This window comes from Solimonas aquatica, assembly GCF_900111015.1.
GTDB lineage: Bacteria > Pseudomonadota > Gammaproteobacteria > Nevskiales > Nevskiaceae > Solimonas > Solimonas aquatica.
In genome coordinates this window covers 1-56,284 of the sequence record NZ_FOFS01000010.1, presented here as the reverse complement: position 1 = coordinate 56,284, position 56,284 = coordinate 1, and the positions used below count along the sequence as shown (strand labels likewise).

Sequence of the window (56,284 nt, the reverse complement as noted above, 5' to 3'; positions counted from 1 at the left end):
GGGTCTGGCGTATTGCCTGAACGGGCGCCACCCGGAGGCCTTGCCCTTGCTGCTGCAGGCGCAGCCGCTGGTGGCGCGCGGCGCCTTGGCGCATCAGTTCGAGGCCAATTTTCTCGCGGTGCTGGCCGAGGCCTATCGCGGCTGCGGCCAGCACGAGCAGGGTCTGCATACCGCGCAGGCAGCGGTGCTCAGTGCACTGGCCTCCGGTTCAAGGCTCTGGGAGGTCCGCGCCTGGATCGCGTTGCTGGCGCAGCCGCTGCTCGACGCCGGGCAGGCGCGCAGCGGTCTGCTGCGGCTGGCGCAACTCATCGATGAACTGGGCGCTGAAGGCCTGCGCCCCTGGCTGCATCTGGCGCAGGCACGCTGGCACGAGACGGCATCCGAGGCCGAGGGGCAGCGGCAGCTCGCCCGGCAGGCCTTTCAGCGCGTGGGTGCGCGGGCGCACGCGCAGGCGCTGGCCGCTGGCGCGGTGCCGGGCGGGATGGGTTAGCATGCGCGCCGCGCGACCGTGGCGGAATCGGTAGACGCAGGGGACTTAAAATCCCCCGCCTTCGGGCGTGCCGGTTCGATTCCGGCCGGTCGCACCACAGCCACAAAAAAAGCCCGCATCGCTGCGGGCTTTTTTGATGGGGACGATGTTCAGCGGTCGCGGAACTGTGCTTCCACGCGCTCGTCCTGACCCTTGATGTCCACACAGACGGTGGCGGTGGGGCGCGCCAGCAGACGCGGGATGCCGATGGGGTCACCGGTCTTCTCGCAGTAGCCGTATTCCTTGGCTTCGATGCGGCGCAGGGCGTCGTCGATCTTCTTCAGCAGCAGCGATTCACGCTCGCGCAGGCGCAGGTCCAGCCAGTGCTCTTCCTCGGCGGTGGCGCGGTCGGCGGGGTCGGCGAACATCTCGCGCTCGTGCAGGCGCTCCTTCACATCCATTTCGCGTTGCAGCACTTCCTGGCGCATCTGCGCGAGGCGGGTGCGGAAGAACTCCAGCTGCACCTCATTCATGTATTCATCATCGGACATGGCGCGCAGCTCGTCCTCGGTCGGCAGGCTGCCGGGGGCGAGGGCGCGTGCGGCACGGGCCGGGGTGCTGGTCTTGGCAGGCGCGGCGGCCTTGGCTGCCGAAGCTTTCACGGGGGTTTTGGCTTTCGACGTGCTCTGATCTTGCACTTTGGATTTTCCGGGAACGGGAGTGGGTGGGGCCGGGTGGGCCTTGCTGGCGGGAGCCGCCTTGGCGGCGGGCTTCACGGCAGCCTTGCTTTTCGACGACGAGCTGGCGGCGCTTTTCTTGGGCGCTGCGGGACGAGTGGAGCTAGCCGGTTTTCCGGCGCCTTTCGCAGATTTTTTCTGGGCTTTCATCAATTCCGCCCCGCGAAAAAAAGTGAACGAGTTTACGCAAAGGCGGGCGTTATACACTGGCGCCGGGGTGGGGTCAATGCAGCAGCGGCGGTCCGTCAGGATGCAGCCGACGAGCCGCAAAATCCTGCGCGATGCCGGCGCACCAGGCCTTGCTTGCCCGTTACAATGCCCGGCTCGCGCGCTCCTGCGCAGCTTCTTTTCAGCCGACTTTTTCCCGCCATGCGCCTATCGCAGTTCCCGCTGGCCACCAGCAAAGAAACCCCCGCCGACGCCCAGGTCATCAGCCATCAGCTGATGCTGCGCGCCGGTTTCATCCGCAGCCTGGGCAGCGGCCTCTACACCTGGCTGCCCATCGGCCTGCGCACGCTCCGCAAGATCGAAGCCATCGTCCGCGAAGAGATGAACCGCGCCGGTGCGCTGGAGCTGTCGATGCCGGTGGTGCAGCCGGCCGAGCTCTGGCAGGACTCGGGTCGCTGGGAGGTGATGGGCGCCGAGATGCTGCGCTTCAAGGACCGCCACCAGAATGATTTCTGCCTGGGGCCGACGCATGAGGAAGTGATCACCCATCACGTCAAGCAGGACTTCCGCAGCTATCGCCAGCTGCCGGTGAACTACTACCAGATCCAGACCAAGTTCCGTGACGAACGCCGGCCGCGCTTCGGCGTGATGCGCGCGCGCGAGTTCCTGATGAAGGATGCCTATTCCTTCCACATGGACGCCGAGGACCTGGGCCGCGAATACCAGAACATGCGGCAGGCCTACATCCGCATCTTCACGCGCCTGGGCGCGGATTTCCGTGCGGTGAAAGCCGACTCCGGCAACATCGGCGGCGCGATGAGCGAGGAATTCCACATCCTCGCCGGCTCCGGTGAAGATCTGCTGGCGGTGGCCGAGAACGGCACGTATGCAGCCAATGTCGAGGCGGCAGAAACCCGGCCTTCCGGCAAGCCGCGCGCAGCGGCCACGGCGGCGCTGAGCAAGGTCGCCACGCCGGGTCAGAAAACCTGCGAGCAGGTCTCGAAGTTCCTGAACGTGCCGCTCACCGGCAAGGTCAAGCTGCTGGTGGTGAAGGCCGCCGAAGGCGCCAGCGCCTCGGGCCTGGTCGCCATCGCCTTGCGCGGCGATCATCAGCTCAACGAGATCAAGGCCGCCAAGCATCCGCTGATCGCCAGCCCCATGACCCTGGCCGATCCGCAGGACGTGCAGCGCGTGTTCGGCTGCGAGGTCGGGTATCTGGGCCCGGTCGGTTGCCCGGTGCCGCTGATTGCCGACTACGCCGCCGCGGAAGTGGCCGACTTCGTCTGCGGCGCCAACGACAACGACCATCATCTGACGGGCGCCAACTGGGGCCGCGACTGCGCCGAGCCGCAGACCGCCGATCTGCGCGTGATCGCCGAGGGTGATCCGAGCCCGGACGGTGTCGGCACCATCCGCTACTACCGTGGCATCGAAGGCGGCCACATCTTCCAGCTGGGCACCAAGTACAGCGCGGCGATGAAGCTCACCGTGCTCAACGAAGGCGGGCAGGCGGTGACCCCGCAGATGGGTTGCTACGGCATCGGCGTTTCGCGTCTGGTGGCAGCGGTGATCGAGCAGTCACACGATGCCGGCGGCATGATCTGGCCGGATGCCATCGCCCCGTTCCGCCTGATCATCTGCCCGATCGGCAGCGACAAGTCGGCGGCGGTGAAGAGTGCGGCGGATACGCTCTATCGCGAGCTGCAGGCCGCTGGTGTGGACGTGGTGATCGATGATCGCGGCAACCGCCCGGGCTCGATGTTCGCGGACGCGGACCTGATCGGCATTCCGCATCGCATCGTGATCGGCGACAAGAGCCTGGCCACGGGCCAGTTCGAGTACAAGGCGCGTCGCGCCGAGAAGGCCGAGCTGATCGACGCCAGCACCGCGGCAGTGCTGGCGAAGCTGGCCTGAATCAGGGACGGGCGGCGAAAGGAATCACGCAAAGGCGCAAAAAAGCCTGACGGCTTTTAGCGCCTTTGCGTTCTTGGCGGCTTGGTGAGCTTCTTGAGCTTTCGAGGGCTCTTGTTATGGCATCCACCACAGCACCGGCAGGATGCCGCGTGCGTGCAGGGAGCCGATCAAGAGCAGCATGGCGGCGGCCCAGACGAACCACAGCACATCGGAGAGGTGGTTGCGGAATTCGCGCGGATAGACCGTCCACTGCTCCGGCTCCTGCAGCGCCGACCAGCGCGGCCAGAAGCGCGGCACACGCGCCGCATAGGCGTCGAAGCTGGCGCCGTGCACCTTGCGCAGATGCGTCTCCTCGGCGCGGATCACACGCGGATAGACGATGGCGAACAGCGTTGCGATCAGGCCCGTCAGCAGCAGGCTTTCACTGACCAGGCCAATGCCCACCGCGCCCACCGCGCTGAAGAAGTACAGCGGATTGCGCGACATCGAATACGGACCGGTGCTGAGCAGCTCGCGGTTCTTGTAGCCGACGATGTAGAGATTGCACCAGAGGCGGCCGACGCTGGCGATGCTGATCAGGGTCAGGCCGATCACGGCGGCGATGTCACCCACGATCCAGTTGTTCTGGTCCCAGTAGCTGCCGTTGAAGAGCAGGACGACAATCAGCAGCAACACCAGCACGCGGGACATGCCGATACGATAACGGGCAAACAAGGCCATGGAACGAGGGTCGGTAGTTAAAAAAAGTGCTGCAGCTTACATCATTGCGACCGCGATCAAGCAGTCTGCAGCATGGATTTTCGGCTGGCGGAGCCGGCTCTTACAATGGTGCTCTTTTTGAGCGGTCCCATCACCAATCCTTAAGCATGGCCGACATCCTGGTGCTGTATTACTCGCGCAACGGTTCCGTGGCGCAGATGGCGCGGCAGATCGCCCGCGGTGTGGCGTCCGTGGACGGCGCGCAGGCGCGGCTGCGCACGGTGCCGCCGGTGAGCGCCGATCACACGCAGCGCGGACCGGCGGTGCCCGAGACCGGCGCGCCCTATGTGGAGCCCGGTGATCTTGCCGAATGCGCGGGCCTGCTGCTGGGCAGCCCGACGCGCTTCGGCAATATGGCGGCGCCGCTCAAGCACTTCCTCGACAGCACCTCGGCGCAGTGGCTGTCCGGCACGCTGTCCGGCAAGCCGGGCGCGGTGTTCACCTCCACCGGCACCCTGCACGGCGGGCAGGAGAGCACGCTGCTGAGCATGATGCTGCCGCTGCTGCATCACGGCATGCTGCTGGTCGGCATCCCCTACAGCGAGCCGGCGCTGAGCAGCACCAGCACCGGCGGTACGCCCTACGGCGCCAGCCATCACGCCGGCAGCGGTGCACAGCCCAAGGCCCTGTCCCGCGATGAGGAAGCGCTGTGTCAGGCGCTGGGCCGGCGCGTCGCGCAGCTGGCGCTGAAGCTGGCATGAGCGCACGTCCGCTGCCGGTCCAGGTGGTGCGCCTGCTGGTGTTGCTGAGCCATGTGGCGCTGAGCCTGTTGCTGATCACCACCGGCGGCAAGCTCGCACTGCTCGCGGGTCTGCTGCTGTGCTGGCCGCTGCCGGGCCTGTTGCGCGGCCGCAGCTACACCTACGCCTGGGCCAGCATGCTGCTGGCCATCTATTGCGCGCTGCTGCTGGCCGATGGCTACGCGCGGCCGCAGGCGCAGCACTGGTCCTTTGGTCTGGCGCTGCTGGCGGCGCTGGAGTTCGTGGCACTGATGCTCTATGTGCGTTTCAGCGCGCGAGCGTCGCTTGCACAAAAGGCAGGCTCAGGCGCCGCTTCTGGCTGAGCGAGGCGCGGTCCAGACGCTCCAGCGCTTCCAGCAGCGCGCCGGGGCTGCGCGCCTGGGTGCGCTGCAGCCAGCGCACCACCTCGTCCTTCAGTTCCAGGCCGCGCGCCTGGGCGCGTTCCTGCAGCAGCTGCGCGCATTCCTCGTCGCTGAGTGCGCACAAGCCCAGCAGCACGCCGGCGGCCAGACGCGTGCGCAGATCGGGCAGGGTGGCCAGGGCCTCGGGCGGGTGCTCGCTGCTGACGACGGTCTGCAGGCCGGCCGCGCGGCGGCGGTCGAGCAGGCGCAGCAGGCTCAGCGCCCAGGCGCTGTCGTCCAGCACCGCATCGAGATCGTCCAGGCACAGCAGCGGCGCCGCGTCGAAACCGTCCAGTACCTCGGGGCCATAGTCGCGGCATTCGCGCAGCGGCAGATAGGCGCCGCCGCGCTCGCGGCACAGGGCCTGCAGCAGATGCGTGCGGCCGCTGCCGGCGGGACCATAGAGCAGACCATCGCGATCCAGCGCGCGCAGGGTCGCCACCGTGGCGGCATTGCGGCCGGCCCAGTAGCTGGCGAAGCTGGCCGCCTCGCGCAGCTGCACGGCCAGCGCCAGCTGCTGACCTTTCATGGCGCCTCCGGCGGCTCCTGCGGCCCGTGATAAAGCGGGCTGCGCAGCCACTGCGCGCGGGCATGACGCACCAGCACCGCCAGCACCGCCGAGGCCGGCAGGGCGATGAGAATGCCGGTGAAACCGAACAGCTGGCCGCCGGCCAGCAGCGCAAAGATCACGGTCACCGGATGCAGGCCGATCTTGTCGCCGACCAGGATGGGCGTGAGAAACCAGCTTTCCAGAAACTGGCCGATGCCGAACACCACCGCCACCCAGACCAGGGGCAGCAGCTCATGGGTCTGCACCAGCATCGCGATCATCGCCGAGCCGATGCCGACCACGAAGCCCAGATAGGGCACGAAGCCGAGCAGGCCGGCAATCACGCCGATGATCAGGCCCAGCTTCAGGCCGATCAGGGTCAGGCCCAGGCCATAGACCGTGGCCAGCGCCGCCATCACCGTGAGCTGGCCCCGGATGAAGGAGCCGAGCACCGCGTCGGACTCCCGCGCAAGCTCGCGCACCTTGGGCAGATGGCGGGGCGGAATCAGCTCGCGGATCGCCGCCACCAGGCGATCCCAGTCGCGCATCAGATAGAAGCTGACGATGGGAATCAGCAGCAGATTGGCCACCGCCTCGAGCACCGCCTTGCCCGATTCGCTGACGCGCAGCCACAGGGTCTTGGCGATGCCACCGGCTTCCGACCAGTGCTCGCTGAGCAGCTGCTGCAGGGCGCCGGCGTCCAGGCGCGCGCCGGTGTAGGGCGGCAGACCCAGCTTGGGCAGGCCCACGTCGAGGATCCAGTTGATCCAGTCCGGCAGATTGCGGATCAGGGCTACGGTCTGTTCGAACAGCAGCGGCACCAGCCACAGGCCCAGCAGCACCGCGACGATACTGAAGAACAGGAACACCAGGCCTACGGCCGCGCCGCGCGACAGGCGCAGACGCTCCAGCCGATCCGCGAGCGGATCGCCGATATAGGCCAGGGCCGCGCCGACCGCGAAGGGCGCGAGGATCGGCGTCAGCGACCAGATCAGCAGCAGCGCCGCGGCAGCGCCCAGGGCCCAGGGCCACCAGCGCGGATTGTGGGTCGGCATGGGGCGCCGTCTTTTAGTGGCGCAGCAGCAGCGCAAGACCCGCTGCGCTCGCCGTGCCTTCGAGCGCCAGATCGCGGTTGCCGGCCAGCGCGCTGGCGATGCGCGCGGCACCGCCTTCGATGCTGAGCAGCAGCTGCAGATGGTCGGCGGCGGCGCTCTGCACGCTCAGGCTGCGCAGACCGGGCAGCGCGCGCAGGGCGTTCACGGCGCGCACGTAATCGGCGGTGTTCTGCACGCCGCGCAGCGCAACCGGCAGCTGTTCGGCGGCCGCCTGCGCATAACCCCAGACCGGCAGGCCGGCGCCGCGCAGCTGGGCATCCACCGCGCTGCGGTCGAACACCGCCACCAGCTGCAGACCGCCGCTGGCATTGCGCTCGTATCCGTAGCGGGAGAGCAGGCTGCTGCTGCGCGCCAGAATCTGTGGTGCGCCGGCGGCGGCGCTGGGGCCGCTGACGCGTGCCAGCACCTGGGCCAGGGCCTCGCGCAGCGCCGGATCGCGCGCGGCCGGGCTCTGGTCCGCAACATCGACGCGGCCCTCGTAGGCGTCGCCGCCGGTCTGCGCGAGGCAGATGCCGGGGACGAGCAGGGCCAGAACCAGGGTCAGGGAGCGGAGAAGATCGTGCATGGGCCGAATTATCCGGGCGGCCGGGCTAAAATAACAGGCAGCGCTGCCGCCAGATGCGGCTGCATCCAGGGCCCGCCACCTCGGCGGGCCGCCTGTTTTTCTGCCGTCTCACGAAATTTCGAGCATCCGCCTCATGAAAAAAACCACCGGCCTGAGCTATCGCGATGCCGGCGTCGATATCGACGCTGGCGATGAGCTGGTCGACGACATCAAGAAGATCGTCAAGTCCACGCGCCGCCCCGAGGTGCTGGCCGGCGTCGGCGGCTTCGGCGCGCTGGTGAGCCTGCCCAAGAAGTACAAGAAGCCGGTGCTGGTTTCGGGCACCGATGGCGTGGGCACCAAGCTGCGCCTGGGCATCGACACCGGTCGCGTGCTGGGTCTGGGGCAGGATCTGGTTGCGATGTGCGTCAACGATGTGCTGGTCTCCGGCGCCGAGCCGCTGTTCTTCCTCGACTACTACGCCACCGGCAAGCTGGAGCAGAAGGTCGCGGCGCAGGTGATCAAGGGCATCGCGCAGGGCTGCAAGCTGGCCGGCTGCGCGCTGGTGGGCGGCGAGACCGCCGAGATGCCGGGCATGTATGCGCCGGGCGATTTCGATCTGGCCGGTTTCTGCGTGGCGGTGGCCGAGCAGTCCAAGCTCATCGACGGCAGCAAGATCAAGGCCGGCGATGTGATGATCGCACTGCCGTCCTCCGGCCCGCATTCCAATGGCTACTCGCTGATCCGCAAGATCATCGAAGTCAGCGGCGCCGATCTCAATGCCTCCTTCGGTGCCGGCAAGCTCGCCGATGCGCTGCTCGCGCCCACCGAAATCTATGTGAAGCCGGTGCTCAAGCTGCTGGAGCAGGGCATTCCCGTGCGCGGCATGGCGCATATCACCGGCGGCGGCATCACCGGCAATCTGCCGCGCTGCTTCCCCAAGGGCATCGGTGCGGTGGTGGACACGCAGAGCTGGACGCGCCCGGCGATCTTCGACTGGCTGCAGGAGCAGGGCGGCGTCGAACAGGAAGAGATGTGGCGGGTGTTCAACTGCGGCGTCGGCTTCGTGCTGGTGCTGCCGCGTGCCAGGGCCAATGAAGCCCTGGCCAGCCTGCGCAAGAGCCGGCTCAAGCCCTGGCTGCTGGGCGAGGTGGTGAAGAGCAAGCACGAGGTGCGCTACGCGTGAGGCCTCTGCTCACAGCGATGCGCGCATGAGCGCACGTATCGCGGTCCTGATTTCCGGTGAAGGACGCAATCTGCAGGCGCTGATCGAGGCCTGTGCGGCTCAGCGCATCGACGGTGAGATCGTACTGGTACTGAGCAACCGCGCCCAGGCGCGCGGCCTGCTGCGTGCGCAGCAGGCCGGCATCGCCACGGCCACGCTGGCGCATCGCGATTACGCCAGCCGCGAAGACTTCGATGCCGCGATGCTGCGGGTGCTGGCCGAGGCGCGCCCGGACTTCGTGGTGCTGGCCGGCTTCATGCGCATTCTCACGCCGGCCTTCATCCGCGCCTATGCGGGCCGCCTGCTCAACATCCATCCCTCGCTGCTGCCGCGTCATCCCGGCCTGAACACGCATCAGGCGGTGATCGATGCCGGCGAGACCGAGCACGGTGCCACCGTGCATTTTGTGACCGAGGAACTCGACGGCGGGCCGCGCATCATTCAGGGGCAATTCAAGCGCCGGATCGAAGATGATGCCGAAGCGCTCGCCGAGCGCGTGATGCAGGAAGTGGAGCTGAAGATCTATCCGCAGGCGGTGGCCTGGATGGCGCGCGGCGAGCTGACGATGGCTGACGACGGGCGCGTCAGCCTGCGTGGCAAGATGCTCGGCGAGCCGCTGAGCCTGACCGATCTGGAGACGGAGTTCCGATGAAGTGCATGTCCAAGCTGCTGGCCCTGCTGCTGCTCGGCATCGGCGCGGCGCAGGCGGCGGCGCCGGAGCAGGACTGGACGCCGCATCAGGAACGCTACAGCGTGGCCTGGGGTGGCATCGCGCTGGGCGAGGGCAGCATCAGCCTCAAGCCGCGCGGCGCTGACTGCTTCGATTACGTCTCGCAGACCACGCCGATTGCGCTGGTGCGCTGGAGCTATGGCGAGCCGCGCGAGGCCAGCCGCTTCTGCGTGAAGGACGGCGCGATCGTGCCGCAGCACTTCGAGTACACGGTCAGCGGCAACTCCAAGGACAATTTCACGCTGGACTTCTCCGAGGACGGTCGCCGCATCAAGCGCCTGCAGGGCGGCACCGTCACCGAGCTGTCGGTAACGCCGCCGGTCTACGACCGCTTCGTGGTGCGCGAGGCGATCCGCATCTGGGCCATGCAGCACGCCGGAGAGATCGGTGCCGAGCAGGAATTCACGGTGCTGGAAACCGGCCAGCCCAAGACTTATCGCTACGCGATCAAGGCGCGCGAGAAGGTGCAGACCGAGGCCGGCAGCTTCGACAGCATCCGCGTCGAGCGCGTCGACAATCCCAAGAAGATCCAGCGTTACTGGATCGCGCCCTCCCGTCATTACGCGGTGGTGCGCGTCGAGCATCTCTACAAGGGCAAGCAGCAGCTGATGATGTCGCTGCGGCCTTGAGCGCCGCGTCAGCTGCGTGCCAGCACGCCTTCCTCGCGCAGCTTGTGCAGATGACTTTCGATATTGCGCCGCGCCAGCGGCAGCAGACGCGGGTCCACGTCCTTGTAGATCAGCGGCAGCATGGCGTCGATCTCGTGGCCTGCGTTCCACAGTGACAGCACCTGCTGCTCGCGCAGCTGACGGTGATGCAGGGTGTCGCGCAACCGATAGGTGCTGCCCATGGCGATGCCGTGCGAGGGCACGATGATTTTCGGGTCCAGATCGATCAGGCGCTGCAGCGAGGCGTAGTACTTGGCCATGTCGCCTTCCGGCTTGCTGATCACCACGGTGCCGATGCCCTGGATCAGATCGCCGACGATGCACCAGGCGCGGTTGTCGGGCATCAGTGCCAGCTGGCCTTCGTCGTGACCGGGCACCGCCAGCACCCGCACCGCCTCGCCGCGCCAGCGGCACAGCACATCGCCTTCGCGGTAGTGATGCACAGCCAGGTTCGCGAAGTAATCTTGCCCGCAGCGCGCCTGGATGCGCTGCTGGGTGTCTTCCGACATGCCGATGGGCACCGCGAAGCGGCGCGCCAGATCGGCGCTGCGTTCGTGATGATCGGGATGATGGTGGGTGAGAAAGACTTCGTGGATGCCGTGACGCTCGACCATCGCGCAGAGCTTTTCGAACTCCGCCGCATCGCCGGGCGAGGGATCGACCAGCACGCGGTGCGACTGCGCATCGCCCAGCAGAAAGCAGTTGGTGTGCTCGGCCGGCGGCAGGGTGTTGGAGCGTACCGGCATGATGCGCAGGCCCGGCACGTTGTCGAGCATCGGCAGTTCCTGCGGCGGGCGATCACGGAAGTCCAGGCCCGGCACATTCTCCGGCTTCAGGTTCTGCGCCAGGGCCTGGACCACCGCGATGGTGGGCACCGCCAGCAACGCCTCGCCGCGTTCGCGCAGTTCCAGCCATTGCTGCGGCGTGCGCCAGACCGCCGCCTGCAGCTCGTGGGCATCGACCTTCAGCGCCGGTTCTTCGTCCAGTTCCACCTGGAAGAAATAGGTGTTGAAGCGGCGCGGCTGATGCGGCGGCGTCAGCGCCACGCCCAGCGCGCGGATATGGGTCTTGGCAGCCAGGGCCAGCAGGTCGAGGTCCAGCTCCTCGCGCAGCTCGCGGATCAGGGCGCGCAGCAGGCGCGGCTCGTGCGCGCCCCAGTGCGCGGGCGGCGTCGCGCCCTCGCTGTCCTCGGCATCGACCTTGCCGCCGGGGAAGGCCTGGTAACCGGGAAACGCGGCCAGGAAGCCCTGCCGCAGCACCATCAGCAGACGGCCGCGACAGATCATCACCACGGTCACGGCATCGACAATCTTGCTCATCGCACTCTCAGGGGACTGGCCCGGCTTAAGGTGACGATTATCGTGGCAGCCACTGGGCTGCGGCAACGCGGCTTTGACGCGCCGGCCACGGCTCGCCACCATGGCGCCCCGCATCGTGAGGAGAGACCCGACGTGTCGCAGGACCAGCGCCAGGAGGATTTGCCGGAAGTCGCCGCCGAGGCGGTGAACGCACTCAGCGAGCGCGCTGCACGTCGTCGCCTCGGCGTGCTGGGCCAGTTGCTGCCCTACCTGCGCCCGTATCGTGGCCGCCTGCTGATGGCGCTGCTGCTGCTGTGTCTGGCTTCGCTGGCCTTTCTGGCGGTGCCGCTGGCCTTCCGCCAGCTGATCGATCACGGCTTCGTCGGCGGCGCTTCGGTGCACCGCTACTTTTTTGGTCTGCTGGGCATCGCCGTGATCTGGGCGGTGGCCTCGGCGGGACGCTTTTATCTGGTGACCTGGATCGGCGAGCGCGTCACCGCCGATCTGCGCAACGCGGTTTACCAGAGCATGCTGCGGCAGTCGCCGCAGTATTTCGAAACCACGCGCAGCGGCGAGGTGCTGTCGCGCCTGACCGGCGACACCACCCTGGTGCAGACCGTGGTCGGCTCCTCGCTGTCCATGGGCCTGCGCAGCAGCTTCCAGTTTCTCGGTGGCCTGATCATGCTGGCGGTGACCAGCGCCAAGCTGTTTGCCATCACCCTGGCCCTGCTGCTGGCGGTGGTGGTGCCGCTGATCATTGCCGGCCGGCGCATGCGCAAGCTCTCGCGTGAATCGCAGGACCGTATCGCCGACAGCGCGGCGGTGGCCGGCGAGGTGCTCAATGCCATTCCCACGGTGCAGGCCTTCACCAACGAGGCTTACGAAGCACAGCGCTTCGGTGCGGCGGTGCAGAACAGCTTCGTGGTGGCGGTGCGCCGCACGCGGGTGCGCGCGCTGCTGCAGGCCGGCATGATCGCGGGTGTGTTCGGCGCCATCGTCTTCGTGCTGTGGCTGGGGGCGCAGGCGGTGATCGCCGGTGACATGAGCAGCGGCGCCTTGACCTCCTTCGTCATGTACGCCGGCATCACCGCCGGCGGCGTCGGTGTGCTCTCCGAGGTCTGGGGCGATGTGATGCGCGCTGCCGGTGCCACCGAACGCCTGATGGAACTGGTGAGCGCGGTGCCCGGCATCCAGGCGCCGCCGCAGCCGAAAACCCTGCCGGCGGATGCGCGTGCCCGGGTGCGCTTCGAAACCGTGCGTTTCAACTACCCTTCGCGACCGCAGACGCCGGCGCTCGATGGCCTGGATCTGGAAGTCCAGGACGGCGAGACCCTGGCCCTGGTCGGGCCCAGCGGCGCCGGCAAGACCACGGTGTTCCAGCTGCTGCAGCGCTTCTACGATGTCAGCGGCGGCCGCATCCTGTTTGATGGCACGGACATCCGCGAGCTGGATCCGCGCGCGCTGCGCGCGCGCATCGGCATCGTGCCGCAGGAAGCCGTGGTGTTTTCCGCCGATGCCCGCGACAACATCCGTTACGGCCGGCCGGATGCCAGCGAGGCGCAGGTGCTGGCGGCGGCGCGCACCGCGCTGGCCGATGAATTCATCCAGCGTCTGCCGCAGGGCTATGACACCTTCCTGGGCGAGCGCGGCGTGCGCCTGTCCGGCGGCCAGCGGCAGCGCATCGCCATCGCCCGCGCGATTCTGAAGAACCCGCCGCTGCTGCTGCTCGACGAGGCCACCAGCGCCCTGGACGCCGAGAGCGAGGCCCTGGTGCAGCGCGGTCTGGAAGCGGCGATGCGTGGCCGCACCACGCTGGTGATCGCACACCGGCTCGCCACCGTGCAGCGCGCCGACCGCATCGCGGTGCTGGAGCAGGGCCGGCTGGTGGAAATCGGCACGCCGGCGGAGCTGGCCCGCAGCGGCGGTCTTTATGCGCGGCTGGCGAGTCTGCAGCTGGTGGCCTGAACACCACGCGCGACATTCGCATTGTCATGCCATGCGTGGATAATGCACGCTCGCTACACGCCAAGGCAGAAATCGCTCATGAACCGCCTGCAAGCCGTCCACGCCCTGGGCCAGTCGATCTGGCTGGACTACATCCATCGTCAGCTGATGCTCTCTGGTGGACTGCGGCGCTTGATCGAAGAGGATGCGATCTGCGGCCTGACCTCCAATCCGGCGATTTTTGAAAAGGCCGTCGGTAGCGGCAGCGATTACGACGCCAGCCTCAAGGCGCTGCTGGCGCAGGGCCTGCGTGAACCGCAGGCGCTGTTCGAGCAGCTGGCCATCGAGGACATCCGCCTGGCGGCGGATGATCTGCGCAAGGTCTACGAGCGCAGCGCCGGTGCCGACGGTTATGTGAGCCTGGAGGTCTCGCCGCATCTGGCGCACGACGCGCAGGCCAGCATCGAGCAGGCGCGGCGCCTGCACAAGGCGGTGGCGCGCGACAATCTGATGATCAAGGTGCCGGGCACGCCGGCTGGCGTTGCGGCGCTGCGCACCCTGATCGGCGAGGGCATCAAGGTCAATGTCACGCTGCTGTTCTCGCGCGCGGCGTATCGCGCGGTGGCCGAGGCCTATATCGATGGCGTGGCGCAGTATGTGGCGCGCGGCGGTGATGCCGGACAGCTGGCCAGCGTCGCCAGCTTCTTCGTCAGCCGCATCGACAGCGCCGTGGATGCGCAGCTGGGCTCGCGCGCACCCCAGCTGCAGGGCAAGGTGGCCATCGCCAATGCGCGTCTGGCCTATCAGGATTACAAGCAGATTTTCAGCGCGCCGCGCTGGCGTGAGCTGGCACAGCAGCATCGCGCGCGTCCGCAGCGTCTGCTCTGGGCCAGCACCGGCACCAAGAATCCGCAGTATCGCGACACGCTGTATGTGGAAGAGCTGATCGGCCCGGAGACGGTGAACACCGTGCCGCCGGCGACGCTGGATGCGTTTCGCGATCACGGCGAGGCGCGCTCCATGCTCGAACACGCACTGGGCGAGGCGCAGGCCACGCTCGATGCCTTGTCCGGCCTGTCGGTGTCGCTGGAGACGATCTGCGAGCAGCTGGTGGTGGACGGACTCAAGTTGTTCGTCGATGCCGACGACAAGCTGATGGCGGCGGTGGCGGCCAAGCGTGAGCGTCTGCTGTCGGCGCCGTGAACCGACGGTGAATCGGTAAGCTCGCGCGGTTCAGAGAGAGTTAACCGGGTAGCCCGCAGGCTGGACCCGGTTCTGAAGGATGCCTTTCAGAACCGGGTGGCCGGCAGCCGTCGGCCTTCGCCAATCGCGATGAAGGAGCTACCCCATGAACAAGCACAAGCTGCTGCTTGCCGGAATGATGAGTCTGAGTCTGCTTGCCGGCGGTCTGCCCGGGCTGGCACAGGCCCAGGACAACAGCACCACTTCCCAGACCGGCCAGTACTTGAGCGACGCGGCGCTCACCACCAAGGTCAAGACTGCGCTGCTGGCGGAAAAGGGTCTGAAGTCCACCGACATCGGCGTCGAGACGCAGAACGGTACCGTGCAGCTCTCGGGCTTCGTGATGTCTTCGGCACAGATGGATCAGGCCGTGGACGTGACGCGCCATGTCAAAGGCGTGAAGGACGTGAAGAACGACATGCGTCTGAAGACTGCCGCGCAGTGAGCGGCATGCAAACGACAAGGCCCGCCGATGGCGGGCCTTGCTTTATGCGGCGTTCAAACGCTTCAGCGGTGCAATCCGCATTCGGTCTTGGGCTTGCCCACCCAGCGGCCGCTGCGACCTTCGCCGGGCACGGTGCAGTGGGTGCAGCCGATCGACTGATAGCCCTGCGCCACCAGCGGATGGAAGGGAAGGTCGTGCTCGCGGATGTAGGCGTCGCGCTGCTCGCGGGTGACATCGATCATGGGATTGAACTTGACGATGCCGCCGCGCTCTTCGAAGACCTCGAGCTGCGCGCGATGCTCGGTGTCCCAGCGCATCAGGCTGGACATCCACACCTGATAATTGGGCTTGATCGCGTCCAGCGGCTCGACCTTGTTGATCGAGCAGCAGAAGTCGGGGTTCTTCTCGTAAGTCTTGTCGGTCTGCGTGAACTGATGCCGCCAGTCTTCGGCGCGCACGCTGAACACATCGAGCTGGTAGAGGCCGATCAGGTAGTCGCGATAGGCCAGGGTTTCCGGAAAGTGGTAGCCGGTGTCGATGAAGGCAAACTTCTGGCGCGGCTCGATGCGCGAGATCAGGTGCAGGAAGTAGGCGGAGGTCGCGGCGAAGGATGAGGTGACCAGCACCTTGTCCACCGGGAATTCCTGGTAGAACTGGCGCAGGCGGGTTTCGAAGTCCAGTGGCGCGTAGCGGCGGTTGAGCTCCGCCAGTTCCGCAGCGCTCAGTCCGGCGGTGTTGCCGGCGGATGGCGGTTCGAGATTTTCAGCTAGGTTAGACACGGACAATTCCAGAAGCCTGGCTCGGCAGGGGTCACAGTTTACGGTAAGGACTGCTTTCCGATTTTCAAATTACAAAAATGCATAAGCTTGTAACCAAATTTTTTGCGGGCCTCGGCCTGCTGGCGATGCTGTTCGGGCCGCCGGCGTCCGCGGCCTCGCCGGCCGTGGGCACGGCGGCGCCCCCGGCGCTGGGTCTGGATCTCGCCGGCCAGCCGCTGCGCCTGGAGAGCCTGCGCGGCCGCGTGGTGGTGCTGAGCTTCTGGGCCTCCTGGTGCGCACCCTGCCTGGAGGAGATGAAGGTGCTGGAAAATCTGCAGGCGCGCGTGGGCTCCGGGCGGCTGTGCATCGTCGGCGTGAACTGGCGGGAAAGCCGGCGTGCGTTCCGGCGCCTGGCCGAGCGGCTCGGACCGCTGGCGATCACGCTGGCCAGCGATGCCGACGGCCAGGCCGGGGCGCAGTATGGGGTCAGCGCGATTCCGCGCCTCTTCGTGATCGACGCGCAGGGGCGTCTGGCCTTCAGTCACGAGGGTTACGACCCGCAGCTGCTCAGCGGCCAGCTGCTGGAGGAAATCGCGGCGCTGCTCAGCGCATCGGAAGCCGCGCATGCGATGATCCCGCCATGAATGAAGGTCTTTATCAGAACCTCCCCGGGGGCGAGGCGGCACTGCGCGCCCTGGTGGACCGCTTCTACGATCTGATGGACAGCGAGCCGGCGTACGCGGCGCTGCGCGCGCAGCATCCGCCGCGCCTGGATGGCGCCCGCGACAAGCTGTTCTGGTATCTCTGCGGCTGGACCGGAGGGGCGTCGCATTACACCGATCGCTTCGGGCATCCGCGCCTGCGGGCGCGGCACCTGCCGTTTGCCATCGGCGCGCGCGAACGCGATCAGTGGCTGGCCTGCATGCAGCAGGCCTGCGCGCAGAGCGGGCTGCCGCCGGCCTGGTGCCAGACCTTGCTGGCGGCGCTGGCGCCGCTGGCGGACTGGATGCGCAACCGCGCCACGCAAGCCTCCTAGGGCCTGTTAACGCTATGGACAATCGCTGCGTTGCTGCCGGAAATGGCGCCTGGCAAGGCGCGGGACGCAGGCCTTGGTGGTTCCAAGGCCAAGTCCCGCAAGGCCGCTGCGCGCCATTTCCGGCGCAAGCCGGATGGGACGGGGCCCCACGTGGACTACTGGGGCCGCAGGGCGGCGTTGGCAGCCGCTGGCCTGGAATCACCAAGCGGCGCGTCTGTCGCCTTGCCCTGCGGCAAAACAACCTCCGTCGCAGCCATTGCCACAGCGTTAACAGGCCCTAGGCCCGGGAGCGCCAATGCCGACGCTGATCGTCTGCGAACACTGCGACACCGTGTACCAGCGTGCACCGCTGCAGCCCGGCCAGCGCGCGCGCTGCCTGCGCTGCGCCGCACCGCTGTATCGCGCCGATCTTGCGCCGCCCGCCCTGCTGGCGCTGACCCTGGCGGCGGCCGTGGTGTTCCTGATCGCCAATGTCTTTCCCATCGTCAGTCTGGATCTGCAGGGCAGCAGCAGCCAGAGCACGCTCTGGGGCGCCATCCACGCTGCCTGGGACAGCGAGGTGGGACCGGTGGCGGTGCTGGTGGCGCTCACCGCATTCTTCTTTCCACTGCTGCAGATCCTGCTGCTGGGCGCGGTGCTGCTGGCCCTGCGGCGCGGCGGCCTGCGCCGCAGCCTGCTGGTCGATGCGCTGCACAGCCTGCGCTTCCTGCGGCCCTGGAGCATGGTGGAAGTGTTCCTGCTCGGGGCTCTGGTAGCGGTGGTGAAGATGGGCGCGCTGGCCGCCGTGCAGCCGCGTCCGGGCCTGTATGGCTTTGCCGCCCTGACCCTGCTGCTGACCGCGCTCAACAGTTTCGATCTGCACCGGCTCTGGGAGTGTCTGGATGAGTAGCGCCGCCGGGCTGCCGCGCGCCGCCGACCTGGGCCTGCTCAGCTGCCTGGCCTGCGGTCTGGTCTGCCGCGCGCTGCCGGCGACTGCGGCACCGCATTGCCCCCGCTGTCATGCGCCGCTGCACCGGCGCAAGCCGGCCAGCCTGTCGCGCAGCTGGGCGCTGCTGATTGCGGCTGCGGTGCTGTACATCCCCGCCAATCTGCTGCCGATCATGCAGACCTCCACGCTGCTCTACAGCGAGAACGACACCATCCTCAGCGGTGTGCTGACGCTGTGGCGCAGCGGCGCCTGGGATCTGGCGCTGATCGTGTTCGTGGCCAGCATCGTGGTGCCGCTGCTGAAGATCGCTGCGCTGGCTACGCTGCTGCTCAGCGCCGGCGCGCATTCCCGCTGGCGCCGCCGCGAACGCGCGCGCCTGTACCGCCTCATCGAATTCATCGGCCAGTGGTCGATGCTCGATATCTTCGTGGTGGCGCTGCTGGTGGCGCTGGTCAACTTCAATTCGGTGGCGCAGGTGCGCGCCGGTCCGGGTGCCATCGCCTTTGCCTCGGTGGTGGTGCTGACCATGCTCGCATCCATGAGTTTCGATCCGCGCCTGATCTGGGACGAACCGCAAACCGGGAGCCGTGCATGAGCGAGGAGCCGCAGGCGCCGCTGCCGCTGCCGGGCGTGGAGCGCACACGTCGCTGGAGCCTGTCGCTGGTGTGGCTGGTGCCGCTGGTGGCGACGCTGGCAGGCGTCGTGCTGCTGGTGCGTGCCTGGCTGGCCGCCGGCCCCGAGATCGTGATCCGCTTCGACAGCGCCGAAGGTCTGGAGGCCGGCAAGACCGAGTTGCGCTACAAGGACGTGGTGGTGGGCAAGGTGCGCCGCATCCAGCTCAGCGAAGATCATCAGCAGGTGCTGGTGGCGGTGGAGCTCAGTCATGACGCCGCCAGCCTCGCGGTCGAGGACAGCCGTTTCTGGGTGGTGCGGCCGCGCGTGGGTCTGGGCGGTGTCTCGGGTCTGAACACGCTGCTCTCCGGCGCCTACATCGGCGTGGACGTCGGTCGCTCGCACGAGGAGCGCCGCGAGTTTCACGGCCTGGAAGTGCCGCCGGCGGTGACCAGCGATCAGAAGGGCCGGCGCTATGTGCTCGACGCCGAGGACCTGGGCTCGCTGGACATCGGTTCGCCGCTGTATTTCCGGCGCAAGCTGGTGGGGCGCGTGGTGGCGCATCAGCTGCGCGACGACGGTCGCGGGGTGACGCTGGAGGTCTTCGTCGACGCGCCCTTCGACCGCTTCGTCACCGTCGACACGCGCTTCTGGAACGCCAGCGGCGTGGACGTGGCGGTGGGGGCCGACGGCGTGAAGATCGACACCGAGGCTCTGGCCACGGTGCTGGTTGGCGGCATCGCCTTCGAAGCGCCGCCGCATGACGCGCCGGCCGCCGCCGCCAGCGAGAAATACCATTTCGCGCTGTTCGACACCCGCGTCGCCGCCCTGGCGCCGCCGGATGGTCCGCCGGTGGATGTGCGCATGCGCTTTGCGCGTTCGATGCGCGGCCTGAACCTGGGCGCGACGGTGGATTTCGGCGGCGTGACGCTGGGCAAGGTCACGGCGCTGGCGCTGGAGCAGAACGCCAAGGACCGCTCGCTGCTGGCGGTGGTGGATGCGCGTCTGTATCCGCAGCGCCTGGGTGAGCTGTACCGGCAGCAGGGCACTGCGGACGGCGCGGCCTATCTGCGCAAGCTGGTGGAACGCGGCCTGCGCGCGCAGCTGCAGCCGGGCAATCTGCTCACCGGGCAGCTGTTCGTGTCCCTGGATTTTGTGCGCGGCGCGCGCCCCGTGACGCTGGCCAGCGCGGCGGCCCGGCCGCTGGAGATTCCCACGGTGCCGGGCAATTTCGATCAGATCCAGCAACAGATCGCCGATATCGTGGCGCGCCTGAACAAGGTGCCCTTCGACGAGATCGGCGCGCATCTCAACGCCAGCCTCGCCAGCAGCGAGCATCTGCTGAGCCAGCTCGACACGCAGCTGGCGCCCGAGGCGCAGGCCGCCCTGCGCAGCGCGCATGCGGCGGTGGACAATCTCAACCAGAATTTCGCCGCCGGCGAATCGCCGCTGCAGCGCAATACCCAGGCGATGCTCGCGGCGGTGGAGCAGATGGCGCGCGCCATGCGTGAGCTGGCCGAGTATCTCAAGCGTCACCCCGAATCCCTGGTGTTCGGCAAACCGGACAACAAGGAACCCGCCGAGAACGGCAAGACGGAGCCCGCGCCATGATCCGTATCGGCAGTCTGCTCTGCGTGGCCACGCTGCTCTGCGCCTGCGCCGCCGATCCCACGCATTTCTACACGCTGCTGCGCCCGCAGGCGCAGGCGCTGGCACCGCGCACGCAGGCCTATGTGCTGGACGTGCAGCCGGTGCGCATCCCGGCGCAGCTGGATCAGCCGGAGCTGGTGGTGCGTCAGGGCGAGGGCGAGGTGGCGCTGGTGGAGACACGGCGCTGGATCGCGCCGCTGGGCGAGGAAGTGCGGGGCGCGCTGGTGGCGCGGCTCAAGCAGAAACTGGGTGTCGCCGAGGTCTCGCAGCTTTCACCGCCGCCGGATACCCGCGTGTATCGCGTGCTGCTCGATGTGCAGCGCCTGGATGCGCAGCTGGCGCGCGGCGTGAGCCTGGATGCCGGCTGGAGCGTGCTGGAGGTGAGCGCGGCCAGCGCCCCGCGTCAGCGCTGGACCTGCGCCAGCGCGGTCAGCCTGGCGGTGACCGGCGGCTACGAGAATCTGGTGGTCGGCATCCAGCAGGCGCTGGATCGTGTCGGCGATCAGATCGCCACGCTGATCAGCGCTGCACAGGCCGGCGGCACCCTCAGCTGTCCGCCAGCGTCCGCGAGCTGAGCCTCGGCAGCAGGTAATCGCGGGCGGCGACGGCCAGGGCCAGCAGCGAGATCGAGACGATCAGCGGCCGCGCCAGCGGATATTCCGGCTTCATGAACAGCTGCGCGAGCGTGCAGCCGGCCAGAATCAGCACCACGGTCTGATGCACACGCGGGCGCAGGCCCAGCGGCCAGCGCCGTGCCAGCAGAAGGCCCAGATACGCCGAGAACAGGCCGCAGGCTGCGCCGGCGCAGACATCGACGGGCCAGTGCGCGCCGACCGCGACGCGGCTGAAACCCACGGCCAGTGCCGCGATCAGCAGCAGCGCGCGCTGCCAGAGGGCGGTGAGATAACAGGCGACGCAGGCGGCGGAGACGAAGGCGGTGACGGTGTGGCCGGAGGGATAGCTGCCGCGCCGGAGCACGGGGCCGAGCTGGCGGAAGCTGTCCAGTTCCAGCAGCGCCGCCGGCCGCGGCTGCGCCGCCAGCGACTTGATGCCGTGCGAGAGCAGGGTGGCGATCAGGGCCGCCAGCAGCGCCTGCCAGAGCAGCGCCGGATGACGCTTGGCCAGAAACAGGAACAGGCTCAGGGCCAGCAGGCTGTCGCCCAGCTGCGTGAGGCTTTCGGCGAGGCGGTCGCTGAGCAGGCGGCCGGCGTCGTTGATGGTGCTGAAGCCGCCGTGCCAGCCACTGCTGTAAACCAGCAGGCCCTGCGCCAGCAGCAACAGCGCCGCCAGCCATAACAGCCAGCGCTGTTGCGTGGGCTCGGCAAAAGAGGTGGCGGCCAGGTTCTGGTTCATCGCGGCGCGGGGCTGGGCAGTTCGGGGCGCCATTCTAAACATGCCGCCTTGTCGCCGGATTTTCCCGTCTAGCGTGCCAGCCCCGCGCGCTGCAGCAGGCCTTGCGCCTGCGCATTGTGCTGCCGCACCAGGGCCGGCAGATCCAGGCCCGGAATGCGGCCCTCGTCCACCACCACGCGACCATTGATCACGGAGTAGCGCACGCGCACCGGCGCGCAGCAGAGCAGGGCGGCCAGCGGATCGCTCTGCGCGCCGGCGTGCTCGATGCCGTCGATGGGAAAGGCCACCAGATCCGCCGCCATGCCCGGCGCCAGATGCCCGATGTCCTGCCGCGCCAGCATGCGCGCGCCGCCGAGTGTGGCGAGTTCCAGGGCCTCGCGTGCCGACATGCGGTCGGCGCGCGATTCGAAACCCGGCCAGCCCACGCGTTGCAGCAGCATGGCCTGACGCGCCTCGCCCAGCATGTGATTGCCGTCATTGCTGGCCGAGCCGTCCACGCCCAGGCCCAGGCGCACACCGGCGTCCACCATCGCGCGCACCGGCGCGATGCCCGAGGCCAGAATCATGTTGCTGCTGGCGCAGTGGCAGACACCGCTGCAGCTGTGCGCGAGCTTGCCGATCTCGGCGCCCGAGGGATGCACCATGTGCGCGAACCACACGTCCGGGCCCAGCCACTCCACCGATTCGGCGTAGTCGAGCGGCCGCATGCCGAATTTCTCCAGGCAGTAGCGGTCCTCATCGATGGTTTCCGCCAGATGCGTGTGCAGGCCCACGCGCGCATGCGCGCGCGCCATGCGCGCGGACTGGCGCATCAGCTCGCCGCTGACGCTGAACGGCGAGCAGGGCGCCAGACCGATGCGCAGCATCGAATAGTCCTGCGCATCATGAAACTGTCCGATCACGCGCAGGCAGTCCCGGAGAATCGCGTCCTCGTCTTCCACCAGATGATCCGGCGGCAGACCGCCCTGGCTGATGCCCACGCTCATCGAGCCGCGCGTGGGATGAAAGCGCAGACCCAGTTCGCGTGCGGCGGCGATCTCATCATCGATGCGCGCGCCATTGGGATACATGTAGAGATGATCGGCCACCGTGGTGGCGCCGCTGAGCAGCAGTTCCGCCAGGCCCAGCTTGGCGCTGACATACACCGCCTCGCCGTGCATCTGGCCCCAGATCGGATACAGGGTCTTGAGCCAGTCGAACAGCGCCAGGCCGCGCGCGGTGCCGATGCCGCGCGTCAGCGTCTGGTAGAGATGATGATGGCCGTTGATCAGGCCGGGCAGCAGCACGCAGCCAGTCAGATCGATGCGCCGCTGCACGCGGCGCGTGGGCTCGGCGTCGAGCCAGGCCTGCACCTCGGCGGCGCTGCCCACGCAGGCGATCTGCCGGCCTTGCACGGCCACGCTGCCGCCGGCGATTTCGCGGCGCTGCGCGTCCATGGTGGCCACCACTGCGGCGCCGTGCAGCAGCAGGATCTGCTCGTTGTCGGTGTTCATGCGCGCAGTATGCCGGCGGCGGCTACTCGCTGCCGCTCAGCAGGCGCGCCGCCTCGCGCTCGGAATGCGGGTTGAGTTCCAGGCCGCGCGAGCCGCGCAGCTTGAAGCTCAGGTGCTCGCCCACCGTCACCGGCGGATACAGCGGTGGATGATCGGCATCCGCGCAGCCGGGCAGGCAGCTGACCAGGGCATCGTGATTGCCATCGTGAAAATAGGCCGCCGAACGGCGCCGGATCAGACGCCCCTGGCCGTTCACCGGCGGCAGCACGCGGTGCAGGGTCGAGCGCCAGCGATCATTGCTCCAGCGCGCCAGCATGTCGCCGAGATTGATCAGCATCGCCCCGGGCGCGGGCACGATGTCATGCCAGTCGCCATCGCCGTCCATGATCTGCAGGCCCGGACTGACTGCGTCGGCCCAGAGCACCGTGACGATGCCGTAATCGGTATGGCCGCCCATGCCCATCTGCCCGGGCTCCACGCGCGTGTCGCCGGGCGGCAGCTGGTAGTTGTTGAGACGCAGGGTGTCGATGGAGCGGTTCTGGAAGGGCACGAAATAATCGTCGGGCAGATTCAGGGCCAGCGCGAAGATGCGCGTCATGCGTCGCGCCAGGGCGCCGGCCTCGGCAAACCAGGTTTCGATCTGCGCGCGAAATGCAGCAGGCTGCTGCGGCCAGAGATTTTCCGGAAAGTGTTCGGCGGGCAGCGCCACCCCGGGATGCTGCGAAACGGTGCTGCCGATGTTGAAGGCCTCGAACAGATCCGCCGGCGAGGCCACGCCCAGGCTGTAGCTGAGCCGCTCGCTGCGCAGGCCGGTGTAGCCGCGATTGATCTCGGTGCTCGGCGGCCGGCAGCGCAGCTTGTCTTCGAGGGGCAGGCCGAAGAAGCCATCGATGGCGGCTTTCAGGCCTTCGATGGCGGCGTCCGGCACGCCATGGCCGCAAATCTGCATGAAGCCGATTTCGCGCGCGGCGGCGCCGACGCTGGCGGCAATCGCCGCGCGCTGCGCCTGCCCGCCGTGGGCGAAGCCGGAAATGTCGATGATCGGAACCTGCAGCTCGCTGGCCATGGGAAGGCTTCAACTCAGATAGTGATTGATGCGGAAGAAATTGCCTTCCGGGTCCTGCAGCACCGCCTGCCAGGCGCGGTAGTAGGTGAGATACGGCGCCTTGAGCAGGCTGGCGCCGAGCTGCAAGGCGCGTGCGCAGAGCGCATCGACCTCGGTCTGGCGGTCGACATGGAAGGTCGGGTAGTGCGCGACGCTGGGGCGCTGTGCGCGCAGCGCGCCGGCGTTGAGCAGCGCCACCGCTGCCGGGGCATGAAAGCCGATGTCGCTGCCGGCGATGCGCAGCGCGCGGTAGATCGGCGAGCGGTGCTCCACGGCTTCTTCCAGCTCGAACAGCTGGCGATAGAAATCAAAGACGCGGTCCAGATCCTGGCAGAACAGATTGACGCTGAGGCCCGGTGACATGTGAGGGCGCTCAGTGCGAGGCCGCGTAAGCCTCGATGGCGGCGAGATGCCGGCTCTGCTCGCTGCTGTGCAGGAAGGAGGCGAGGATGGAATTGCGCGCGAGCTGAATCAGTTCTGCGCGGGTGAGCTGCAGTGCACGCTGCATGGCCAGATAGTTCTCGGCCACGTAGCCGCCGAAGTAGGCCGGGTCATCGGAGTTGACGGTGACGCACAGGCCGCGCTGCAGCAGCCCGCGCAGATTGTGGTCCTCGGCGCGCGCGAAGACCTTGAGCATCACGTTCGACAGCGGGCAGACCGTGAGCGGCATCTGCTCGCGGACCAGGCGCTGCACCAGGGCCTCGTCTTCCAGACAACGCACACCGTGATCGATGCGGCTGACGTGCAGCAGATCCAGGGCTTCGACGATATAGGCCGGCGGGCCTTCCTCGCCGGCATGTGCGACCGTGAGCAGGCCTTCGGCGCGCGCGCGATCAAATACCGTCACGAATTTCGAAGGGGGATGTCCGCGCTCGGAAGAGTCCAGGCCCACTGCCGTGATCCAGTCGCGGTAGGGCAGGGCCTGCCTCAGGGTCGCCATCGCCGACTCGGCGCTCAGGTGGCGCAGGAAGCAGAGAATCAGGCGATGCGTGATGCCCAGCTCCAGCTGCGCTTCCAGCAGCGCGCGGCGGATGCCACGGATCACGGTGTCGAACGCGATGCCGCGCTCGGTATGGGTCTGCGGATCGAAGAAGATTTCCGTGTGCACCACGCCGTCGGCGTGGGCGTGCAGCAGATAAGCGCGGGTCAGCGCGTAAAAGTCCTCCTCGTCGCGCAGCACATTGGCGCCGGCGTAGTAGATGTCGAGGAAGGATTGCAGATCGGAAAAAGCATACGCGTCGCGCAGCGCCTCCACCGAGGTGTAGGGCAGCGCGACGCGATGCTTGGCGGCCAGCTCGAACAGCATCTCCGGTTCGAGCGAGCCCTCAATATGCAGGTGCAGCTCGGCCTTGGGCAGGCCGCGGATGAATGAGGCCGCGTCTTGCATGATCCGAGCTGCTCCTGCCCTTGCGCTTACTTCGGGATGGTGCCTTCAACGCCTTCGACATACCAGTTGATCGACCACAGCTGATCCATCGGCAGCGGCACGCCGGCGGCCAGCTTCTCGGTGCCGGTGTTGTCCTTCAGCGGGCCGCTGAACGGAATCAGCGTGCCATCGATGATCGCCTTCTTCTTCTCTTCAAAGAGCTTGGCGACATCCGCCGGCACCGCCGGATTGAGCGGCGAGAGCACCACCATGCCTTCCTTCAGGCCCCAGGCGGTCTGACGACCACCGGTCCAGCTGCCGTCCAGCGCCTTCTTGGCTTCGTCGATGTAGTACACGCCCCAGTTTTCGGTGTTGGCGGTCAGATGCGCATGCGGACCGTACTTGGCCTGATCCGAATCCCAGCCAAAGGCGTGCACGCCTTTCTCCTCGGCAACCTGCACCGCAGCGGGCGAGTCGGTGTTCTGGCAGAGCATGTCGGCGCCCTGCGCGACGAGCGTTTCGGCGGCCTGACGTTCCTTGCCCGGGTCATACCAGGTGTCCACCCAGATCACCTTGGTCTTGATCTTGGGATTGACGCTGCGCGCGCCCATGGTGAAGGCGTCGATATTGCGGATCACCTCGGGAATCGGAAAGGAGCCGATGAAACCCAGGGTGTTGGTCTTGGTCATCTTGCCGGCGATGATGCCGAGCAGATAGGCGCCTTCATAGAAGCGCGTCTGATAAGTGACGGTGTTCGGCGCGGTCTTGTAGCCGGTGGCGTGTTCGAACTTCACCTTCGGGAACAGCTTGGCCACCTTCAGCGTGGGGTCCATGTACCCGAAGGAGGTGGTGAAGATCAGATTGTTGCCGGCGGCGGCGAGCTGGCGGATCACGCGTTCGGCATCGGCGGTCTCCGGCACGTTTTCCACATACGTGGTCTTGACCTTGTCGCCCAGGGCTTTTTCCAGCGCCTGGCGGCCGAGGTCATGCTGATAGGTCCAGCCGCCGTCGCCCACCGGGCCCAGGTACACGAAGGCTGCCTTGAGCGGTGCGTCGGCGGCCTGCGCGGTGAAGGCTGCGCCCATGGCGCCAGCCAGCAGCAGCGCGGCCTTGGCCCAGCGACTTGCTTTGAATGCCTGCTTCATCGATGTGTCTCCAGAACTTTGTTTCACGCACACGGCAGAACGCCGGCGGGCAGGACGCCCGCCGGCGTTCGCCCGCTTAGTTGAAAATCACCTTGACCATCGCCTGCGGCACGCTCTCGTTCTCATCCTTGATGCCGAACTGATTGCGCCAGATCTGCCACTCGCAGCCGACCTGCACCGTGCCCGGCGCGCCGAAGAAATCGCCGGCATCCACCAGCAGGCGCGGCGCGGTGATGATGTTGTCGTGCAAGCCGCTTTCGCTGAAGGCGTAGTCGAAGAAGCCTTCGAACATCATCTTTGCTGGACCGATGCTAAACGGCGCGCCCCAGACCAGGGTCAGCTGGCCGCCCGCACCGACCGCGGAAGACTGGTTGTCGCGGCGATAGAGATTGACCTGGAAATAGGCAAAGCCCGGCAGCTTCAGATCGGTGGCCAGGCCGTAGAGATAGGTCTGCTCGTTCTGCAGGAGGAGGTTGTTGGTGGCGCCGCCGAGCTGCACCACGGTGGCGGTCGGCATTTCCAGCGTGGCGGTGAACAGGAAGTCCTTGAAGATGCCGAAGGACAGATCCTTGCCGGTGATCTTGCCGAAGGACAGGCGCGGCGAGAGTTCGCCGTAGTAGGTGGCGAACTCGCCGCCCGAGCCGTTGCTGCCCAGCTTGCCCTGGCGGTCGGCATTGGTGATGTCGACGAAGAAGAAGTTGTCGCCATACTTCCAGGCATCGACGTGTTCGATGGTGACGATGCTGCGAGTGTCGTGTCCGTCAGCACCGATCTGGTTGTAGTGCGTGCCGTAGAGATATTCGATGTTGTTGCTCGACCACTGCGCCAGACCCGCGTGCGCATTGCCCGCGCTCATGGCCATCAGCGCGGCGAGGCCTGCGCCCAGTTTTTTCAGTGCTTTCATTCCTGATGTGCTCCCTATTGCTTGGCAAAAAATCCCCAGAAGCCGGTCATCGCGCAGACAGCGGCACCTGCTGGTGTCCGGAGTCGGTCTTCCAATCCCCAAACCGCTCCCGTCCGCTTTTGATCCGGTACACAATCGTTGCGGCCGCAAGTCCCATGCCATTGGTTTTTGGCCTTGCATAAGATCATGTATGCAAGATGAAAAGCGCTGCCGGCTGCGCGCCGGCGCGGGGCATCGCCCTGCCGCCTCATGCCTTGTTGCGTCGGTGCGTGCGCGATTCTGAGGCGTGCCAAGGCGGTGCTGCCCCGTTGCGAGCCGCGCTCTGCCGGGGCGGCAAAGCGGCGCTCTTTTTGTGTGCAATAAAAAATGGATTGCATACAATCCGGGTGCCGTCGGACGCGCAAGATGCGAGGGCACTGCACGGTACCGGCGCTGGCATATGTATTGCTCGACAGACCGTATCGGCGCGGCAGCAGCCGTCGCCAGCCAAGCAAAACGGGGATCGCGCGAAGCATGGGCAGACTCAGTACGCACGTACTCGATACCGTCACCGGCCGTCCCGCCGCCGGCATGCGCGTGGCGCTGTATCGCAATGAGGGCGGCGGCGAGCTGTTGCTGGAGACGCGCACCAATGCCGACGGTCGCTGTGACCGTCCGCTGCTCGAAGGCGAGGCACTGCTGGCAGGCCGCTACATCCTGGTGTTTCAGGTCGCCGAATATTTCCGGCAGAGGGGCATGCAGCTGCCCGAGCCCGCTTTTCTGGATGCAGTGAGCCTGCACTTCGGCGTTGCCGATCCGGATGGCCACTACCACGTGCCCTTGCTGGTTTCGCCCTGGGCTTATTCCACTTATCGCGGCAGCTGAAGATGGCGAGCCCTCCAGAGGACAGCATCCGCTTCCTGCTCGACGGGCAGCTGCAGGAAGTGCACGGGCTGCCGGCGACCACCACGCTGCTCGAATATCTGCGCGAGCACGCGCAGCGCACGGGCAGCAAGGAAGGCTGCGCCGAAGGCGATTGCGGCGCCTGCACCGTGGTGCTGGGCGAGCGCTGCGGCGGCACGCTGCGCTATCGCGCCATCAATTCCTGCATCCGCTTTCTGCCCACCATCGACGGCAAGGAGCTGGTGACAGTGGAAAGCCTGCAGGCGCCCGATGGCAGCCTGCATCCGGTGCAGCAGGCGATGGTCGATTGCCACGGTTCGCAATGCGGCTTCTGCACGCCGGGCTTTGTCATGAGCCTGTTCGCGCAGTACCTGCAGCAGGCCTCGGCGGATCGCGCAGCAGTGGTCGATGCCTTGTCCGGCAATCTCTGTCGCTGCACGGGTTACCGGCCCATCATCGAAGCCGGTTGCCGCATGCACGAATACGCAGCGCCGACGCACTGGTCGCGCGCGGAACTGCAGAACCCGCAGCGTCTGGCCGATCTGGAAGCGCTGCAGCGCGAACAAGCGCTGCGCCTGCCGGGCTTCATCGCGCCGCGCAATCTCAAGGAACTGGCGCAGGCACGCCTGGAAGCGCCCGAGGCCCTGCTCCTGGCCGGCGGCACCGATATCGGGCTGTGGGTCACCAAGCTGCTGCGCACGCTGCCGGCGCTGATCTATCTGGGCGAGGTCGCCGAGCTGCAGCAGATCGAGCAAGACGCCGGGTTTCTGCGCATCGGCGCGGCGGTATCCCTGAGTGATGCCTGGGCCGCCATCGTGGCGGCACATCCGGCGCTCACCGAACTGGCGCAGCGCTTCGCCTCACCGCCGGTGCGCAACTCCGGCACGCTGGGCGGCAATCTCGCCAATGGTTCGCCCATCGGCGATGCCATGCCGCCCTTGATGGCCCTGGGCGCGCGCATCGTCCTGCAATGCGGCGAGCAGCAGCGCGAGCTGGCGCTGGAAGATTTTTATCTGGATTACCAGAAGAAGGATCTGCAGCGCGGCGAGTTTCTCGCCTATGTGCGGGTGCCGCTGCAGGCGCCGGCGGCCTTTGCCTGCTACAAGCTGTCCAAGCGTTTTGATCAGGACATCTCGGCGGTCTGTGCGGCTTTCGCCTTGCAGCTGGAGAACGGCCTGGTGCGCGAGGCGCGCATCGCCTACGGCGGCATGGCGGCGATTCCGGCGCGCGCCAGACAGACCGAAGCCGCGCTGCGGGGCCAGCCCTGGAATGAAGCGACGCTGGCGCAGGCGATGCAGGCGCTGGCGCAGGACTTCAAACCCTTGAGCGATATGCGCGCCAGCGCCGCGTATCGCCTGCGCGGCGCGCAGAATCTGCTGCGCCGTTTCTATCTGCACAGCCTGCCCGATGCGCCGGCGCTGCGCGTCACGGCGCTGGAGAACTGAATGGCCGGTTCCGCCGCTCCCAGCCGCAGCGCCCAGGCCGGTGAATCACTGCGCCATGAGAGCGCGCATCTGCATGTCAGCGGCCGCGCGGCTTACGCCGATGACATCCCGCTGCCGGCCGGCAGCCTGCACGCCGCCTTCGGGCTTTCGCGCATTGCCCACGGTCGTATCAAGTCCCTGGATCTTTCCGCCGTGCGCGCCGCGCCGGGCGTGGTCGCGGTGGTGACGGCGGCCGATGTGCCGGGCGAGAACAATTACGGCGGCATCGTCCATGACGATCCGATCTTCGCCGGGCAGCAGGTCGAGTATCACGGCCAGCCCTTGTTTGCGGTGGCCGCGATGTCTTATGGCGCCGCGCGCCGCGCCGTCGCGCTGGCGAAGATCGATTACGAGGAACTGCCGGCGCTGCTGGATATCCGCAGCGCCCTGGCCGCCGAGAGCTATGTGATTCCGAGCCAGCGGCTGCAGCGGGGTGAGCCGCAGGCGGTCTTGGCCAGCGCACCGCAACGCCTGAGCGGCACGGTGGTGATGGGCGGGCAGGACCATTTCTATCTGGAAGGACAGATCGCCGTCGCGATCCCGCAGGAAGACGGCGCCCTGCTCATCCACAGCTCCACGCAGCATCCCACCGAGGTGCAGCACATGGTGGCGCATGCCATGGCCCTGCACGCGCACGATGTCACCGTGCAGTGCCGGCGCATGGGCGGCGGCTTCGGCGGCAAGGAAAGCCAGCCGGCACTGATTGCCGCCGCCGCGGCGATCCTGGCGCGCAAGACCGGTCGCGCGGTGAAGCTGCGCCTGGATCGCGATGCCGACATGGTGATGACCGGCAAGCGCCACGATTTTCTCGCCGACTATGAAGTGGGCTTCGATGCGCAGGGCCGCATCCTGGCGCTGCGCCTGATGCTGGCCTCGCGCTGCGGTTACTCGGCGGACCTGTCCGGGCCGGTGAACGATCGCGCCATCTGCCATATCGACAATGCCTATTTTCTGGAGCATGTCGAGCTGGTCTCGCATCGCTGCAAGACGCACACGGTGTCCAACACCGCGTTTCGCGGCTTCGGCGGTCCGCAGGGCATGATGGTGATCGAGGGTATCGTCGATGACATCGCGCGCACGCTGAAAGCCGATCCGCTCGACGTGCGGCGCGTGAACTACTACGGCATCGGCGAGCGTGATGTCACGCCCTACGGGCAAGTGGTCGAAGACAATGTGCTGCACACCATCAGCGACCAGCTGGAGGCCAGCAGCGATTACCGTGCACGCCGCGCGGCGATTGCCGCCTTCAATGCGCAGAGTCCGGTGATCAAGAAGGGCATCGCGCTGACGCCGGTGAAGTTCGGCATCTCTTTCAACGCCACCATCTACAATCAGGCCGGTGCCCTGCTGCAGGTCTACAACGACGGCACGGTGCTGCTCAATCACGGCGGCACGGAGATGGGGCAGGGCCTCTACACCAAGGTGTTGCAGGTGGTGGCCACCGAGCTGGGCCTGCCGCGTGCGGCGATCCGCGTCAGCGCCACCGACACCAGCAAGGTGCCCAACACCTCGGCCACGGCCGCGTCCTCGGGTTCGGATCTCAATGGCAAGGCCGCGCAGGCGGCGGCGCAGACCATCCGCCAGCGCCTGATCGACTTCGCTTGCGCGCAGTATCAGCTGGCGCCCGAGCAGATCCGCTTTGCCGATGGCCAGGTGCAGCTGGGCGAGCGCGGCATCAGCTTCGCCGAACTGGTGCGCGCGGCTTACCACGCGCGCATCTCGCTGTCCGCCACCGGCTTCTACCGCACGCCCAAGATTCACTGGGACAAGGCCACGCTCACCGGCCGGCCTTTCTATTACTTCGCCTACGGCGCGGCCGTGGCGGAAGTGGCCATCGACACGCTCAGCGGCGAGCTGCAGATTCTGGCCGTGGACATTCTTCACGATGTCGGCAAGAGCCTGAATCCGGTGCTGGACATCGGCCAGATCGAAGGCGGCTTCCTGCAGGGCGCGGGCTGGCTCACCTGCGAGGAGCTGTGGTGGAACGCGCGGGGCGAGCTGAAGACCCATGCGCCTTCGACCTACAAGATTCCCACCGCGCGCGACTGGCCGGCGCGTTTCAGGGTGAGCCTGCTGCAGGACGAGCCCAATCGCGAGGACACCATCTACCGCTCCAAGGCTGTGGGCGAGCCGCCGCTGATGCTGGGCATGGCGGTGTTTCACGCGGCGCGGGATGCCTGCGCGGCGGCACGGGGCGGCGACGGTCTTTCCCATTTGCAGGCGCCGGCCACGGCCGAGGCGATTCTGCGCGCCATCGGTGGACTGGAGCCGCTGGCATGAGCGCGCTCGCCGATGCCGTGCACACGCCGGCCGGACGCTGGCTGGAGCCGCTGCGGCACTGGCCCGGCGCCGCGCTGCGTCTGCTGCGCGAGGAGAAATCCGTGATCCGCGTGCTGGTCGCGGGGCTGCGCGGTTCGGGTCCGCGTGAAGCCGGCGCCTGCCTGCTGCTGGCCGGCGAGCGGCAGCTGGGCACCATCGGCGGCGGCTATCTGGAATGGCATGCGCTGCAGGCGGCGCGCCTGTTGCTCGGCGGCGACGTGCGCGCACAGCGTCTGCAGCTGGTGCTGGGCCGTGAGATGGGGCAGTGCTGCGGTGGCGTGGTGGAGCTGTGGCTGGAACGCTTCGAGCCGCAGGACCGGCCCACGCTGGAAGCGCTGCAGCGTCAGGGGCAATGGCAGTGCGAGCTGCGGGCCGACGGCCGCCTGCTGCGGCAGGTGCAGATCGCGCCGCCCGCACAGGGGCCGCGTGTGCAGCTGCGCCGTGGCGCCGAGAGCTGTGTGCTGTTCGAGCGCTGCGCGCCCGCCGATCCGCCGCTGTATCTCTACGGTGCCGGGCACGTTGGCCAGGCCCTGGTGCGCGTGCTCAGCGGTCTGCCGTTTGCCGTGCAGTGGCTGGACTCGCGCGCCGAATTCCTGCCCGCCGATCTGCCCGACAACGTGCAGACCCTGCACACACAGCTGCCGGTGGAGGCCCTGCGCCAGGCGCCGGCCGCTGCCCTGCATCTGATCATGACGCATGACCATGCCCTGGATTACGCGCTGTGCCGCGCGCTGTTGCAGCGGGGCGATTTCGCCTTCGCCGGGCTGATCGGTTCGCAGAGCAAGGCCGCGCGCTTTCGCTCGCGACTGCGCGAGGAGGGCTTCAGCACCGAGCAGATCGCGCGCCTGCGCTGTCCGGTCGGCGTGGACGGCATCGCCGCCAAGCTGCCGCAGGCCATTGCCGTGGCCATCGCCGCGCAGCTGCTGCAGCTGGACAGCGAGGCTGCGCTGTCCCGGCACGACAAACCCATCGAAACCTGTACCCCGCAAGGATGTGCCGCATGTCCGCAGACCCAGCGCCTGCCGTGAACGAAATGCCACCGCGCCTGCAGCTGCGCGGCATCAGCAAGCGCTATCCCACCGTGGTCGCCAATGATCGCGTCGATCTCACGGTAAAGGTTGGCGAGATTCACGCCCTGCTCGGCGAGAACGGTGCCGGCAAGAGCACGCTGATGAAAATCGTCTACGGCGTGACGCGCCCGGACGAGGGCAGCATCGAGTGGGAAGGCAGGATCGTGAGCATCGCCAGCCCGGCCGAGGCGCGGCGCCTGGGCATCGGCATGGTGTTCCAGCATTTCTCCCTGTTCGAAACCCTGACCGTGGCCGAGAACATCGCCCTGGCCATGGACGAGAAGGTCAAGCCTGCGGATCTGGCGCCGCGCATCCGCGAGGTCTCGGAGAAGTACGGACTGCCGGTGGACCCCAACCGCCTCACGCACAGCATGTCGGTGGGCGAGCGCCAGCGTGTGGAGATTGTGCGCTGCCTGCTGCAGTCGCCGCGTCTGCTGATCATGGACGAGCCCACGTCGGTGCTCACCCCGCAGGCGGTGCGCAAGCTGTTCGAAACCCTGCGCCGGCTGGCCAGCGAGGGCGTGAGCATTCTCTACATCAGCCACAAGCTCGATGAGATCCGCGAGCTCTGCGACACCGCCACGGTGCTGCGCGGCGGCAAGCTCAGCGGCAAGGCCATCCCGGCGCAGGAGAGCAATGAAAGCCTGGCGCGGCTGATGGTGGGCAGCGAGCTGAAGGAATGCCAGCTCAAGCCCCGCGAGCCCGGCGACATCCAGCTGGAGCTGACCAATCTGACGCTGCCCAGCCGCGATCCCTTCGGCACCGTGCTCAAGGACATCAATCTGCGCGTGCGCGAAGGCGAGATCGTCGGCATCGCCGGCGTCTCCGGCAATGGCCAGAAGGAGCTGCTGTCCGCGCTCTCCGGTGAGACGCTGTGTCCGCACAGCGGCATGGTGCGCATCTGCGGCCAGCCGGCCGGACTCAGGAATCCGGCCCTGCGCCGCAAGCTGGGCCTGACCTTCGTGCCCGAGGAACGCCTGGGGCGTGGCGCGGTGCCGCCCATGCATCTGGCGCACAACGCCCTGCTCACCGGGGCCGGCGCGGGCATGGTGCGCTTCGGCCTGGTGCAGAACCGCGCGGCGCGCGAGTTTGCCAAGGAGACCATCGCGCAGTTCAAGGTCAAGTGCGGCGGCGAGCTGGCGGCGGCGAGTTCGCTGTCGGGCGGCAATCTGCAGAAATTCATCGTCGGTCGCGAGACGCGGCTGACGCCCAAGGTGATGGTGGTGGCGCAGCCGACCTGGGGTGTGGACGTCGGCGCCTCGCTGCTGATCCGCCAGGCCCTGATCGATCTGCGCGATCGCGGTGTGGCCCTGCTGGTGATTTCCGAAGAACTGGATGAGCTGTTCATGATCTGCGACCGCATAGCCGTGATTGCGCAAGGCCGGCTGACCCAGCCGCTGCCGTCCTCCGAGCTGTCCATCGAAAAGATCGGCGTGCTGATGGCCGGCGGTGAAGCCAAGACTGCGGAGGCCGCCGATGTCGTCTGAAAATCGCCTCGGCGCGCTCTGGCCCTTTCGTCTGGAGAAGCGGCCGGCGCCGTCTTCGGCCATGCGTCTGGCCTCGCCGCTGATTGCGGCGCTGGCGATGCTGATCACCGGCCTGATCGTGTTCACCCTGCTGGGCAAGAGCCCGGCGGAAGCGTTCAAGGTGTTCTTCATCGAGCCGGTGTCCTCCAGCTACGGCATCGGTGAGCTGCTGCTGAAAGCCACGCCGCTCACGCTCTGCGCGCTGGGTCTGGCCCTGGGCTTCAAGTCCAATGTCTGGAACATCGGAGCCGAAGGCCAGCTCACCATCGGCGCCATCACCGGCGGCGGCGTGGCGCTGTTCCTGGGCGATTCTCTGGGACATTTCGCGTTGCCGGTGATGCTGATCGCCGGTGCGCTGGGCGGCATGCTCTGGGCTTCGATTCCGGCTTTTCTGCGCACGCGCTTTCACACCAACGAGATTCTGGTCAGCCTGATGCTGGTCTACATCGCGCAGCTGCTGCTTGGCTATCTGGTGCACGGGCCCTGGCGCGATCCGCATGGCTACAACTTTCCGCAGTCCAAGGCCTTTGCCGAGAACGCCACACTGCCGCTGCTGATCGAAGGCGCACGCGTGAACCTGGCGTATCTGATTGCCCTCGTCCTGGCGCTGCTGTCCTGGTTCTTCTCCAGCCGCAGCTTCGCGGGCTACCGCATGCTGGTCGCGGGTCTGGCACCGGCCGCTGCGGCCTACGCGGGCTTCAGCGAGAAGCGCAACATCTGGCTGGCGCTGATGATCGGTGGCGGCGCAGCCGGGCTGGCGGGGCTGGCGGAAGTCGCAGGTCCCATCGGCCAGCTGCAGCCGGTGATCTCGCCGGGCTATGGCTTTGCCGCGATCATCGTCGCCTTCGTCGGGCGCCTGCATCCCATCGGCATCGTGCTCTCGGCACTGCTGATGTCGCTGCTGTACCTGGGCGGCGAGAACGCACAGCTCTCGCTGCAGCTGCCGTCTTCGATCACCGGCCTGTTCCAGGGCACGCTGCTGTTCTACCTGCTGGCCGCGGATCTGTTCATCACCTTCCGTCTGCGGCGCGTGGTTCACGCCGCGCCGGCCGTGCTTGCCAACTAAAAGACCAAGCCCATGGATCTCGCACATCTGATTCCGATTCTGGTCAGCACCGTCATTGCCGCCACGCCGCTGATCTATGCGGCGCTGGGCGAACTGGTCACCGAGCGCGCCGGCGTACTCAATCTGGGCGTGGAGGGCATGATGCTGATCGGCGCGGTCAGCGCCTTCGTGGTCGGCATCAAGACCGGCTCGCTGCTTCTGGGTTTCGCCGCCGCGATGGCCGCCGCCACGGCGGTGTCCCTGCTGTTTGCCTTTCTCACCCTGAGCCTGCAGACCAATCAGGTGGCCACCGGTCTGGCCCTGACCCTGTTCGGCATCGGCCTGTCGGCCTTCGTCGGACGCGGCTACGCCGGCATGCCCATCGAGCGCGTGCCCAAGCTCGATGTTCCGGGGCTGTCCGATCTGCCGGTGATCGGGCCGCTGCTGTTCAGCTACGACGCGCTGGTGTACCTGTCGCTGGGCTTGTTCGCCGCCGTGTCCTGGTTTCTGTATCGCACGCATGCCGGCCTGCGCATGCGCGCCACGGGCGAATCGCCCAGCGTGGCGCATGCCATCGGCGAGCCGGTGATTGCCATCCGTTACCTGGCGGTGATGTTCGGCGGTGCCATGGCCGGCGTCGCCGGCGCCTACCTGTCCACGGCGCTGACGCCGATGTGGGTGGAAGGCATGAGTTCGGGGCGCGGCTGGATCGCCCTGGCCCTGGTGGTGTTCGGCACCTGGAAACCGCTGCGCGTGATGCTGGGGGCGTATCTGTTCGGCGGCGTGACGGTGATGCAGCTCTATGCGCAGGGCTTCGGCATCGACGTGCCCTCGGAGTTTCTCTCCATGCTGCCGTATGCCGCGACCATCGTGGTGCTGGTGCTGATCTGCCGCGATCCGAAAACCATCCTGCTCAACCAGCCGGCCTCGCTGGGCAAGAGCTTCCACCCCGACGCCTGAGGCCGGCATGCTCGCTTACACGCTCGACTGGCTGAGCCTGCTCGGTCGCTGGCTGCACCTGATCACCGGCATCGCCTGGATCGGCGCCTCCTTCTACTTCGTCTGGCTGGACAATCATCTGCTCGCGCCCAGGCGTTCCGAGCTGCGCGAGGCCGGCGTCGGTGGCGAACTCTGGGCGGTGCATGGCGGCGGCTTCTACAACGCGCAGAAGTACAAGGTGGCGCCGGCGCAGCTGCCGGAACATCTGCACTGGTTCTACTGGGAGGCCTACACCACCTGGCTGTCCGGCTTCTTCCTGCTGGGCCTGCTCTATTACGCGCAGGCCGAGGTGTATCTGATCGATCCGGCGGTGCTGGCGTTGAGCAAGCCGGCGGCCATCGGCATCGGCCTGGGCTTTCTGCTGGGCGGCTGGCTGATCTACGACGCGCTGTGCCGCTCGCCGCTGGGCCGTCATGAGCGCGTGCTGGGCGCGCTGCTGGCGCTGCTGCTGAGTGCGGCGGCCTATGCGCTCTGCCATCTGTTCAGCGGGCGCGGCGCCTACCTCCAGTTCGGCGCGATGCTGGGCACCATCATGGTGGCCAATGTCTTCTTCGTGATCATTCCAGGGCAGCGCGAGCTGGTGCGCGCCAAGCGCGAGGGCCGCGAGCCCGATCCGATTCACGGCCTGCGCGGCAAGCAGCGCTCGGTGCACAACACCTATTTCACGCTGCCGGTGCTGCTGGTGATGATCAGCAATCACTACGCGATGAGCTATGGCGCGAAGTACAACTGGGCGGTGCTGATCGCCCTGACCCTGGCCGGCGCGCTGATCCGCGCCTGGTTCGTGGCACGGCACAAGGCGCATGAGCGCGGTGGCCGGACGCCGCCGTGGACCGTGGCGGCGGGCGTGCTGCTGCTCCTGCTGGTGGCGCTGCTGCTGCGTCCGGCGCCGGTGGCGGGCAGCACGGCAGCCAAGCCTGCGGCCGAGGAGTTCGCGGCGGTGCAGGGCATCATCCAGGCGCGCTGCGCGGGCTGTCATGCCGAGCATCCCACGCTGCTGGGCTTTGCGGCGCCGCCCAAGGGCGTGGTGCTGGACAGTGCCGAGCACATCCTCACGCATACCACCGCCATCCAGCAGCAGCTTGCGTCCAAGGCCATGCCGATCGGTAATCTCACCGCCATGACCGAGGACGAACGCGCTGCGGTGCTGGCCTGGATCGAACATGGCGCTCGCCGCTGAAGCCTGCGCGCATCGCGGCGCGCTGCTGCGCTTCCACGCCGATCCCGGTACGCGGGAGGATCACGGCTACGAGTACTGGCCCGACGGCCTGCTGCTGGTGGCGGATGGTCGCGTGGTGGCAGCGGGACCGGCGGAGGCGCTGCTGCGTGGCGAAGCTGCCGGCGTGCCGCTGATCGAACATCGCCAGGCCCTGCTGCTGCCCGGCTTCATCGATCCCCATATCCACTATCCGCAGACCGATATGATCGGCTCCGGCGGGCAGGACCTGCTGGACTGGCTGAATCGCTACACCTTTCCCGAGGAGCGGCGCTTTGCCGATGCCGCGCAGGCGCGCGAGGTGAGCGAGTTCTTTCTCGACGAGCTGCTGCGCAATGGCAGCACCACGGCCCTGGTGCTGGGCACGGTGCATCGCGTTTCCGCCGAGCAGTTCTTCGCCGCCAGCGCCGCGCGCGGCCTGCGCATGATTGCCGGCAAATGCCTGATGGACCGCAACTGCCCGGCAGACCTGCGCGACACGGCCGAGGAGGGCGAGCGCGACACCCGCGAGCTGATCGAGGCCTGGCATGGCCGCCAGCGACAGAGCTACGCCATCACCGTGCGCTTCGCGCCGACCTCCACACCCGAACAGCTGGCCAGCGCCGGACGTCTGGCGCGCGAATATCCCGATGTGTTCGTGCACAGCCATCTGGCCGAGAATGCGAAGGAGATCGCCTGGGTGCGTGAGCTGTTTCCCGAGGCGCGCAGTTATCTTGACGTCTACGAGCGCAACGGCCTGCTGCGCGAACGCGCCATATACGCGCACTGCATACACCTGGACACCGCCGACCGCCAGCGCATGGCGGCCAGCGGCGCGGGTGCGGCGTTCTCGCCGACTTCGAACCTGTATCTGGGCAGCGGCCTGTTCGATCTGGACGCCAGCGATGCCGCCGGCATGCGCTATGCGCCGGCCACGGATGTCGGCGGCGGCAGCAGTTTCTCCATGCTGCGCACGCTCGGCGAGGCTTACAAGGTGGCGCAGATGAAAGGCCAGCGCCTGCCGGCGCTGCGCGCGTTCTATCTGGCCACGCTGGGTGCGGCACGCATGCTGGGCCTGGATCATCGGATCGGCACGCTGGCAGCGGGCAGCGAAGCGGATTTCATCGTGCTGGATGAGGCCGCCACGCCGCTGCTGGCGCGGCGCCTGTCGCGTTGCCAGACGCTGGCCGAGCGCCTGCTGGTCTGGATGACGCTGTCGCCGGATCGCGCCGTGCGCCACAGCTATGTGCAAGGGCGGCGTGCCGGCGGTTGCGCCGCGCCGGCGCTTGCCTAGACTGGCGGGCCCATGTCCAAGCTCAGCGCCATGCCGCTTCGTCGCAACAGCCGCAAGACCGCCGCCAAAACGCCGCGCGGCTTGCGCGATACCGAGCGCGCCTACGAGCGCATCTGGAGCGCGATCATGGAGCACTCCCTGCCGCCGGGTACGCGCCTGGTGGAGGACAAGCTCTGCGAGATCTTCGGCATCGGCCGCACGCGCATCCGCCAGGTCTTGCAACGCCTCGCGCACGAGGGCGTGGTGACGCTGATGCCCAATCGTGGCGCGATGGTGGCCGAGCCCACGGTGCAGGAGGCGCGCGACATCTTCGAGGCACGCTGCATCCTGGAGGCCGGTATCGTCACGCAGTGCCTGAAGCGCGCCACGCGCGCCGATCTGCGGCGCTTGCGTGAGCATCTGATGCAGGAGAAGCAGGCCTGGCGCGAGGCCGACCGCCGCACCATGCTCAAGCTCTCCGGCGAGTTTCATCTGGTGATTGCCGAGCTGGCCGGCAATCACACGCTCACCAGCCTGCTGCGCGAGCTGGTCTCGCGCTCCTCGCTGATCATCGCCGTCTACGACCGTCCCGGCGCCGCGCCCTGTCCGCCGGACGAGCACCAGGCGCTGTGCGCGGCGCTGGAGCGCGGCGATCCCAATGCGGTGACGCTGATGCAGGAGCATCTGCGTCATGTGCTGGAAGGTCTGAATCTGGTCGAACACCACGATGAAGGTGTCGATCTCAAATCGGTGTTTGCCGATGTCGCCTGATCCGAACTACCCCCGAGACCTCGTTGGCTACGCGCGCCGGCCGCCGCATCCGCGCTGGCCCAAGAACGCGCGCATCGCCCTGCAGTTCGTGCTCAATCACGAAGAGGGCGCCGAGAACTGCGTGCTGCACGGCGATGCGAGCTCGGAAACCTTTCTCTCCGAGATCATCGGCGCGCAGGCTTTTCCCATGCGCCACATGAGCATGGAGTCGCTGTTCGAATACGGCTCGCGCGCCGGCCTCTGGCGCGTGCTGCGCGCCTTTGAATCGCGCAAGCTGCCGCTGACCGTGTTCGGTGTGGCCATGGCCTTGCAGCGTCATCCGGAAGCCCTGGCCGCGTATCGCGAGCTGGGTTACGAGATCGCCTGCCACGGCCTGCGCTGGATCAGCTACCAGCTGCTGGACGAGGCCACCGAGCGCGCGCACATGGCCGAGGCGGTGACCATCCTGCGTGAGCTTTGCGGCGAGGCGCCGCTGGGCTGGTACACCGGTCGCGACAGTCCCAATACGCGGCGCCTGGTGGTGGAGCACGGCGGCTTTGTCTACGACGCCGATTCCTATGCCGATGATCTGCCCTACTGGACGCAGGTGACGGTGCCGCGCGAGGGCGGCACGCAGACCCTGCCGCATCTGGTGGTGCCGTACACGCTCGACACCAACGATATGCGCTTTGCAGCCGTGCAGGGTTTCAACAGCGGCACGCAGTTCTTCCACTATCTGCGCGATGCCTTCGATACCTTGTATCGCGAGGGCGATCCCACGGGGCTGAATGCGCCGAAGATGCTGTCCATCGGCCTGCATCCGCGTCTGATCGGCCGGCCGGCGCGCATCGCCTCGCTGGAACGCTTCCTGGATTACGTGCTGGAGCACAGCGATGTCTGGGTGGCGCGGCGCATCGACATTGCGCGGCACTGGCAGGCCGTGCATCCATTCGGGAGTGCCGCATGATCAGCCTCGCGGCGCTCAATGCCCTGAGCGAGGCCGCGTTCGTGGCCGCGCTCTCCGGCATCTTCGAGCACTCGCCCTGGGTGGCGCAGCGCGTGGCGGCGCAGCGGCCGTTCTCCTCGCGGGCCTATCTGCACGAAGCCATGTGCGCGGCGGTGGACGCCGCCGGCGCCGAGGCGCAGCTGGCGCTGATCCGTGCGCATCCGGAACTGGCCGGCAAGGCAGCGGTGCGCGGCGAGCTCACCGCCGAGTCCACGCGCGAACAGGCCGGCGCGGGTCTGTCGCAATGCAGCCCGGAAGAATTCGAAAAGCTCACCGCGCTCAATGCCGCCTACAACGCGCGCTTCGGTTTTCCCTTCGTGCTGGCGGTGCGCGGCCACAATCGCGCCAGCATTCTCGCGGCCTTCGAACAGCGCCTGCAGCACGACGTGGACACCGAGCGCCAGACCGCGCTGGCGCAGATCGCGCGCATCGCGCGTTTTCGCCTGTACGAGAGCGTGAGCGCGCCGGCCGGCGCCGAGAGCATCGATATGCTCGAACAGCTGGCGCGCTATACGGACACGCCGGGCAGCCTGAGCTGCGCGTATCTGACACCCGCGCATCGGCAGGCGGCAGCGCTGATCCGCGACTGGATGCTGGCGGCCGGCCTGGAGGCGCAGGAGGACGCGGTCGGCAATGTCGTCGGCCGGCTGCGCTGCGGCCGCGGCGATGCACGCACGCTCCTGTGCGGCTCGCATTACGACACAGTGATCGATGCCGGCCGCTACGACGGTCGCCTGGGCATCGTGCTGCCGATTCTGGTGGCCCTGGAGCTGCGCCAGCAGCAGCGCCAGCTGCCTTTCGATCTGCAGATCATCGCCTTCGCCGACGAAGAAGGCGTGCGCTTCAAGTCCACCTTCCTGGGCAGCGCGGCGCTCACCGGCAGCTTCGATGCCCGCTGGCTGCAGGCGCGCGACAGCGGCGGGCTGAGCCTGCGCGAAGCCATGCTGGCAGCGGGCCTGGACCCCGAGGCCATCGCGGCGCTGGCGCTGGATCCGGCGAAGCTGCTGGGTTATGTCGAGCTGCACATCGAGCAGGGCCCGGTGCTGCTGCGGGAAAACCGCGCGCTGGGTGTGGTGACCGCGATTGCCGGCAGCCAGCGCTTCAGCGGTGCCTTCATCGGCCTCGCCGGTCATGCCGGCACCGTGCCCATGGACCTGCGCCAGGATGCGGCGGCTGCGGCTGCCGAGCTGCTGCTGTACGTGGAGCAGCGCTGCAGCGGGATCGCCGGACTGGTGGGCACCGTCGGCCGTCTGCAGGTGCCGAACGGGGCGATCAATGTCATTCCCGGCCGCTGCGAGTTCTCGCTGGACATTCGTGCCGGCGAGGACGCGCTGCGCAAGGCGGCGGTGGCCGATGTGCTGCATCAGGCGCGCAATATCGCGCAGCGTCGCGGTCTGCAGCTGGAGCTGACCGAGGTGATGCAGGCCAGTGCCGCGCCCTGCACGCCGCGCCTGCAGGCGCAATGGGCACAGGCCATCACGCGCGTCACCGGCGAGGCCGCGCCGCGCCATCTGCCCAGCGGCGCCGGCCATGATGCGATGAAGATGGCCGAGATCACCGGAATCGGCATGCTGTTCGTGCGCTGCGGGCGGGGCGGTATCAGCCATCATCCGGACGAGACCTTGAGCGCCGCCGATGCCGAACTGGCGGCGCGTGCCTTCCATGAATTCCTAGTGAGCTTTTCCGCATGAGCCTGCTGCCCCAGATCAGCGCCTTCGTCGACGCCGAGTTTTCCGCGGAGTGCGCGTTTCTCGCCGAGCTGGTGAAAGTGCCCAGCGACAATCCGCCCGGCGACTGCGCCGCGCATGCCGCGCGTGCGCGGCAGCTGCTGGAGCAACTGGGCTATACGGTGGAGGATCATGTGGTGCCGGATCAGACCGTGCACGCCGCAGGCATGATCAGCGCGCACAATCTGATCGTGCGGCGACGTTTCGGTGCGGGCCCGACCATCGCCCTCAATGCCCATGGCGATGTGGTGCCGCCGGGTCTGGGCTGGACGCAGCCGCCCTATGGCGGCGAGATCGTCGAGGAACCGGGTCATGGCCCGGCCATGTACGGGCGCGGCGTGGCGGTGAGCAAGTCCGACTTCGCCAGCTATACCTGGGCGCTGCGTGCGCTGGAGCATCTGGCCGCCAAGGGCGTGGCGCTCAAGGGCAGCATCGAGCTGCATCTGACCTATGACGAAGAAGCCGGCGGTGACATCGGTCCACGCTGGCTGCTGGAGCAGAATCTAAGCAAGCCCGATTACGCAATTGCCGCCGGCTTTTCCTACGCGGTGACCACCGCGCACAACGGCTGCCTGCATCTGGAAGTGACGGTGCGTGGCCGTCAGGGCCATGCGGCGATGCCGGAGTCCGGCGTCGATGCCCTGGCGGCGGCGACCCAGATCCTGCAGGCGCTCTACGACTCGCGCGAGGCGCTCAAGCGCCGGCGGTCCAGCACGCCGGGCATCCAGCATCCCACGCTCAACATCGGACTCATCGCAGGCGGCATCAACACCAATGTGGTGCCGGACAAGGTCAGCTTCCGCATCGACCGGCGCATGATTCCCGAAGAGTCCGTGGACGCCGCCGAAGCCGAGCTGCGCGCGCTGATTGATGCGGTGGCGGCGACACTGCCGGGCATCGTGGTCGAGCAGCGGCGCATTCTGCTGGCCCTGCCGCTGGTGAAGCTGCCGGGTGCGGAGAAACTGGTGAGCGCGCTGCAGCGTCATGGCGAAGCGGTGTTCGGCCTTGCGATTGCCGAGCACGGCGTGCCGCTCTACACCGACGCGCGGCATTACGCGGCGGCCGGCATTCCCATCGTGCTCTATGGCGCCGGTCCGCGCACGCTCGGTGAGGCCTGCGGCCATGCCGCCGACGAACATCTGCGTCTCTCCGATCTGCGTGGCGCGACCATCACCGTGGCGGCGGCGCTGGCGGAACTGCTGGGCGCTGCGGTCTGAGGCCGGGCTGCGGCCGCTCAGCGCAGAACCCGCACTGCATCGACGAAGTGTTCCTGCCAGTAGCGTAGCTGCACGCTGGCGACGATCACGCTGCGGCCGTTGGCAGGTGCGTGCACGGCCTGCTGATCACCCAGATACATGGCGACATGATCGATGCCGCGACCGCTGAAGCTGTAGAACAGCAGATCACCGGGTTCGGCGTCTTCCAGCTTGATGGCACGGCCGTAAGCGTGCTGTTCGCGTGTGGTGCGCGGCAGCGAGAGACCCGATTGCGCGTAGACGTACTGCACCAGACCGCTGCAATCGAAGCCTTCGGGTGTGGCGCCGCCGTAGCGATACGGACGTCCGACCTGGCCGAGGGCTTCCAGCACCAGGCTGCGGCGCGTGGCTTCGTTTTGCGGATCGGCGGGGAGGCTGCCGCAGGCGCCGAGCAGCGCGAGCACAAGCAGCAAGGCAGGACGCAGCCAGCGCCGCATACAGCGCTACGCCGGGAACGCGGTCTTGAGCATGGACGGGCGCTGTGCGATCTGCTCGTACCAGGCGGTCAGCGCCACACGCTCCTTGCGCCATTCCAGATACGGCAGGCGCAGATCGACATAGGCCAGGGCGCAGGCGATGGTGATTTCCACCGTGGTCGGCGTGCCCTCGCGCAGCTCGCCGGTTTCGGCATTGAGCTGGTCCAGCGCGCGGCGGATCGCGGCAGCCTGCCGGTCGAGAAACACCTGATAGATGATGCCCTCGGGCCGGCGCTTTTCATTGCGCGAGGCCACGGCTGCGTCCATGACGCCCTCGGCCAGATACTGGCGGCGCAGGGCACGCCAGCGCCGCGCGCCGCGCGGCAGCGGGGCCAGGCCATGCCCGCGCGTGAACAGATAACCGATGATCAGATTGGAATCGGGCAGGGCTTCGCCGTTCTCGGTGATCAGCGTCGGCACCTTGGACAGCGGATTGAAGGCGAGAAATTCCGGCGGCGCCTGATACGGGTCCAGATCGATCTCGTCGATCTGCGCGCTCAGGCCCAGCTCTTCGGCAACGACGCGGACTCGCCGCGCGTAGGGCGAGGTGGGGCTGGTGTAGAGCTTCATGCGCGGTGCCGGGGTTTCCGGCACCGCGCTGCTGGCTTCGGCGTTTTCGGGCGCCGCAGACTCGTCGCTGGCTTCTTGCATGCTGCGATTATGGCTCAGGCGCAGCGTCGCGCGAGACTTCAGCCGCCTTGCAGCTTGTCGAGGTAACGCTCGGCGTCCAGCGCCGCCTGGCAACCGGTGCCGGCGGAGGTGATGGCCTGGCGGTAGACGTGATCCATGACATCGCCGGCGGCAAACACGCCAGGCACGCTGGTGGCGGTGGCATCGCCCTGGCTGCCGGACTGCACCTTGAGATAACCACCTGCCATCTGTAGCTGGCCTTCGAAGATCGCGGTGTTCGGCGAGTGGCCGATGGCGATGAACACGCCCTTGAGCGTGATCTCGCGCGTGGCGCCGGTCTGCACATTCTTCACGCGCATGCCGGTCACGCCGCTGGCATCGCCCAGCACCTCGTCCAGGGTGTTGTGCCAGATGATTTCGACCTTGCCTTCCTCGGCGCGCTTGAACAGCTTGTCGTGCAGGATCTTCTCGCCCTTGAACTTGTCGCGACGGTGCACGACATAAACCTTCTTGGCGATATTGGCCAGGTACAGGGCTTCCTCGACGGCGGTATTGCCGCCGCCGATCACCGCCACTTCCTCGTTCTTGTAGAAGAAGCCGTCGCAGGTGGCGCAGGCGGAAACGCCCTTGCCGCGGAAGGCCTGCTCGCTGTCCAGGCCCAGGTACTTGGCGCTGGCACCGGTGGCGATGATCAGGGCATCGCAGCTGTACTCGCCCTGGTCGCCCTTGAGCGTGAAGGGACGCTGCTGGAGATTGACCTCATGGATATGGTCGTAGATGAACTGGGTGTCGAAGCGTTCGGCATGCTGCTGCATGCGCGCCATCAGATCCGGACCCATCAGGCCGTGCACGTCGCCAGGCCAGTTATCCACTTCCGTGGTGGTCATCAGCTGACCGCCGACTTCCAGACCGGTGATCATCACGGGCTTGAGATTGGCGCGGGCGGCATAGACCGCAGCGGTGTAGCCGGCGGGGCCGGAGCCGAGAATGATCAGTCGGTGATGAGTCATGGTCTAAAAGTATTCTGGGGTGGGGCGGGCTTGCGGCAGCTTAAGACCCGGCGCTTTAGAATGGGTTCGCCGCGCTGCCAATCAATGGCTGCAGGCACAAGGCCTGCGCCGTCATCGGTGGTACGCGAGGCGGCGCTATCATAGCCCGGGCCAATGGCGATGATCAGATAAATCAACTTCCTGTATCGCCTCCGGCTGGCTAATCTAGCCCCGCTTTCCACACACCCATTTCAACACAAGAGGTCTGACATGTCCTTGATCAATACCAAAATCAAAGAGTTCAAAGCCAATGCCTTCCACAACGGCAAGTTCGTGGAAGTCAGCAACGAGACCATGAAGGGCAAGTGGTCGGTGGTGATCTTCATGCCGGCCGCCTTCACCTTCAACTGCCCGACGGAAGTCGAGGACGCTGCCAACAACTACGCCGAGTTCCAGAAGGCCGGCGCCGAGGTGTACATCGTCACCACCGACACGCATTTCTCGCACAAGGTCTGGCACGAGACCTCGCCGGCGGTGGGCAAGGCCAAGTTCCCGCTGGTGGGCGATCCCACGCACCAGCTGACCCGCGCCTTCGATGTGCATATCGACGAGGAAGGCCTGGCCCTGCGCGGCACCTTCATCATCAATCCGGAAGGCGTGATCAAGACCCTGGAGATCCACTCCAACGAGATCGCCCGCGACGTGTCGGAAACCCTGCGCAAGCTCAAGGCTGCCCAGTACACCGCCGCCAACCCCGGCCAGGTCTGCCCGGCCAAGTGGAAGGAAGGCGCCAAGACCATCGCGCCCTCGCTCGATCTCGTCGGCAAGATCTAAACCGACGTTCGGCGGGCCGGCGCTGCCGGCCCGCCGCTCCCCTCGACTCCCGCCGCAATCCCGCAGCTTAGGCTTGGGCGGGCAGGGGAGACTGCTGTCCTTAATTGGAGCTCACGGAGTACCGCCATGCTGGAAGACAATCTCAAGCAACAGCTGCAAGCCTATCTGGAGCGCCTGACGCGCCCGGTGGCCATCGTCGCCAGTGCCGACGACAGCGAAGCCTCGCGCGAGATGCTGGCGCTGCTGCAGGACATCGTCACGCTCTCGCCCTTGCTGAGCCTCAGCCAGGACGACAGCAGCCCGGCGCGCAAGCCCTCGTTCGCGCTGAGCAGCCCGGGGCAGGCCATCCAGCTGCGTTTCGCCGGCATTCCCATGGGCCATGAATTCACCTCCCTGGTGCTGGCGCTGCTGCAGGTCGGCGGCTATCCGCCCAAGGTGGAAGAGGCGGTGCTGGAACAGATCCGCGCGCTCGATGGCGAGTACCGGTTCGAGACCTACATCTCCCTGAGCTGCCAGAACTGCCCGGAAGTCGTGCAGGCCCTGAACCTGATGGCGGTGGTGAATCCGAAGATTTCCCACACCATGGTCGATGGCGCGCTGTTCCAGGAAGAAGTGGAGCGCCTGCAAATTCTTTCGGTGCCGCAGATTTTCCTGAACGGCGAGCCGTTCGGCGCCGGCCGCATGGGCGTGGAGGAAATCCTCGCCAAGCTCGACACCGGCGCCTCGGCGCGTGATGCCGAGAAGATGAAGGCCAAGGACATTTTCGATGTGCTGGTGGTGGGCGGCGGCCCGGCCGGCGCGGCGGCGGCGATCTATGCCGCACGCAAGGGTATCCGCACCGGTGTCGCCGCCGAGCGCTTCGGCGGTCAGGTGCTGGACACCATGGGCATCGAGAACTTCATCTCGGTGCAGGAGACCGAGGGGCCTAAGCTGGCCGCCGCGCTGGAACAGCATGTGCGCCACTATGAGGTGGACATCATGAACCGCCAGCGCGCGCAGAAGCTGCAGGCGGCGGCGGATGGCACGCTGGAGGTGCAGTTCGAAAGCGGCGGCACGCTCAAGGCCAAAAGCGTGGTGCTGGCCACCGGCGCGCGCTGGCGGCAGATGAATGTGCCGGGCGAGGAGCAGTACCGCACGCGCGGCGTCGCCTACTGCCCGCACTGCGACGGCCCGCTGTTCAAGGGCAAGCGCGTGGCGGTGATCGGTGGCGGCAATTCCGGTGTGGAAGCGGCCATCGACCTGGCCGGCATCGTCAGCCATGTCACGCTGATCGAGTTCGATGCACAGCTGCGCGCCGACGCGGTGCTGCAGAACAAGCTGCGCAGCCTGCCCAATGTCGAGATCATCGTCTCGGCGCAGACCACCGAGGTCACCGGCGACGGGCAGAAGGTCAACGGCCTGAAGTACAAGGAGCGCGTCAGCGGCGAGATCCGGCACCTGACGCTGGAAGGCATCTTCGTGCAGATCGGCCTGCTGCCCAACACCGAGTGGCTGAAGGACACCATCAAGCTCTCGCCGCGTGGCGAGATCGAGATCGACGCGCGTGGCGCCACCTCGCTGCCCGGGGTGTTTGCCGCCGGTGACTGCACCACGGTGCCCTACAAGCAGATCGTGATTGCGATGGGCGAGGGCTCCAAGGCGGCGCTGTCGGCCTTCGATCATCTGATCCGCAGCTCGGCGCCGGCGGTGGCCAAGGCCGCATGACAGTGAGATGACAGCCATGACGCAGCGGCCTTGCGCCGCTTCGTCATGGAACTGTCACCTCTTGTTCATAGACTGGTCCTGGACTTTAATGGGACCATGGCTATGCAAGGCAAACTGGTGCTGATCGTCGATGACGAGGCACCGATTCGCGAGATGCTGCGCTTCGCTCTCACGCGCGCCGAATATCGCGTCGCCGAGGCGGGCAATGCACAGGAGGCGCGCCTGCGCGTCGCCGACGAGCGCCCAGACCTGATTCTGATGGACTGGATGATGCCCGGTGTGTCCGGCATCGAGCTGACCCGCGAGTTCAAAAGCCAGGCGCAGACCCGCGATATTCCCGTGATCATGGTCACCGCGCGCGTCGAGGAAGAAGACAAGGTGCGCGGCCTCAACACCGGCTGCGACGACTACGTCTCCAAGCCCTTCTCCTATCCCGAGCTGATTGCGCGCATCCAGGCGGTGCTGCGTCGCGCGATGCCCGGCGGTGAGGAAGAACGCATGGCGGTCAACGGCCTGGAAGTGGATGCCGCCAGCCAGCGCGTCACCGCCAAGGGCGAGCCGGTGCGACTGGGGCCCACGGAATACCGCCTGCTGCATTTCTTCGTCAGCCATCCTGAGCGCGTCTACACCCGCGAGCAGGTGCTGGACCGCGTCTGGGGACAGAACGTCTACGTCGAGGAGCGCACCGTGGACGTGCACATCCGGCGTCTACGCAAGGCTCTGGAGCCCTTCGGTTATGATGGCATGATCCAAACCGTGCGCGGTTCCGGCTATCGCTTCTCCGAGAAAGTGTAAGACCGGCACCGCCGCGCATCCGGCCCCCGCGCATGCAGGCACCACAGCAAGACATTCCGTCGCCCGAGTCGCCGGCCGAGGCTTTGCCCGAGGACTTTCCCTCGCGCACGACGTTCTGGCGCGGCGCAGCGCGCATGGCCTTGACCGCCGGCAGCGGTGCGGCGCTGGGCGCCATCGTGCATCACCCGGCATTTGGCGCGGCGCTGGCGCTGAGTGCGCATGGCCTGGCGCAGCTGCGGCAGCTGGTGCGGCTGCGCGCCTGGCTGCACAGGCCCAAGCGGCATCCCCTGCCGGATTCGGCGGGCCTGTGGGGCGAGGCCTTCGATCTGCTGCTGGAGATGCAGCGCAAGAATCGCAAGCGCAAGCGCAAGCTCAGCCTGATGCTCGCCGAGTTTCAGGCCTCCACGGCAGCGCTGCCCGACGGTGCGGTGGTGCTCGGCGAGCGCGGCGAGATTTCCTGGTTCAACGCCGCTGCGCAGAAGCTGCTGGGCCTGCGCTCGCCGCAAGATCTGGGCATCCGCATTCCCAACTTGATCCGTCATCCCAGCTTCACGGACTTCTTCGAGCAGGGCGATTTCGAGCGCGAGACCGAGGCCCCTTCGCCAGCCAATCGCAACCGGCTGCTGTCGCTGCGCATCATTCCCTACGGCAATGAGCAGAAGCTGCTGATCGTGCGCGATGTCTCCGAGCGCCGGCAGCTGGAGGCGGCGCGTCGCGATTTCGTTGCCAATGCCTCGCATGAACTGCGCACGCCGCTGACGGTGCTGCGCGGCTATCTGGACCTGATGGAGATGGACGCGCAGGGCAGCGGTCCGCTCAATGCCTGGCGCACGCCGGTGGCCGAGATGCGCGCGCAGGCGCTGCGCATGGAGGCCCTGGTCAACGACATGCTCAAGCTGGCGCGGCTGGAATCGGACCGCACCCGCAATGACGAACGCCTGCAGGTGCCGGCGCTGATCCGTCGGGCCATCGAAGAAGCCAAGGCCGTATCCAAGGCGCAGCACCGCTTCGAGGCTCGCATCGATGACAACCTGTTGCTCAAGGGCGGCGAAAACGAGCTGCACAGCATCATCATCAATCTGCTCACCAATGCCGTGCGTTACACCCCGGCGGGCGGCGTGATCCGCGTCAGCTGGGAGCGCAGCGTGGAAGGCGCCCGTTTCGCCGTGGCCGATACCGGCATCGGCATTGCCCAGGAAGATATCCCGCGACTCACCGAGCGCTTCTATCGCGTCGATGTCGGCCGCTCGCGGGCATCCGGCGGCACTGGTCTGGGCCTGTCCATCGTCAAGCACGCGCTGGAGGGTTTTGATGCCGAGTTGAGCATCGAGAGCGAGCTGGGGGTGGGCTCCACTTTCCGCTGCAGCTTCCCGCATCACCGCGTCGAGCAGCTGGTGAACAAGGCCGAGCCGGCGCTGAAATAGCTTCGGCCACAAGACGAGCTGCGCAAGCTGGCGATGAAATCGCCAGAAAATGGTTAGAAATTAATCGTTTCCAGCGCAGACATCACGGCGCCATGCACAGGCTGAAAACAAAAAATCGTTTCCTTTCATCGCTTTGAAAAAAAGCTGCGAAAGAGCTGTTGCAGCACCTCGAAAATCCCCTATTATTCGCCCCCCGCTGCACGGCGGCGCTGAAGAAAAGCGCGAAGCTGAGTGGCCTGATCTTTAAGAACAAAGCAAGTGATTTGTGTGGGTGCTCCCATGGTGATGGCGAAGCCATTGCAACATGAGAGTATCAACGTAAGCCAAAGTTGATTGAGCTTATCGAAGATGACTCTTCGATGGTTCTGGAGCGTTTAGCCACGTTCTGGGACTGTTATTTGGATCTAGCTTTACACCTTTAAAGTGGAGAGTTTGATCCTGGCTCAGATTGAACGCTGGCGGCATGCCTAACACATGCAAGTCGCGCGGGGTGTAGCAATACATCTAGCGGCGGACGGGTGAGGAACACATAGGAATTTGCCTTTAGGTGGGGGATAGCCCAGGGAAACTTGGAGTAATACCGCATGATGTCGAGAGACCAAAGCAGGGGATCGCAAGACCTTGCGCCTTTAGAGGAGCCTATGTCTGATTAGCTAGTTGGTAGGGTAATGGCCTACCAAGGCGACGATCAGTAACTGGTCTGAGAGGACGATCAGTCACACCGGAACTGAGACACGGTCCGGACTCCTACGGGAGGCAGCAGTGGGGAATATTGGACAATGGGCGCAAGCCTGATCCAGCAATGCCGCGTGTGTGAAGAAGGCCTTCGGGTTGTAAAGCACTTTAGGCTGGGAAGAAAAAGTCGGAGCTAATATCTCCGACCTTGACGGTACCAGAAGAATAAGCACCGGCTAACTCTGTGCCAGCAGCCGCGGTAATACAGAGGGTGCAAGCGTTAATCGGATTTACTGGGCGTAAAGCGTGTGTAGGTGGTTATTCAAGTCGGTTGTGAAATCCCCGGGCTCAACCTGGGAACTGCTTCCGAGACTGAAAGACTAGAGTACGGTAGAGGGCGGTGGAATTTCCGGTGTAGCGGTGAAATGCGTAGATATCGGAAGGAACATCAATGGCGAAGGCAGCCGCCTGGGCCTGTACTGACACTGAGACACGAAAGCGTGGGGATCAAACAGGATTAGATACCCTGGTAGTCCACGCCGTAAACGATGAGAACTTGACGTCGGTTTGCTCAGCAAGTCGGTGTCGCAGCTAACGCGATAAGTTCTCCGCCTGGGGAGTACGGCCGCAAGGTTGAAACTCAAAGGAATTGACGGGGGCCCGCACAAGCGGTGGAGTATGTGGTTTAATTCGATGCAACGCGAAGAACCTTACCTGGGCTTGACATGCTAGGAATCCTGCAGAGATGTGGGAGTGCCCGCAAGGGAACCTAGACACAGGTGCTGCATGGCTGTCGTCAGCTCGTGTCGTGAGATGTTGGGTTAAGTCCCGCAACGAGCGCAACCCTTGCCCTTAGTTGCCACCATTTAGTTGAGCACTCTAAGGGGACCGCCAGTGACAAACTGGAGGAAGGTGGGGATGACGTCAAGTCATCATGGCCCTTATGCCCAGGGCTACACACGTACTACAATGGACAGTACAGAGGGTCGCCAAACCGCAAGGTGGAGCTAATCCCAAAAAGCTGTTCGTAGTCCGGATCGAGGTCTGCAACTCGACCTCGTGAAGTCGGAATCGCTAGTAATCGCCGATCAGCATTTGCGGCGGTGAATACGTTCCCGGGCCTTGTACACACCGCCCGTCACACCATGGAAGTCTGTTGCACCAGAAGTAGGTAGTCTAACCGCAAGGGGGGCGCTTACCACGGTGTGGCCGATGACTGGGGTGAAGTCGTAACAAGGTAGCCGTAGGGGAACCTGCGGCTGGATCACCTCCTTTCAAGTACGCTTCAAAGCGCCTTGGGAGCATCCAACACAAGTCACTTGCACTAAGTATCGAGAGCCGCGGAAGCACGTGCGGTTCTGCCCGAAACAGGTTTGAAATCGCACGGTTTGACCTGGGGGTCTGTAGCTCAGCTGGTTAGAGCACACGCTTGATAAGCGTGGGGTCGCTGGTTCAAATCCAGCCAGACCCACCAACCTAGCGAATACACACAAATCGGGTATCCGGGGCCATAGCTCAGCTGGGAGAGCATCTGCTTTGCAAGCAGAGGGTCGTCGGTTCGATCCCGACTGGCTCCACCACCGATTCCGGAAAGCATTTGTTGTGAATGTTTTCCCGAATCTACGTGAGTAGATCTGTTCTTTAACAATACGGTTTAGTAGTTGAACACTGTTGTCATTAGTTGATTAGCGTAAAGCTAGTTGAACTCAATGCCATAGGTGCTTAACGGCGAAGATTGTCGAGTGAGATCTAGGCTTCGACGTTCGAAAGAATGTTTGAGGTTATATGATCAAGTGAACAAGCGCATCTGGTGGATGCCTTGGCGACAACAGGCGATGAAGGACGTAGTAGTCTGCGATAAGCCGCGGCGAGCTGACAAACGAGCTTTGACCCGCGGATTTCCGAATGGGGCAACCCAGGGCTTTTGGCCCTATCTGTCACTGAATCCATAGGTGGCGGAAGCTAACGCAGGGAACTGAAACATCTAAGTACCTGCAGGAAAAGAAATCAACCGAGATTCCGCTAGTAGTGGCGAGCGAACGCGGATCAGCCCAAAAGTTTTGTATGTCTTAGCAAAGCAGTCTGGAAAGGCTGGCCATAGTGGGTGATAGCCCCGTATGCGAAAAGGCATGTGAAATGAAATTGAGTAAGGCGAGGCACGTGAAACCTTGTCTGAACATGGGGGGACCATCCTCCAAGGCTAAATACTCGTTGTCGACCGATAGCGAACCAGTACCGTGAGGGAAAGGCGAAAAGAACCCCGGAGAGGGGAGTGAAATAGAACCTGAAACCGGATGCGTACAAGTAGTCGGAGCCCGCAAGGGTGACGGCGTACCTTTTGTATAATGGGTCAGCGACTTACTTCTCAGTAGCAAGGCTAACCGTATAGGGGAGCCGTAGGGAAACCGAGTCTTAATAGGGCGAATAGTTGCTGGGAGTAGACCCGAAACCCGTCGATCTATCCATGAACAGGGTGAAGAGTGGGTAACACCACTTGGAGGCCCGAACGAACTCCCGTTGAAAAGGTAGTCGATGATTTGTGGATAGGAGTGAAAGGCTAATCAAGGCGGGTGATAGCTGGTTCTCCTCGAAAGCTATTTAGGTAGCGCCTCATGTATCACTGTCGGGGGTAGAGCACTGTTACGGTCTGGGGGGAGCACAAGTTCCTACCCAACTGTTGCAAACTCCGAATACCGACAAGTGCAATCATGGGAGACACACGGTGGGAGCTAAATTTCATCGTGAAAAGGGAAACAGCCCTGACCGCCAGCTAAGGTCCCAAAATTACCGCTAAGTGGTGAACGATGTGGGAAGGCTAAGACAGCCAGGATGTTGGCTTAGAAGCAGCCATCATTTAAAGAAAGCGTAATAGCTCACTGGTCGAGTCGGCCCGCGCGGAAGATGTAACGGGGCTCAAGCGGTGTACCGAAGCTGCGGATGCATAGCAATATGCGTGGTAGAGGAGCGTTCTGTAAGCCTGTGAAGGTGAACCGTAAGGTTTGCTGGAGGTATCAGAAGTGCGAATGCTGACATGAGTAACGACAATACGGGTGAAAAACCCGTTCGCCGTAAGCCCAAGGGTTCCAGCGCAACGGTAATCGGCGCTGGGTGAGTCGGATCCTAAGGCGAGGCCGAGAGGCGTAGTCGATGGAAAGCTGGTTAATATTCCAGCACTTGTTGATGCTGCGATGGGGTGACGGAGAAGGTTAGGGTAGCTGCCTGTTGGATGGTAGTTTAAGCCCGTAGGAAGACCTCTTAGGCAAATCCGGGAGGTCAATTCTGAAAGGTGATGACGAGTCTCTTTTGAGACGAAGTACCTGATACCCCGCTTCCAAGAAAAACCTCTAAGCTTCAGGCATCAAGAATCCGTACCCGAAACCGACACAGGTGGGCGAGGAGAGTATCCTAAGGCGTTTGAGACAACTCGGATGAAGGAACTCGGCAAATTAGTGCCGTAACTTCGGGAGAAGGCACGCCCGCGCAAGCGGGCCGCAGTGAAGAGGGGGTTGCGACTGTTTATCAAAAACACAGGACTCTGCAAACACGAAAGTGGACGTATAGGGTCTGACACCTGCCCGGTGCTGGAAGGTTAAGTGATGGGGTCAGCCGCAAGGCGAAGCTCTTGATCGAAGCCCCAGTAAACGGCGGCCGTAACTATAACGGTCCTAAGGTAGCGAAATTCCTTGTCGGGTAAGTTCCGACCTGCACGAATGGTGTAACGATAGCCCCACTGTCTCCATCCGAGGCTCAGTGAAATTAAAATCGCTGTGACGATGCAGTGTTCCCGCGGCAAGACGGAAAGACCCCGTGAACCTTTACTATAACTTTACACTGGAGTTTGAGTTTGCTTGTGTAGCATAGGTGGGAGCCTTTGAGATCAGGGCGCTAGCTCTGATGGAGGCGTCGTTGAAATACCACCCTGGTAAACTCGAATTTCTAACCTCGTCCCGTTATCCGGGACAGGGACATTGTATGGTGGGTAGTTTGACTGGGGCGGTCTCCTCCCAAAGAGTAACGGAGGAGTGCGAAGGTTAGCTCAGCGCGGTCGGAAATCGCGCTCTTGAGTGCATAGGCATAAGCTAGCTTGACTGCGAGACAAACAAGTCGAGCAGGTACGAAAGTAGGTCTAAGTGATCCGGTGGTTCTGTATGGAAGGGCCATCGCTCAACGGATAAAAGGTACTCCGGGGATAACAGGCTGATACTGCCCAAGAGTCCATATCGACGGCAGTGTTTGGCACCTCGATGTCGGCTCATCTCATCCTGGGGCTGTAGTCGGTCCCAAGGGTCCGGCTGTTCGCCGGTTAAAGAGGTACGCGAGCTGGGTTCAGAACGTCGTGAGACAGTTCGGTCCCTATCTGCCGTGGGCGTTCGAGATTTGAAGGGAGTTCACCTTAGTACGAGAGGACCGGGTGGAACGTACCTCTGGTGTTCCAGTTGTCACGCCAGTGGCATCGCTGGGTAGCTATGTACGGACGGGATAACCGCTGAAAGCATCTAAGCGGGAAGCCCACCTTAAGATGAGATCTCGCGGGACTTTAAGTCCCCTGAAGAGCCCTTGTAGACCACAAGGTTGATAGGCGCGATGTGGAAGTGCAGTAATGCATGAAGCTAACGCGTACTAATTGCTCGTGAGGCTTGATCATATAACGCTCAAGCATTTTTACCGTTAAGAACTGAAGGCATTGAGAAATGTGCTTCAGTGTTCAACTACCAAAACCGAATTCGAGAAATTGACCGCAAGTCAGTTTCTCGGCCAGTTTCCCTGGCGGCCATAGCGAGTTGGAACCACCCGTTCCCATCCCGAACACGGAAGTGAAACGACTCAGCGCCGATGATAGTGTGGCAGCTGCCATGTGAGAGTAGGACACTGCCAGGGTCTTAAACCAAAAACCCCGATGCCAAATGCATCGGGGTTTTTCTTTTG

General features: G+C 65.7%; 50 protein-coding genes, 3 tRNA genes and 3 rRNA genes (1 of these 56 cut by a window edge). 39 read left to right on the top strand and 17 right to left on the bottom strand.

What is annotated here, in order from left to right; all coding sequences use genetic code 11:
- Positions 1–490 carry the 3' portion of an adenylate/guanylate cyclase domain-containing protein gene (locus tag BMY12_RS13045; RefSeq protein WP_177188988.1) on the top strand. The gene continues 2,732 nt to the left of window position 1, outside the view, so only the last 490 of its 3,222 coding nucleotides appear in the window; its start codon lies off the left edge, out of view; its stop codon occupies positions 488–490.
- Between the two features lie 12 nt (positions 491–502).
- Positions 503–587, top strand: a tRNA-Leu gene (locus BMY12_RS13040).
- A gap of 52 nt (positions 588–639) precedes the next feature.
- Here the strand turns inward: BMY12_RS13040 and dksA are convergent.
- The gene (gene dksA / locus BMY12_RS13035) at positions 640–1,131 is read right to left on the bottom strand and encodes an RNA polymerase-binding protein DksA (RefSeq protein ID WP_245732500.1); all 492 of its coding nucleotides are present in this window, start codon (positions 1,129–1,131) and stop codon (positions 640–642) included.
- Positions 1,132–1,575: 444 nt separating this feature from the next.
- Between dksA and BMY12_RS13030 the strand changes: the two genes are divergently transcribed.
- Complete coding sequence (locus tag BMY12_RS13030) at positions 1,576–3,288, top strand: proline--tRNA ligase (RefSeq protein WP_093286951.1); 1,713 nt, start codon at positions 1,576–1,578, stop codon at positions 3,286–3,288.
- Positions 3,289–3,402: 114 nt separating this feature from the next.
- Here the strand turns inward: BMY12_RS13030 and BMY12_RS13025 are convergent, their stop codons facing one another.
- Positions 3,403–4,008 carry a methyltransferase family protein gene (locus tag BMY12_RS13025; RefSeq protein WP_093286948.1) on the bottom strand — a complete coding sequence of 202 codons (606 nt, stop codon included), beginning with the start codon at positions 4,006–4,008 and terminating at the stop codon, positions 3,403–3,405.
- Positions 4,009–4,154: 146 nt separating this feature from the next.
- Here BMY12_RS13025 and wrbA point away from each other — a divergent pair, with 146 nt between their 5' ends.
- Entirely contained in the window at positions 4,155–4,748 is a 594-nt protein-coding gene (gene wrbA / locus BMY12_RS13020) for an NAD(P)H:quinone oxidoreductase (RefSeq protein ID WP_093286946.1), read from the top strand.
- Positions 4,745–5,110, top strand: coding sequence for a DUF2069 domain-containing protein (locus tag BMY12_RS13015; protein WP_093286943.1), 366 nt, complete (start codon positions 4,745–4,747; stop codon positions 5,108–5,110). Before wrbA ends, BMY12_RS13015 begins: the two co-directional genes overlap by 4 nt.
- On the opposite strand, the gene hda is transcribed toward BMY12_RS13015, so the two are convergent.
- From hda to BMY12_RS13000, 3 genes are read right to left on the bottom strand one after another with little or no spacing between them, the layout of a single operon-like run.
- Entirely contained in the window at positions 5,055–5,717 is a 663-nt protein-coding gene (gene hda / locus BMY12_RS13010; protein ID WP_093286941.1) for a DnaA regulatory inactivator Hda, read from the bottom strand. The two genes, BMY12_RS13015 and hda, sit on opposite strands and share 56 nt — an antisense overlap.
- A complete protein-coding gene (locus BMY12_RS13005; RefSeq protein ID WP_093286938.1) occupies positions 5,714–6,793 on the bottom strand; it encodes an AI-2E family transporter in 1,080 nt (359 codons plus the stop codon). The genes hda and BMY12_RS13005 overlap by 4 nt, the downstream gene beginning before the upstream one ends.
- A gap of 13 nt (positions 6,794–6,806) precedes the next feature.
- Positions 6,807–7,418 carry a DUF8605 domain-containing protein gene (locus tag BMY12_RS13000; RefSeq protein WP_093286936.1) on the bottom strand — a complete coding sequence of 204 codons (612 nt, stop codon included), beginning with the start codon at positions 7,416–7,418 and terminating at the stop codon, positions 6,807–6,809.
- 133 nt (positions 7,419–7,551) lie between these two features.
- Here BMY12_RS13000 and purM point away from each other — a divergent pair, with 133 nt between their 5' ends.
- From purM to BMY12_RS12985, 3 genes are read left to right on the top strand one after another with little or no spacing between them, the layout of a single operon-like run.
- Entirely contained in the window at positions 7,552–8,583 is a 1,032-nt protein-coding gene (gene purM, locus BMY12_RS12995; protein ID WP_093286933.1) for a phosphoribosylformylglycinamidine cyclo-ligase, read from the top strand.
- 25 nt (positions 8,584–8,608) lie between these two features.
- On the top strand, positions 8,609–9,274 hold the full coding sequence (gene purN / locus BMY12_RS12990) for a phosphoribosylglycinamide formyltransferase (protein ID WP_093286930.1): 666 nt from the start codon (positions 8,609–8,611) through the stop codon (positions 9,272–9,274).
- A gap of 5 nt (positions 9,275–9,279) precedes the next feature.
- Positions 9,280–9,981, top strand: a complete 702-nt coding sequence (locus BMY12_RS12985; protein WP_177188987.1) for a DUF3108 domain-containing protein — start codon at positions 9,280–9,282, stop codon at positions 9,979–9,981.
- Positions 9,982–9,989: 8 nt separating this feature from the next.
- On the opposite strand, the gene BMY12_RS12980 is transcribed toward BMY12_RS12985, so the two are convergent.
- A complete protein-coding gene (locus BMY12_RS12980) occupies positions 9,990–11,339 on the bottom strand; it encodes an MBL fold metallo-hydrolase (RefSeq protein WP_177188986.1) in 1,350 nt (449 codons plus the stop codon).
- 183 nt (positions 11,340–11,522) lie between these two features.
- Between BMY12_RS12980 and BMY12_RS12975 the strand changes: the two genes are divergently transcribed.
- From BMY12_RS12975 to BMY12_RS12965, 3 genes are all read left to right on the top strand, one after another.
- On the top strand, positions 11,523–13,283 hold the full coding sequence (locus BMY12_RS12975; RefSeq protein WP_177188998.1) for an ABC transporter transmembrane domain-containing protein: 1,761 nt from the start codon (positions 11,523–11,525) through the stop codon (positions 13,281–13,283).
- 78 nt (positions 13,284–13,361) lie between these two features.
- The gene (gene tal / locus BMY12_RS12970; protein WP_093286923.1) at positions 13,362–14,465 is read left to right on the top strand and encodes a transaldolase; all 1,104 of its coding nucleotides are present in this window, start codon (positions 13,362–13,364) and stop codon (positions 14,463–14,465) included.
- A 145-nt stretch (positions 14,466–14,610) separates the two neighbouring features.
- Positions 14,611–14,949, top strand: coding sequence for a BON domain-containing protein (locus BMY12_RS12965; RefSeq protein WP_093286920.1), 339 nt, complete (start codon positions 14,611–14,613; stop codon positions 14,947–14,949).
- Positions 14,950–15,011: 62 nt separating this feature from the next.
- Here BMY12_RS12965 and BMY12_RS12960 read toward each other — a convergent pair whose 3' ends face one another.
- The gene (locus BMY12_RS12960) at positions 15,012–15,728 is read right to left on the bottom strand and encodes a phosphoadenylyl-sulfate reductase (RefSeq protein ID WP_218140190.1); all 717 of its coding nucleotides are present in this window, start codon (positions 15,726–15,728) and stop codon (positions 15,012–15,014) included.
- Positions 15,729–15,805: 77 nt separating this feature from the next.
- Here BMY12_RS12960 and BMY12_RS12955 point away from each other — a divergent pair, with 77 nt between their 5' ends.
- The 6 genes from BMY12_RS12955 to BMY12_RS12930 all read left to right on the top strand — a co-directional run bounded on the left by BMY12_RS12955 (position 15,806) and on the right by BMY12_RS12930 (position 20,508).
- Positions 15,806–16,351 carry a TlpA family protein disulfide reductase gene (locus tag BMY12_RS12955; protein ID WP_093286915.1) on the top strand — a complete coding sequence of 182 codons (546 nt, stop codon included), beginning with the start codon at positions 15,806–15,808 and terminating at the stop codon, positions 16,349–16,351.
- On the top strand, positions 16,348–16,743 hold the full coding sequence (locus tag BMY12_RS12950) for a group II truncated hemoglobin (RefSeq protein WP_093286912.1): 396 nt from the start codon (positions 16,348–16,350) through the stop codon (positions 16,741–16,743). The genes BMY12_RS12955 and BMY12_RS12950 overlap by 4 nt, the downstream gene beginning before the upstream one ends.
- Before the next feature lie 295 nt (positions 16,744–17,038).
- The gene (locus BMY12_RS12945; RefSeq protein WP_093286910.1) at positions 17,039–17,632 is read left to right on the top strand and encodes a paraquat-inducible protein A; all 594 of its coding nucleotides are present in this window, start codon (positions 17,039–17,041) and stop codon (positions 17,630–17,632) included.
- Complete coding sequence (locus BMY12_RS12940; RefSeq protein WP_093286907.1) at positions 17,625–18,266, top strand: paraquat-inducible protein A; 642 nt, start codon at positions 17,625–17,627, stop codon at positions 18,264–18,266. The genes BMY12_RS12945 and BMY12_RS12940 overlap by 8 nt, the downstream gene beginning before the upstream one ends.
- Positions 18,263–19,894 carry a PqiB family protein gene (locus BMY12_RS12935; RefSeq protein WP_093286905.1) on the top strand — a complete coding sequence of 544 codons (1,632 nt, stop codon included), beginning with the start codon at positions 18,263–18,265 and terminating at the stop codon, positions 19,892–19,894. Before BMY12_RS12940 ends, BMY12_RS12935 begins: the two co-directional genes overlap by 4 nt.
- Positions 19,891–20,508, top strand: coding sequence for a PqiC family protein (locus BMY12_RS12930; protein ID WP_093286902.1), 618 nt, complete (start codon positions 19,891–19,893; stop codon positions 20,506–20,508). Before BMY12_RS12935 ends, BMY12_RS12930 begins: the two co-directional genes overlap by 4 nt.
- On the opposite strand, the gene BMY12_RS12925 is transcribed toward BMY12_RS12930, so the two are convergent.
- The 7 genes from BMY12_RS12925 to BMY12_RS12895 form a co-directional block, all read right to left on the bottom strand.
- Complete coding sequence (locus BMY12_RS12925) at positions 20,480–21,286, bottom strand: phosphatase PAP2 family protein (RefSeq protein ID WP_218140189.1); 807 nt, start codon at positions 21,284–21,286, stop codon at positions 20,480–20,482. The genes BMY12_RS12930 and BMY12_RS12925 overlap by 29 nt on opposite strands.
- Before the next feature lie 68 nt (positions 21,287–21,354).
- On the bottom strand, positions 21,355–22,779 hold the full coding sequence (locus BMY12_RS12920; RefSeq protein WP_093286897.1) for an 8-oxoguanine deaminase: 1,425 nt from the start codon (positions 22,777–22,779) through the stop codon (positions 21,355–21,357).
- Between the two features lie 22 nt (positions 22,780–22,801).
- Positions 22,802–23,845, bottom strand: coding sequence for an isopenicillin N synthase family dioxygenase (locus tag BMY12_RS12915; protein ID WP_093286895.1), 1,044 nt, complete (start codon positions 23,843–23,845; stop codon positions 22,802–22,804).
- Positions 23,846–23,854: 9 nt separating this feature from the next.
- Positions 23,855–24,247, bottom strand: coding sequence for a VOC family protein (locus BMY12_RS12910; protein WP_093286892.1), 393 nt, complete (start codon positions 24,245–24,247; stop codon positions 23,855–23,857).
- A gap of 10 nt (positions 24,248–24,257) precedes the next feature.
- Positions 24,258–25,271 (bottom strand): adenosine deaminase, encoded by a 1,014-nt coding sequence (locus BMY12_RS12905; protein ID WP_093286890.1) that lies wholly within the window; start codon positions 25,269–25,271, stop codon positions 24,258–24,260.
- A 26-nt stretch (positions 25,272–25,297) separates the two neighbouring features.
- Positions 25,298–26,395, bottom strand: coding sequence for a BMP family ABC transporter substrate-binding protein (locus tag BMY12_RS12900; RefSeq protein ID WP_093286887.1), 1,098 nt, complete (start codon positions 26,393–26,395; stop codon positions 25,298–25,300).
- A gap of 76 nt (positions 26,396–26,471) precedes the next feature.
- Positions 26,472–27,299 (bottom strand): outer membrane protein OmpK, encoded by an 828-nt coding sequence (locus tag BMY12_RS12895; RefSeq protein ID WP_177188984.1) that lies wholly within the window; start codon positions 27,297–27,299, stop codon positions 26,472–26,474.
- Positions 27,300–27,812: 513 nt separating this feature from the next.
- Between BMY12_RS12895 and uraH the strand changes: the two genes are divergently transcribed.
- From uraH to BMY12_RS12830, 13 genes are read left to right on the top strand one after another with little or no spacing between them, the layout of a single operon-like run.
- Complete coding sequence (gene uraH, locus BMY12_RS12890) at positions 27,813–28,163, top strand: hydroxyisourate hydrolase (protein WP_093286881.1); 351 nt, start codon at positions 27,813–27,815, stop codon at positions 28,161–28,163.
- 2 nt (positions 28,164–28,165) lie between these two features.
- Positions 28,166–29,626, top strand: coding sequence for a xanthine dehydrogenase small subunit (xdhA, locus tag BMY12_RS12885; RefSeq protein WP_093286878.1), 1,461 nt, complete (start codon positions 28,166–28,168; stop codon positions 29,624–29,626).
- Positions 29,627–31,945 (top strand): xanthine dehydrogenase molybdopterin binding subunit, encoded by a 2,319-nt coding sequence (gene xdhB / locus BMY12_RS12880; protein ID WP_093286875.1) that lies wholly within the window; start codon positions 29,627–29,629, stop codon positions 31,943–31,945.
- A complete protein-coding gene (gene xdhC, locus BMY12_RS12875; protein ID WP_093286873.1) occupies positions 31,942–33,012 on the top strand; it encodes a xanthine dehydrogenase accessory protein XdhC in 1,071 nt (356 codons plus the stop codon). Before xdhB ends, xdhC begins: the two co-directional genes overlap by 4 nt.
- Positions 32,976–34,541, top strand: coding sequence for an ABC transporter ATP-binding protein (locus tag BMY12_RS12870; protein ID WP_093286870.1), 1,566 nt, complete (start codon positions 32,976–32,978; stop codon positions 34,539–34,541). The genes xdhC and BMY12_RS12870 overlap by 37 nt, the downstream gene beginning before the upstream one ends.
- Entirely contained in the window at positions 34,531–35,646 is a 1,116-nt protein-coding gene (locus BMY12_RS12865; RefSeq protein WP_218140188.1) for an ABC transporter permease, read from the top strand. Before BMY12_RS12870 ends, BMY12_RS12865 begins: the two co-directional genes overlap by 11 nt.
- Positions 35,647–35,658: 12 nt before the next feature.
- Positions 35,659–36,585, top strand: coding sequence for an ABC transporter permease (locus tag BMY12_RS12860; RefSeq protein ID WP_093286868.1), 927 nt, complete (start codon positions 35,659–35,661; stop codon positions 36,583–36,585).
- Positions 36,586–36,592: 7 nt separating this feature from the next.
- Positions 36,593–37,804 carry a urate hydroxylase PuuD gene (locus BMY12_RS12855; protein ID WP_093286865.1) on the top strand — a complete coding sequence of 404 codons (1,212 nt, stop codon included), beginning with the start codon at positions 36,593–36,595 and terminating at the stop codon, positions 37,802–37,804.
- Complete coding sequence (gene guaD / locus BMY12_RS12850) at positions 37,788–39,113, top strand: guanine deaminase (RefSeq protein ID WP_093286862.1); 1,326 nt, start codon at positions 37,788–37,790, stop codon at positions 39,111–39,113. The genes BMY12_RS12855 and guaD overlap by 17 nt, the downstream gene beginning before the upstream one ends.
- Positions 39,114–39,125: 12 nt before the next feature.
- A complete protein-coding gene (locus BMY12_RS12845) occupies positions 39,126–39,863 on the top strand; it encodes a GntR family transcriptional regulator (RefSeq protein WP_218140187.1) in 738 nt (245 codons plus the stop codon).
- Entirely contained in the window at positions 39,853–40,809 is a 957-nt protein-coding gene (gene puuE, locus BMY12_RS12840) for an allantoinase PuuE (protein WP_093286860.1), read from the top strand. The genes BMY12_RS12845 and puuE overlap by 11 nt, the downstream gene beginning before the upstream one ends.
- On the top strand, positions 40,806–42,539 hold the full coding sequence (locus BMY12_RS12835; protein ID WP_093286857.1) for an allantoate amidohydrolase: 1,734 nt from the start codon (positions 40,806–40,808) through the stop codon (positions 42,537–42,539). The genes puuE and BMY12_RS12835 overlap by 4 nt, the downstream gene beginning before the upstream one ends.
- Positions 42,536–43,792 carry a M20/M25/M40 family metallo-hydrolase gene (locus BMY12_RS12830; RefSeq protein ID WP_093286854.1) on the top strand — a complete coding sequence of 419 codons (1,257 nt, stop codon included), beginning with the start codon at positions 42,536–42,538 and terminating at the stop codon, positions 43,790–43,792. Before BMY12_RS12835 ends, BMY12_RS12830 begins: the two co-directional genes overlap by 4 nt.
- A gap of 17 nt (positions 43,793–43,809) precedes the next feature.
- On the opposite strand, the gene BMY12_RS12825 is transcribed toward BMY12_RS12830, so the two are convergent.
- The 3 genes from BMY12_RS12825 to trxB are packed head-to-tail and all read right to left on the bottom strand — an operon-like array spanning position 43,810 to position 45,947.
- Positions 43,810–44,235 carry a C40 family peptidase gene (locus BMY12_RS12825; protein WP_245732512.1) on the bottom strand — a complete coding sequence of 142 codons (426 nt, stop codon included), beginning with the start codon at positions 44,233–44,235 and terminating at the stop codon, positions 43,810–43,812.
- A 39-nt stretch (positions 44,236–44,274) separates the two neighbouring features.
- Positions 44,275–44,958 (bottom strand): glutathione S-transferase family protein, encoded by a 684-nt coding sequence (locus BMY12_RS12820; protein ID WP_093286849.1) that lies wholly within the window; start codon positions 44,956–44,958, stop codon positions 44,275–44,277.
- Positions 44,959–44,996: 38 nt separating this feature from the next.
- Complete coding sequence (gene trxB / locus BMY12_RS12815; protein WP_093286846.1) at positions 44,997–45,947, bottom strand: thioredoxin-disulfide reductase; 951 nt, start codon at positions 45,945–45,947, stop codon at positions 44,997–44,999.
- A 249-nt stretch (positions 45,948–46,196) separates the two neighbouring features.
- Here trxB and ahpC point away from each other — a divergent pair, with 249 nt between their 5' ends.
- The 9 genes from ahpC to rrf all read left to right on the top strand — a co-directional run bounded on the left by ahpC (position 46,197) and on the right by rrf (position 56,236).
- The gene (gene ahpC / locus BMY12_RS12810) at positions 46,197–46,760 is read left to right on the top strand and encodes an alkyl hydroperoxide reductase subunit C (RefSeq protein WP_093286843.1); all 564 of its coding nucleotides are present in this window, start codon (positions 46,197–46,199) and stop codon (positions 46,758–46,760) included.
- A 126-nt stretch (positions 46,761–46,886) separates the two neighbouring features.
- Positions 46,887–48,464, top strand: a complete 1,578-nt coding sequence (gene ahpF / locus BMY12_RS12805; protein WP_093286841.1) for an alkyl hydroperoxide reductase subunit F — start codon at positions 46,887–46,889, stop codon at positions 48,462–48,464.
- A 102-nt stretch (positions 48,465–48,566) separates the two neighbouring features.
- Positions 48,567–49,259, top strand: a complete 693-nt coding sequence (gene phoB / locus BMY12_RS12800) for a phosphate regulon transcriptional regulator PhoB (protein WP_218140186.1) — start codon at positions 48,567–48,569, stop codon at positions 49,257–49,259.
- A gap of 32 nt (positions 49,260–49,291) precedes the next feature.
- The gene (phoR, locus tag BMY12_RS12795; RefSeq protein ID WP_093286836.1) at positions 49,292–50,683 is read left to right on the top strand and encodes a phosphate regulon sensor histidine kinase PhoR; all 1,392 of its coding nucleotides are present in this window, start codon (positions 49,292–49,294) and stop codon (positions 50,681–50,683) included.
- 420 nt (positions 50,684–51,103) lie between these two features.
- A 16S ribosomal RNA gene (locus tag BMY12_RS12790) occupies positions 51,104–52,633 on the top strand.
- 122 nt (positions 52,634–52,755) lie between these two features.
- Positions 52,756–52,832, top strand: a tRNA-Ile gene (locus BMY12_RS12785).
- 30 nt (positions 52,833–52,862) lie between these two features.
- Positions 52,863–52,938 (top strand) — tRNA-Ala (locus BMY12_RS12780).
- Positions 52,939–53,145: 207 nt separating this feature from the next.
- A 23S ribosomal RNA gene (locus BMY12_RS12775) occupies positions 53,146–56,003 on the top strand.
- A gap of 118 nt (positions 56,004–56,121) precedes the next feature.
- Positions 56,122–56,236, top strand: a 5S ribosomal RNA gene (rrf, locus tag BMY12_RS12770).
- The 16S, 23S and 5S rRNA genes sit together here with 2 tRNA genes alongside, the layout of an rRNA operon.
- Positions 56,237–56,284 lie beyond the last annotated feature (48 nt).

Coding starts and splice junctions, on each gene's coding strand:
- puuE (WP_093286860.1), top strand. CDS start 39,853: ATGTCGCCTGATCCGAACTACCCCCGAGACCTCGTTGGCTACGCGCGC.
- BMY12_RS12945 (WP_093286910.1), top strand. CDS start 17,039: ATGCCGACGCTGATCGTCTGCGAACACTGCGACACCGTGTACCAGCGT.
- BMY12_RS12935 (WP_093286905.1), top strand. CDS start 18,263: ATGAGCGAGGAGCCGCAGGCGCCGCTGCCGCTGCCGGGCGTGGAGCGC.
- guaD (WP_093286862.1), top strand. CDS start 37,788: ATGGCGCTCGCCGCTGAAGCCTGCGCGCATCGCGGCGCGCTGCTGCGC.
- xdhA (WP_093286878.1), top strand. CDS start 28,166: ATGGCGAGCCCTCCAGAGGACAGCATCCGCTTCCTGCTCGACGGGCAG.
- BMY12_RS13030 (WP_093286951.1), top strand. CDS start 1,576: ATGCGCCTATCGCAGTTCCCGCTGGCCACCAGCAAAGAAACCCCCGCC.
- BMY12_RS12830 (WP_093286854.1), top strand. CDS start 42,536: ATGAGCCTGCTGCCCCAGATCAGCGCCTTCGTCGACGCCGAGTTTTCC.
- BMY12_RS12965 (WP_093286920.1), top strand. CDS start 14,611: ATGAACAAGCACAAGCTGCTGCTTGCCGGAATGATGAGTCTGAGTCTG.
- BMY12_RS12845 (WP_218140187.1), top strand. CDS start 39,126: ATGTCCAAGCTCAGCGCCATGCCGCTTCGTCGCAACAGCCGCAAGACC.
- BMY12_RS12980 (WP_177188986.1), bottom strand. CDS start 11,339: ATGAGCAAGATTGTCGATGCCGTGACCGTGGTGATGATCTGTCGCGGC.
- ahpC (WP_093286843.1), top strand. CDS start 46,197: ATGTCCTTGATCAATACCAAAATCAAAGAGTTCAAAGCCAATGCCTTC.
- purN (WP_093286930.1), top strand. CDS start 8,609: ATGAGCGCACGTATCGCGGTCCTGATTTCCGGTGAAGGACGCAATCTG.
- phoB (WP_218140186.1), top strand. CDS start 48,567: ATGCAAGGCAAACTGGTGCTGATCGTCGATGACGAGGCACCGATTCGC.
- BMY12_RS12920 (WP_093286897.1), bottom strand. CDS start 22,779: ATGAACACCGACAACGAGCAGATCCTGCTGCTGCACGGCGCCGCAGTG.
- BMY12_RS12895 (WP_177188984.1), bottom strand. CDS start 27,299: ATGAAAGCACTGAAAAAACTGGGCGCAGGCCTCGCCGCGCTGATGGCC.
- BMY12_RS12925 (WP_218140189.1), bottom strand. CDS start 21,286: ATGAACCAGAACCTGGCCGCCACCTCTTTTGCCGAGCCCACGCAACAG.
- BMY12_RS12870 (WP_093286870.1), top strand. CDS start 32,976: ATGTGCCGCATGTCCGCAGACCCAGCGCCTGCCGTGAACGAAATGCCA.
- BMY12_RS12905 (WP_093286890.1), bottom strand. CDS start 25,271: ATGCAAGACGCGGCCTCATTCATCCGCGGCCTGCCCAAGGCCGAGCTG.
- BMY12_RS12950 (WP_093286912.1), top strand. CDS start 16,348: ATGAATGAAGGTCTTTATCAGAACCTCCCCGGGGGCGAGGCGGCACTG.
- BMY12_RS12855 (WP_093286865.1), top strand. CDS start 36,593: ATGCTCGCTTACACGCTCGACTGGCTGAGCCTGCTCGGTCGCTGGCTG.
- BMY12_RS13025 (WP_093286948.1), bottom strand. CDS start 4,008: ATGGCCTTGTTTGCCCGTTATCGTATCGGCATGTCCCGCGTGCTGGTG.
- ahpF (WP_093286841.1), top strand. CDS start 46,887: ATGCTGGAAGACAATCTCAAGCAACAGCTGCAAGCCTATCTGGAGCGC.
- BMY12_RS12930 (WP_093286902.1), top strand. CDS start 19,891: ATGATCCGTATCGGCAGTCTGCTCTGCGTGGCCACGCTGCTCTGCGCC.
- BMY12_RS12835 (WP_093286857.1), top strand. CDS start 40,806: ATGATCAGCCTCGCGGCGCTCAATGCCCTGAGCGAGGCCGCGTTCGTG.
- purM (WP_093286933.1), top strand. CDS start 7,552: ATGAAAAAAACCACCGGCCTGAGCTATCGCGATGCCGGCGTCGATATC.
- phoR (WP_093286836.1), top strand. CDS start 49,292: ATGCAGGCACCACAGCAAGACATTCCGTCGCCCGAGTCGCCGGCCGAG.
- BMY12_RS13000 (WP_093286936.1), bottom strand. CDS start 7,418: ATGCACGATCTTCTCCGCTCCCTGACCCTGGTTCTGGCCCTGCTCGTC.
- xdhC (WP_093286873.1), top strand. CDS start 31,942: ATGAGCGCGCTCGCCGATGCCGTGCACACGCCGGCCGGACGCTGGCTG.
- BMY12_RS12860 (WP_093286868.1), top strand. CDS start 35,659: ATGGATCTCGCACATCTGATTCCGATTCTGGTCAGCACCGTCATTGCC.
- uraH (WP_093286881.1), top strand. CDS start 27,813: ATGGGCAGACTCAGTACGCACGTACTCGATACCGTCACCGGCCGTCCC.
- BMY12_RS12955 (WP_093286915.1), top strand. CDS start 15,806: ATGCATAAGCTTGTAACCAAATTTTTTGCGGGCCTCGGCCTGCTGGCG.
- BMY12_RS13015 (WP_093286943.1), top strand. CDS start 4,745: ATGAGCGCACGTCCGCTGCCGGTCCAGGTGGTGCGCCTGCTGGTGTTG.
- xdhB (WP_093286875.1), top strand. CDS start 29,627: ATGGCCGGTTCCGCCGCTCCCAGCCGCAGCGCCCAGGCCGGTGAATCA.
- hda (WP_093286941.1), bottom strand. CDS start 5,717: ATGAAAGGTCAGCAGCTGGCGCTGGCCGTGCAGCTGCGCGAGGCGGCC.
- BMY12_RS12865 (WP_218140188.1), top strand. CDS start 34,531: ATGTCGTCTGAAAATCGCCTCGGCGCGCTCTGGCCCTTTCGTCTGGAG.
- tal (WP_093286923.1), top strand. CDS start 13,362: ATGAACCGCCTGCAAGCCGTCCACGCCCTGGGCCAGTCGATCTGGCTG.
- BMY12_RS12900 (WP_093286887.1), bottom strand. CDS start 26,395: ATGAAGCAGGCATTCAAAGCAAGTCGCTGGGCCAAGGCCGCGCTGCTG.
- wrbA (WP_093286946.1), top strand. CDS start 4,155: ATGGCCGACATCCTGGTGCTGTATTACTCGCGCAACGGTTCCGTGGCG.
- BMY12_RS12910 (WP_093286892.1), bottom strand. CDS start 24,247: ATGTCACCGGGCCTCAGCGTCAATCTGTTCTGCCAGGATCTGGACCGC.
- BMY12_RS12820 (WP_093286849.1), bottom strand. CDS start 44,958: ATGCAAGAAGCCAGCGACGAGTCTGCGGCGCCCGAAAACGCCGAAGCC.
- BMY12_RS12915 (WP_093286895.1), bottom strand. CDS start 23,845: ATGGCCAGCGAGCTGCAGGTTCCGATCATCGACATTTCCGGCTTCGCC.
- BMY12_RS13005 (WP_093286938.1), bottom strand. CDS start 6,793: ATGCCGACCCACAATCCGCGCTGGTGGCCCTGGGCCCTGGGCGCTGCC.
- BMY12_RS12940 (WP_093286907.1), top strand. CDS start 17,625: ATGAGTAGCGCCGCCGGGCTGCCGCGCGCCGCCGACCTGGGCCTGCTC.
- BMY12_RS12985 (WP_177188987.1), top strand. CDS start 9,280: ATGTCCAAGCTGCTGGCCCTGCTGCTGCTCGGCATCGGCGCGGCGCAG.
- trxB (WP_093286846.1), bottom strand. CDS start 45,947: ATGACTCATCACCGACTGATCATTCTCGGCTCCGGCCCCGCCGGCTAC.